This is a genomic window from Paenibacillus sp. JJ1683 (genome assembly GCF_053006485.1).
In genome coordinates, this window is the sequence record NZ_CM129820.1 from 1 (window position 1) to 57,671 (window position 57,671).

Genomic DNA, 57,671 nt, shown 5'->3' on the forward strand with positions numbered 1-57,671 from the left:
GTGGACAGCCATACCTCTGAACTATGGCAGCAAATTCTATCCATCATACAAACCAAGCTGAGTAAGCCGAGTTACGACACTTGGTTTAAGGCTACCAAGGCAGCGAAACTAAATGACCACTCCATTGTGATTTCTGCACCGACAACTTTTGCCGTGGAATGGCTTGAAAGCCGCTATACCAAGTTAGTCGGAGCAACGGTTTATGAGATTTTGGGCAAACATTTAGAGGTCAAGTTCGTTATTGAAGAGAACAAGCCCGCCGAGGTCGACCTTCAGCAACAACCTCAGCAGCAGCCGGTCGTTCAAGAAGAAGCTGTATCCCATATGCTGAATCCTAAATATACATTCGATACATTTGTCATTGGATCGGGGAACCGTTTTGCCCACGCGGCATCGCTGGCCGTCGCCGAGGCGCCGGCCAAAGCTTACAATCCGCTATTTTTATACGGTGGTGTAGGTCTGGGGAAAACGCATCTGATGCATGCTATCGGTCACTATATTTTGGAGCATAATCCGACCAGCAAGGTCGTTTATTTATCGTCGGAGAAGTTTACGAACGAGTTCATTAATGCCATCAGGGACAACCGCGGAGAGAGTTTCCGGAATAAATATCGCAACATTGATATTTTGCTCATTGATGATATTCAATTCATTGCGGGCAAGGAATCGACGCAAGAGGAATTTTTCCATACGTTCAACGCGCTTCATGAGGAACGCAAGCAGATTATAATCTCAAGCGATCGACCGCCTAAAGAAATTCCAACGCTGGAAGAACGGCTGCGCTCTCGCTTCGAGTGGGGACTTATTACGGATATTCAACCGCCGGATTTGGAGACGAGAATTGCTATTCTTCGGAAAAAGGCGCGGGCAGAAAACCTGGATATTCCTAATGAGGCCATGATGTATATCGCGAATCAAATTGATACAAACATCCGTGAGCTGGAGGGGGCGCTCATTCGCGTTGTCGCTTATTCTTCCTTAACCAATCAGGATGTATCAAGCCATCTCGCGGCTGAGGCGTTAAAGGATATTATCCCATCCAGCCGTCCAAAAATGATCACGATTCAGGATATACAGCATCAAGTCGGGGAATTTTATAATCTACGACTGGAAGATTTCAAAGCACGTAAGCGGACGAAGGCTGTAGCTTTTCCACGGCAGATTGCCATGTATCTTTCCCGTGAGCTAACCGACTATTCTTTGCCGAAAATCGGCGAAGCTTTTGGTGGTCGTGATCATACAACTGTCATTCATGCGCACGAAAAAATCTCCAAATCCATTCAAGTGGATCAGGATCTATTTAAAGTTATCAACAACCTAATAGAAAAAATCAAAAATCCAACCTGAACAAGTTCAGAGCCTATACACAATTTATACACATGTGGATAGGCTTGATTTTATTAGGGTTACAGATAGTTATCCACATATTCAGTGCGCCTATTACTATTACTAATATATTTTAAAGATATACATCACCTATATAAGGCCCGCGTCAACGCGTGCTTGCAGGATTAAAACCCGTAGGAGGAACTTATGAAGATTAGCATTCTGAAAAACGTTTTGAACGAGGCTATACAACATGTATCCAAAGCGATATCCAGTCGGACCACGATTCCAATTCTGAGTGGTATTAAGCTGGATGTGAATCACCAGGGAGTCACACTGACCGCTAGCGATACAGACATCTCTATTCAATCCTTTATTCCGATGGAGGATGGTGACCAAACTGTCGTTCAGATCGAACAACCTGGCAGTGTAGTGCTGCCCGCTAAATTCTTTGTCGAAATTATTAAAAAGTTGCCGTCTCAGGAGATCCGCATGGAGGTAAAAGACCAATTCCAAACCTTTATCTCATCCGGTGCTACTGAAATTCAAATCGTTGGTTTGGACCCTGAGGAATTCCCGGTGCTGCCCAACATTGAAGAAAATCAAGTCATCTCTGTGCCAGGTGATTTGCTTAAAAATATGATTAAACAGACGGTATTCTCCATCTCTACCCATGAAACGACACCTATTTTGACGGGTGTATTGTGGAATCTGGCTGAGGGTGAATTGAAATTTGTCGCCACGGACCGCCACCGCCTTGCCACCCGCAGCGCTCATTTGGAGACCTCTGAAGGCTTGCGTTTTAGCAATGTTGTCATTGCAGGTAAAACGCTCAATGAGCTGAGCAGAATTATTCCGGATCAAAATATGCTTGTGGATATCGTCGTAGCGGACAATCAGGTATTATTTAAGGTGGATCGCGTGTTATTTTATTCCCGCATCTTGGACGGCACCTATCCTGATACTTCTAGAATTATTCCGACTTCCTACAAAACAGAACTGGTTGTGGACACAAAAAGTTTGAGCGAGTCTATTGACCGTGCTTATTTGTTGTCCCGTGAGGAAAAAACGAATATTGTAAAAATGCAATCGTTGGAAAACGGTGATCTAGAGATTTCCTCCAGCTCATCTGAGCTTGGTAAAGTGCGTGAGGAAGTAAATGTGTCTAAATTTGAGGGAGAGCCACTCAAAATCTCGTTCAACTCCAAATATATGCTCGACGTGCTGAAGGTGATTGACAGCGAGCAACTGACGATTGCTTTTACTGGCATTATGAGCCCCATTATTTTAAAACCGGCAGATTCCAGCAATGCGCTGTACATCATCCTGCCATATCGCACAACCAACTAGCGTCACCCACCCGAACAAGCGAAAGGATGAACAGGCCTTGAAACCAATATCTATACAGACCGAATACATCAAGCTCGATCAATTTTTGAAATTAGCCGATTGTGTATCCACAGGAGGCATGGCTAAAGCCCTGCTGCAGGAGGGACAAGTCCGCGTTAATGGTGAGCCAGAAGAACGTCGGGGGAGAAAATTGTACCCAGGCGATACTGTAGAAGTAGAGGACATTGGACGTTTCGAGGTTACGGCAGGAGCATGATCGCCTGAACGGCAAGGACTCCTTTTAGGTGCGGAATAACAAGGGGGACCCTATGTGTTTGTGAACAACATTGTTTTGCAGCAGTACCGGAACTATCAACAGTTGGAGCTGAATGAATTCGGGCCCGTTAATTTGCTGATCGGACAAAATGCGCAAGGCAAAACGAATCTGGTTGAGGCGATTTTTGTATTGGCTTTGACTAAAAGTCACCGAACGTCCCGCGATAAGGAATTAATTTCTTTCGGGGCTACTTCCACCCATCTAGCTGCCGATGTGGATAAAAAATACGGGAAAATCAGATTGGATCTCTCGTTATCCACACAAGGCAAAAAAGCAAAGATCAACGGGCTAGAGCAGCGAAAGTTGAGCGATTTTATCGGTTCGTTAAACGTGGTCATGTTTGCGCCCGAGGATCTGGAAATTGTCAAAGGAACACCGGGGGTTCGCCGCCGGTTTCTTGACATGGAAATCGGACAGGTTGCGCCAGGATATTTGTATCATTTGCAGCAATATCAGAAAGTGCTGGTTCAGCGAAATAATCTGCTCAAGCAAGCTTGGGGTAAAGATATGGCGTCCGTGCAGCTGATGCTGGAGGTATGGGATGAGCAACTTGTTGAGCATGGTGTTAAAATTGTAAAAAAGCGGAAACAATTTATAACAAAGCTACAAAAGTGGGCCCAAGCCATTCATGAAGGGATTGCAGGGGGGACAGAAGAGTTAAAATTAACCTATGTTCCCTCCTTCGGTGAGCCAGAGGAAGAAGATGAAGCTGTCTTATTGGAGCGATTTATGATAAAGTTATCCCAAATGAGGGAACAGGAAATCCGCCGTGGCATGACTTTGGCGGGACCCCATCGTGATGATTTGGCCTTTGCCATTAACGGCAGAGAAGTGCATACGTATGGCTCTCAGGGGCAGCAGCGGACGACGGCCCTGTCTTTGAAGCTGGCCGAAATAGAATTAATTCATGAGGAAATTGGGGAGTATCCTATCCTGCTGCTGGATGATGTGTTGTCCGAGCTGGATCCCTATCGTCAGACTCAACTGATCGAGACTTTCCAAAGCAAGGTACAGACCTTTATCACGGCAACCGGGATTGAGACGTTGAACGCAGAACGACTTAAGGGTGCCCATATTTATCACGTCCACGACGGGCATGTGGAACACTAAGGAGTGAGTGACTGCTATGTATATTCATCTGGGTGGAGAAAAGATCATCCGCTCGTCCGAGCTTGTGGCTATTTTCGATATCTCGATTGAAAAATCCTCTAAAATCTCCAAACAATACGTGAACCACGCCCAACAGCAAAAGCATGTCGAGATGATTGGCGAAGAGGAAGCCAAGTCCATCGTAGTGACTCAGAATACGGTGTATTATTCCCCCATCTCCTCAACAACACTCAAAAAGCGGGCAAACCAGTTTGTTGCCAATGCTTAACCATAGAAATCTATAGAAGTAGGTGAAAGGCATGTCTATGAATCAACCGTCTTATGATGCGGGCGAGATTCAGGTCCTCGAAGGCCTGGAAGCGGTTCGGAAACGTCCCGGGATGTATATTGGCTCCACGAGCGCCAAGGGGCTCCATCATCTGGTCTGGGAAGTTGTGGACAACAGTATTGACGAAGCGCTGGCGGGTTATTGTAACAGCATTCAAGTTGTCGTTCACAAAGATAATAGCATTACCGTTACAGATAACGGCCGCGGTATTCCGGTAAGTGAACACGCCAAAATGAAAAAATCAGCGCTGGAAGTCGTAATGACCGTACTTCACGCAGGTGGTAAATTCGGAGGCGGAGGGTACAAGGTGTCTGGTGGTCTGCACGGGGTTGGTGTATCCGTGGTGAACGCGCTCTCCAGCAAAATGATTGTTCATGTTAAACGGGATGGACATGTATATGAGCAGGAATACCATCGTGGTGCTCCACAGTATGATGTCAGAGTCATCGGTGACACCGAAGAGACAGGTACCCAAACGACCTTCTATCCGGACGAACAAATCTTTACCGAAACGACCGTATATGACTATGATACGCTGCAGACGCGGATTCGTGAGCTGGCTTTCTTGAACAAAGGCATTGCAATTAGCTTGACCGATGAACGGACAGGCGCCAGCGATACATTCCACTATGAGGGTGGAATCAGTGAATATGTGCAGTTTCTGAATCAAAAAAGAGAAGCCCTGCATGAACAGCCGATCTATGTCGAAGGCTCTCGTGACATGATTCAAGTCGAAGTTGCATTGCAATATAACGACAGCTATACCGAGAATATTTATTCTTTCGCCAACAATATCAATACTCATGAGGGCGGAACTCATGAATCAGGTTTCAAGAGTGCATTAACCCGGATTATTAACGATTATGCACGCAAAAATGGCTTGATTAAGGACAACAATGCCAATTTGACTGGTGACGATGTACGCGAAGGTTTGACAGCGATTATCTCCGTCAAAATTCCTGAACCACAGTTTGAGGGTCAGACTAAAACAAAGCTTGGCAACAGTGAAGTTCGAGGAATTGTCGAGTCCCTGTTCGCAGAGAAACTTCAGGAATTTCTGGAGGAGAACCCGTCCGTCTCCCGCCGTGTAGTTGATAAATCGTTACAAGCAGCTCGTGCCCGGGAAGCAGCACGCAAAGCGCGTGAACTTACACGTCGCAAAAGTGCGCTGGAAATCAGTTCGCTCCCAGGTAAGCTGGCGGATTGCTCCTCTAAGGATGCTTCGATCAGTGAACTGTACATCGTCGAAGGTGACTCAGCAGGGGGATCGGCCAAGCAGGGGCGTGATCGTCACTTTCAAGCGATTTTGCCAATTCGCGGTAAGATCCTGAATGTGGAAAAGGCACGCTTGGACCGTATTTTGTCCAGTGATGAAATACGGTCAATGGTAACAGCAATGGGTACAGGGATTGGAGATGATTTTGACATCAGCAAAGCCCGTTACCACAAGGTTATTATCATGACAGATGCCGATGTCGATGGTGCTCATATTCGCACATTGTTGCTGACATTCTTCTATCGCTACATGCGCAAAATCATTGATGCAGGCTATATATACATTGCTCAGCCACCACTATTCAAAGTTGAGCGTAACAAAGTTGTGCGTTATGCGAACTCTGAAGCGGAACGTGACGAGATCATCAAGGAATTTGGAGAAAATGCGAAGTACAATGTACAGCGCTATAAAGGTTTGGGTGAGATGAATGCGACCCAACTTTGGGAAACCACGATGGACCCAGAGAGCCGTACAATGCTGCAGGTAACTGTCAGTGACGCGATGCTGGCTGATACACTGTTCAATACCTTAATGGGTGACAATGTAGAGCCTCGCCGTGACTTTATCCAAGAACATGCGAAGTACGTGAAAAACCTAGATTTCTAATGTGTGTTATTCCATCCTGATGGCTATGTTATCTGTTCATTAGGGTTGTATAAGCAAGAGTGTACAAGGGGCGCCCAAATGGGCGTCCCTTTTCTTGTCATTAACCAGCCCGGATGGATTTGAATATTTAATTTCAATGTTTTAGGCCTTTTTCTTAGAGCGTACAGGTTTACCTGTGGATGCCGTATACCGGCCGTAGCCTACTGCATATCTGAATATTTTATGATAGAGGCCTTTATTTGGGAGGGAAGCGAACACTTTGATGGCTGGTCTTGTATTGACCTCCAAAATCCATGGATAGTTTTGCTGGTCCAATCCCACATCTAACCCGATTTCCCTTAAACGAGGGTATCTTTTTTGTAGCTGCCAGGCTACTCGCTCGCCCATTTTCGATAATTTTTGCTCCAGTCGTACGGCTTCCTTTACATCCATATATGGAGCCACCAATTCATTGAAAAAACGCGTTGTCCCACCGCTGTGATGATTGGTGACGACTTTGTCAGGAGCAGCTACACGTCCTACAATAAGCGTTGTTTCCCAGTGATGTCTCAAGTTCATCTGGGTCAATACCCTCAGATCGAAGGGACGGGCTTCATGCTGAAGAAGAGGAATTCCGCGCTGTATCAGATATGGACGTTTCTTTATACGAGAAGAAACCACCCTATGCAGCTCATCCAGGCTTTCAAAGGTGAGGATATCTACTTCATAGCGAAGTACATACCAAGTTCTCTCCTCGATGATTCCTTCTTCTGTCGGCGGAAGCTGCTCTGTCTGCCTTTCTGCACGCATAACCCCTTTGCCGTAGGTACCATTATCCGGCTTAATATAGACAGTTCCATACACCGCCAACATTTCATTCAGATGCTCAAACGTGTACAAACGTGTTTCCGGTATATAAGCGGCCAATGTCGGATGGGGAAGAATGGCATTTGTTTTGGCCCACTTACTGGATACTCGCTGAATAGACAAGTATTCTCATCCCTTTCTTTTCGAAATATGAGTCATGTACCTGGAATTCACACCCTTTAACAAAACAAGGGAAACTAAAGGACAAGCGCGTAAAACAATGATATAATAGAGAAATACGGCGTTTTTCGGAATTTTGCTAAGTAGAACCCTGACCGTATACGTATTGTATGTGGAAAAGGCCCTTAGGGTGGGGGCTAATCCCCAGTTCAGGGGAATTTGTTATAATCAGGGCTTGTAAGTTGTACAAGAAAATAGCAATCTGCTACAGGCAGAAGGGGAATGACGAGGGTTTTACGCTGTAAAGAGGACAAATGCGTTTAATTGTGCTCTTTTTGTGAAAGTAATATAATTATACAGATGAGGATTTCAGCCAAAATCCTGCGCAAGGAGCGGAGTATATAGGCAGTGTCTTGTTAGGCTTTTCACATAGAGAGCGCTGTATTGAAGGATGAGAAGGAGGACCAGCATGGCGGATCAAAATAACTCGCAAATCATCAATAGGGATATCGGAGTGGAAATGCGCGAATCCTTTATGGATTATGCCATGAGTATTATTGTTAGCCGTGCCTTGCCTGATGTGCGGGACGGACTGAAGCCGGTACACCGTCGTATTCTGTATGCGATGTCCGAGCTAGGCATGTCGCCAGATAAGCCTTATAAAAAATCGGCAAGAATCGTCGGTGAAGTTATCGGTAAGTATCACCCTCATGGTGATACGGCTGTATATGATACGATGGTGCGGATGGCGCAGGATTTTTCCTTGCGTTATATGTTGGTGGATGGACACGGTAACTTTGGCTCCGTGGATGGAGATATGGCAGCAGCAATGCGTTACACTGAAGCACGGCTGTCCAAGATTGCCATGGAAATGCTCCGTGATTTGAACAAAGAGACCGTTGATTTTATGCCTAACTACGATGGTGAAGAGAACGAGCCTGTCGTATTGCCTGCACGTTATCCTAACTTGCTGGTTAACGGTGTCGGCGGGATTGCAGTTGGTATGGCAACCAACATTCCTCCGCATAACTTGGGAGAGGTTATTGATGGTGTACAAGCACTGATCGAAAACCCTGACATTACGCCGATGGAACTTATGGACTACATTCAAGGCCCCGATTTCCCAACAGCAGGTTATATCTTAGGTCGCTCAGGCATTCGTCAAGCGTACCAGACTGGCCGCGGATCTGTGACCATGCGTGCAAAGACCACCATAGAGGAGATTGGCAATAAAGCACGGATTATCGTGCATGAGCTGCCTTACCAAGTGAATAAGGCTCGTCTGGTCGAGAAAATTGCTGAACTAGTACGTGACAAGCGTATTGAGGGCATTACGGATCTTCGCGATGAATCCGACCGTACGGGTATGCGTATTGTGATCGAGTTGCGTAGAGATGTGAACCCGAACGTCGTTCTGAATAATTTGTTTAAACATACGGCCATGCAGTCCAATTTCGGTATCAATATGCTTGCGATTGTAAACAATGAGCCGAAGATTTTGAACCTGAAAGATGTCTTGTATTATTATCTCAAGCATCAGGTTGAGGTTATTCGTCGTCGGACAGAATTTGATCTGAAAAAAGCCGAAGCTAGAGCACACATTCTGGAAGGCTTGCGTATTGCTCTTGACCATCTGGACGAAGTTATTTCCTTGATTCGTTCTTCCCAAACTGCAGAAGCAGCCCGTGAAGGACTGATTGAGCGTTTCTCGCTGACTCTTGAGCAGGCTCAGGCTATTCTCGATATGCGTCTGCAACGCTTAACCGGTTTGGAACGTGAGAAGATCGAGAACGAATATAACGAGCTAATTCAAAAGATAATGGAATACCGCGAAATTTTGGCGAATGAGCATCTGGTACTCAACATCATTAGCGAAGAGCTGAATGAGTTGAAAGGACGCTTCGCCGATGAACGTCGCACTGAAATTACAGTGGGTGAAGAAAGTATTCTGGATGAGGATCTCATTCCGCGTGAAGACGTTATTATTACTGTAACCCATACTGGATATATCAAACGCCTCCCTGTTACTACGTATCGTAGTCAAAAACGCGGTGGTCGTGGTGTAGTAGGTATGGATACCAAAGATGAGGACTTCGTAGAGCATCTGTTCATTACGAATTCACATCATCATTTGTTATTCTTTACGGACAAGGGCAAGGTATACCGGATTAAGGCCTATGAGATTCCGGATTTAAGCCGGACAGCTCGGGGGACACCGATTATTAACCTGATTCAGATTGAGCAGGGTGAGTCGATCAATGCAGTAATTCCAATTGAGGAATTTGTGGAGGATAGTTATCTATTCTTTGCGACCCAGCATGGGATTATTAAGAAAACACCTCTTGATGACTATGCGAATATCCGCAAAGGCGGCCTGATTGCCATTAATTTGCGTGAAGATGACGCCCTGATCGAAGTGAAGCTGACTGATGGACAGCAGGAAATGATTATCGGTACAGCACAAGGTATGTCTATCCGCTTCCCTGAAAGTGACGTACGATCTATGGGGCGTAGCGCTACAGGAGTTAAAGGGATTAGTCTTGACGAAAGCGATGCTGTAATCGGCATGGATATCGTCAATACCGACCTGGATATTCTGATCGTAACGGCCAAGGGTTATGGCAAACGTACCCCTGCTGTGGATTATCGTATCCAGAGCCGTGGAGGCAAGGGGATCAAGACAATTAACGTTACCGATAAAAATGGTCCAGTGGTCGGCCTCAAGGTAGTAAAAGCCGAAGAGGATTTGATGATTATTACAGCTAGTGGCACCTTGATCCGGACTAGCATGGGGGAAATCTCCACGATGGGTCGGAATACGCAAGGGGTAAGATTGATTAATATTCGCGATGATGATTCGGTTGCAACGGTTTGTCGGGCGAACAAGAATGAGGAGCAAGATGAACTGCTTGAGGATTTATTAGAGGATGGAGGAACTGGTGAGGAGCCAACTCTGTCATCTGCTGAACCAACTCTTGGAGCGAATGCAGAAGATACGGAAGGTAACGGTTCAGAATCTTCTGGGGACGAATAAGCCCTGAATATAGAAGCAACAAATTTAGATTGAAGAGACTCTCTGGCTATTTGGTCAAGAGAGTCTTTTTTTCTTGTTCAGGTTGATCAATTCAGACTAGCACGTTTTAAATGGCATAAAATGAATGTACAGGATCATTTCCAAGTAATATAATGACATCATAACTGGCAGCTGGAGCAGCTGTTGTGAGAACAGAGAGGTTGACCATGACAACTGTACCCGTATCCGAATTAAAAGCAGGACTTAAATTGCAAAGCGACGTTTTTACTGAAATGGGCAGCCTGCTGCTACCGAAAGGGCGTATTTTGCTACCACGTGACTTAGAGATTTTAGAGGCGTTCCTGATTCAACAAGTAGAGGTAGGGACGGATGATATTGCAAAATCCAGTAGCGAGCCTACCACTGTTCGATCTGGGACAGCTGAATCGCAGGGAGCTTCGTTAGATGGGCGAGATGAAGCCGAACAATTCCAGGATGAGTATGACAAAATGGTGATGCTTGTTAAGAATGCGTTTCAATCCGTACTTGTCTCTAATTTATCTATATATGAGTTGCGCGGACAACTGGAGTCCTTGCTGGCACATATCCAACGCTATAATGTAATGACCTATACTCCGCCTGCTATGATCGAAGTGGACTATATTTTTCACAATGCCGTGCTAACTTCCCTTACCTCTTACTCCATTGCACAATGGATTGGGTTGCCTCAAAAGGATTGGATGCAGGTGGCTTTTGCCGGATTGCTTCATGATATAGGGAATGCTAAGATGGACCCGTCCATTCTGTACAAGCCCTCCGAACTAACACGAGAAGAGCAAGAAGAAGTACGCCTCCATACATCACTAGGATACCAAATGCTTAAAAATGTGAAGGCTATTAACGAAGGTGTACGTTTGGCAGCTCTTCAGCATCATGAGAAAGTGGACGGTACTGGATATCCATTGCGCCTTAAGGGAGAGCAAATCCATATATACGCTAAAATCGTAGGGGTGGCTGATGTATTCCATGCCATGACTCTAGAAAAAACATACCGACCTGCCCAATCGCCTTATCTGGTTCTAGAGCAAATTAAATCAGAATCATTTGGAAAGCTGGACCCAAGTGTCGTGCAAGTCTTCATACAAAAGTTAACCCAATTTAATAATGGAACCAAGGTGCGTCTGAATGATAACCGTACAGGGGAAATTATTTTTGCTGATCGAGATCACCCGACTCGTCCGTTGATTCAAGTAGAGGGGGAGATCATTAACCTTATGCTTCAAAGAGAACTTTATATCGAGTGTATTGTTACTTAACTGGGTCTTTTCAAAAAAAAAGTTGCGCAATATAGTGAAGATATGATATATTCTTTCTTGTCGCTTCAAGTGTTGAAATAAAGAAGCGAAAAACACTTTTGAAAAAAAGTGTTGACACAAACTTGAATAACATGATATACTATAAAAGTTGCTGAGGGGAACGAGAATTACTCTAAAGCAAACAAGAAATGTTTGATCTTTGAAAACTGAACAACGAGTGAGTAAAATGATTTTGTTCGCAAAATCAAACAATGAGATATTTTATCTCGTCAGTTTCAAAATGAGCTAATCGCTCTTTCGATAAACCAACTTCGGTTGGTCTTTAATGGAGAGTTTGATCCTGGCTCAGGACGAACGCTGGCGGCGTGCCTAATACATGCAAGTCGAGCGGGGTTAATTAGAAGCTTGCTTCTAATTAACTTAGCGGCGGACGGGTGAGTAACACGTAGGCAACCTGCCCACAAGACAGGGATAACTACCGGAAACGGTAGCTAATACCCGATACATCCTTTTCCTGCATGGGAGAAGGAGGAAAGGCGGAGCAATCTGTCACTTGTGGATGGGCCTGCGGCGCATTAGCTAGTTGGTGGGGTAAAGGCCTACCAAGGCGACGATGCGTAGCCGACCTGAGAGGGTGATCGGCCACACTGGGACTGAGACACGGCCCAGACTCCTACGGGAGGCAGCAGTAGGGAATCTTCCGCAATGGGCGAAAGCCTGACGGAGCAACGCCGCGTGAGTGATGAAGGTTTTCGGATCGTAAAGCTCTGTTGCCAGGGAAGAACGCTTGAGAGAGTAACTGCTCTTGAGGTGACGGTACCTGAGAAGAAAGCCCCGGCTAACTACGTGCCAGCAGCCGCGGTAATACGTAGGGGGCAAGCGTTGTCCGGAATTATTGGGCGTAAAGCGCGCGCAGGCGGCTCTTTAAGTCTGGTGTTTAATCCCGAGGCTCAACTTCGGGTCGCACTGGAAACTGGGGAACTTGAGTGCAGAAGAGGAGAGTGGAATTCCACGTGTAGCGGTGAAATGCGTAGAGATGTGGAGGAACACCAGTGGCGAAGGCGACTCTCTGGGCTGTAACTGACGCTGAGGCGCGAAAGCGTGGGGAGCAAACAGGATTAGATACCCTGGTAGTCCACGCCGTAAACGATGAATGCTAGGTGTTAGGGGTTTCGATACCCTTGGTGCCGAAGTTAACACATTAAGCATTCCGCCTGGGGAGTACGGTCGCAAGACTGAAACTCAAAGGAATTGACGGGGACCCGCACAAGCAGTGGAGTATGTGGTTTAATTCGAAGCAACGCGAAGAACCTTACCAGGTCTTGACATCCCTCTGACCGGTCTAGAGATAGGCCTTTCCTTCGGGACAGAGGAGACAGGTGGTGCATGGTTGTCGTCAGCTCGTGTCGTGAGATGTTGGGTTAAGTCCCGCAACGAGCGCAACCCTTATGCTTAGTTGCCAGCAGGTCAAGCTGGGCACTCTAAGCAGACTGCCGGTGACAAACCGGAGGAAGGTGGGGATGACGTCAAATCATCATGCCCCTTATGACCTGGGCTACACACGTACTACAATGGCCGGTACAACGGGAAGCGAAGGAGCGATCTGGAGCCAATCCTAGAAAAGCCGGTCTCAGTTCGGATTGTAGGCTGCAACTCGCCTACATGAAGTCGGAATTGCTAGTAATCGCGGATCAGCATGCCGCGGTGAATACGTTCCCGGGTCTTGTACACACCGCCCGTCACACCACGAGAGTTTACAACACCCGAAGTCGGTGAGGTAACCGCAAGGGGCCAGCCGCCGAAGGTGGGGTAGATGATTGGGGTGAAGTCGTAACAAGGTAGCCGTATCGGAAGGTGCGGCTGGATCACCTCCTTTCTATGGAGAATCGTTTCCTGCGATGGAAACATTCAAATTAGCAGGTACAGCGTACCTGCAACCGGATATTCAATTCGGTTCATCACATTCGTGTGAATGAAATGAATATCCTGGACTTACTCACTCGTTGCTCAGTTTTGAGAGTTCAAACTCTCAAGCTTCGACGAATGTTTCATTCACACATCGTGTGGAACCGAAATATTCATCGGGTTTCGCTTCGACGAAGCGAATTGCACCTTGAAAACTGGATACCGAAACGAAATTGCGTTTTAGAATATTCCTTTAAGCTGATCTTGTGTAAACAAGTGAAATAAAGGTAGCAGATATCGATATTTTCTTTCTGTGAAAGAAAAGTCTAGGTTAAGCTACAAAGAGCACACGGAGGATGCCTAGGCGCCAGGAGCCGACGAAGGACGTGGCGAACAACGATAAGGCCTCGGGGAGCTGTAAGCAAGCTTTGATCCGGGGATGTCCGAATGGGGAAACCCGGCTGTCTTCATCGACAGTCACTACTCACTGAATTCATAGGTGAGTGAGAGGCAGACCAGGGGAACTGAAACATCTAAGTACCCTGAGGAAGAGAAAACAATAGTGATTCCGTCAGTAGCGGCGAGCGAACGCGGATTAGCCCAAACCAAGGAGCTTGCTCCTTGGGGTTGTGGGACGTCTCACATGGAGTTACAAAGGAACCGGTTAGATGAAGAGGTCTGGAAAGGCCCGCCAGAGAAGGTAAAAGCCCTGTAGTTCAAAACTTGTTCCCTCCGAGACGGATCCCGAGTAGTGCGGGGCACGTGAAACCCCGTATGAATCCGGCAGGACCATCTGCCAAGGCTAAATACTCCCTGGCGACCGATAGTGAAGCAGTACCGTGAGGGAAAGGTGAAAAGCACCCCGGAAGGGGAGTGAAATAGATCCTGAAACCGTGTGCTTACAAGAAGTCAGAGCCCGATCTATGGGTGATGGCGTGCCTTTTGTAGAATGAACCGGCGAGTTACGTTCCCGTGCAAGGTTAAGGTGAAGAGCTGAAGCCGCAGCGAAAGCGAGTCTGAATAGGGCGAATGAGTACGTGGACGTAGACCCGAAACCGGGTGATCTACCCCTGTCCAGGGTGAAGGTGCGGTAACACGCACTGGAGGCCCGAACCCACGCATGTTGAAAAATGCGGGGATGAGGTGGGGGTAGCGGAGAAATTCCAATCGAACCCGGAGATAGCTGGTTCTCCCCGAAATAGCTTTAGGGCTAGCCTCGGAAAGAAGAATCGTGGAGGTAGAGCACTGATTGGGTGCGGGGCCCGCAAGGGTTACCAAGCTCAGTCAAACTCCGAATGCCATAGATTTAGTTCCGGGAGTCAGACAGTGAGTGCTAAGATCCATTGTCGAAAGGGAAACAGCCCAGACCATCAGCTAAGGTCCCCAAGTGTGTGTTAAGTGGGAAAGGATGTGGAGTTGCACAGACAACCAGGATGTTGGCTTAGAAGCAGCCACCATTGAAAGAGTGCGTAATAGCTCACTGGTCGAGTGACTCTGCGCCGAAAATGTAACGGGGCTAAACACACCACCGAAGCTATGGCTTGATGCTTTGCATCAGGGGTAGGGGAGCGTTGAATGCGGGTTGAAGGTGTATCGGAAGGAGCGCTGGACTGCATTCAAGTGAGAATGCCGGTATGAGTAACGAAAAGATCTGTGAGAATCAGATCCGCCGAAAGCCTAAGGGTTCCTGAGGAAGGTTCGTCCGCTCAGGGTAAGTCGGGACCTAAGGCGAGGCCGATAGGCGTAGTCGAAGGACAACAGGTCGAAATTCCTGTACCACCGTAATCCGCTATGAGCGATGGGGTGACGCAGTAGGGTAGTGACGCGGACTGATGGATGTCCGTCTAAGCAGTGAGGCTGATGTGTAGGCAAATCCGCACATCGTAAGGCTGGGCTGTGATGGGGAGCGAAAATCACAGTAGCGAAGGTCATGATCTCAGACTGCCAAGAAAAGCCTCTAGCCAGGAGAAGGTGCCCGTACCGCAAACCGACACAGGTAGGCGAGAAGAGAATTCTAAGGCGCGCGGAAGAACTCTCGTTAAGGAACTCGGCAAAATGACCCCGTAACTTCGGGAGAAGGGGTGCCTCGGTAGGGTGAATAGCCCGAGGGGGCCGCAGTGAAAAGGCCCAAGCGACTGTTTAGCAAAAACACAGGTCTGTGCGAAGCCGCAAGGCGAAGTATACGGGCTGACGCCTGCCCGGTGCTGGAAGGTTAAGGGGAGTGGTAAGCCTTCGGGCGAAGCTATGAACCGAAGCCCCAGTAAACGGCGGCCGTAACTATAACGGTCCTAAGGTAGCGAAATTCCTTGTCAGGTAAATTCTGACCCGCACGAATGGCGTAACGACTTGGGCGCTGTCTCAACGAGAGATCCGGTGAAATTTTAATACCTGTGAAGATGCAGGTTACCCGCGACAAGACGGAAAGACCCCATGGAGCTTTACTGCAGCTTGATATTGAATTTGGGTACGATCTGTACAGGATAGGTGGGAGCCGTTGAACCTTGAGCGCCAGCTTGAGGGGAGGCATCCTTGGGATACCACCCTGATCGTATCTAGGTTCTAACTTGGTACCGTGATCCGGTGCGAGGACAGTGTCAGGTGGGCAGTTTGACTGGGGCGGTCGCCTCCTAAAGAGTAACGGAGGCGCCCCAAGGTTCCCTCAGAATGGTTGGAAATCATTCGAAGAGTGCAAAGGCAGAAGGGAGCTTGACTGCGAGACCTACAAGTCGAGCAGGGACGAAAGTCGGGCTTAGTGATCCGGTGGTACCGCATGGAAGGGCCATCGCTCAACGGATAAAAGCTACCCTGGGGATAACAGGCTTATCTCCCCCAAGAGTCCACATCGACGGGGAGGTTTGGCACCTCGATGTCGGCTCATCGCATCCTGGGGCTGAAGTAGGTCCCAAGGGTTGGGCTGTTCGCCCATTAAAGCGGTACGCGAGCTGGGTTCAGAACGTCGTGAGACAGTTCGGTCCCTATCTGTCGTGGGCGTAGGAAATTTGAGAGGAGCTGTCCTTAGTACGAGAGGACCGGGATGGACGTACCGCTGGTGTACCAGTTGTTCCGCCAGGAGCACCGCTGGGTAGCTATGTACGGAAGGGATAAGCGCTGAAAGCATCTAAGCGTGAAGCCCCCCTCAAGATGAGATTTCCCAGTATGTAAGACCCCTTGAAGACGACGAGGTAGATAGGTTGGGGGTGGAAGTGCAGTAATGCATGGAGCTGACCAATACTAATCGGTCGAGGGCTTATCCTAAAGATAAGACGCAATGAAGTTTCGGATCCAGTTTTCAGGGTGTAACCTTGAAGGTATGTAGAAGTACATACAACAAGCGTATAGCTATTCATTCACACGATCCGTGATGAACCGAATAAGCTTACGGAAGAATTTGCGGAGCAAATTCATGTTTGGTGGCGATAGCGGAGGGGTTCCACACGTACCCATCCCGAACACGACCGTTAAGCCCTCCAGCGCCGATGGTACTTGGACCGCAGGGTCCTGGGAGAGTAGGACGTTGCCAAGCAACAAGTAACAAGTAAAGAGGACCATGATCTTATTGAGATTATGGTCCTCTTTTTTGCATATAGATGTAATTTAGAAATATCCTTACAAAAGGAAGGTAACATTTTTGTTACGGAATGTAAGAGCAAACCCTGTATAATATAGGTATTGAATCCCATACACATACGCTGCTATATTGCAGAATTATGCAAACTCCATTATAGGATTTTGTATAGTCAATCAGGCTGGTAAGGAGGGAAGATCATGCGGCGAAATAAATGGCTTGCTCTATTGGTGCTATTCAGTGTCGCTGTCGCGATTCTTACCGGGTGCGTGGAAGAGGAGCCTTCTTGGACATCGTTTGAGGGTGCTGCTAACGAGAAGACGTTTCCAGTTCCCAAAGAAGCTAGTAAAACTGATCGGGCCAGTAGCAATTCGGACATGGACTATGTACGCTATGCACTGCCAGCGTTGAAGGAAAGCGATAGCCTACCTGCTCCTTATCTGGAGGAGATTGCAGCCTGGGGCTGGACTGAGGAACCGAATTTATCTACCTCGAATCAAAAGGTGTTCCAGAAAAATAAACACATGGTGCATTTGTCTGTGCATGATGGTTCTTTTACCGTATTGGTTCCAAAAGACAGAAAAGCTACTGTGAAGAGTAAAAGTGTAGACCTTAATTAAGAGTGCGATTTTCACTCAAGTATGCAACAAAGGATGTATTGTAAGGTCATAATTAACTCATAGCGTATTGGTTGCTGAGCGTATAATGATGAATGATGAGATGGGGAAGCACTTGAAACTGCCGTTGTGTAGAAAGTGGCTTCCTTTTGTATATTTCTGTATAGATCGGTTTACTACTTTTATGACATAGATAATGTGGGTAAAGTTATTTAATGAGAGAACTAAGGGAATATAATTGTTAAATTATAAAAAAGGAGCAACCCGACCCGGGTTGCTCTTTTTTATTGTTTTAAGGCTGAAGCGTTGGGGATGTATTAATTGAAGTTTCGATCTGTACAGATGGGAAGTGAATTGATTTACTGTTGATAGTAGGAGGCTTCTTCATCGGTGAACTTCAACATGCCGTCTTTTCTTTCGCCTATAAGCCGACTCAAGACGTATAAACGCGGTGCAATGAGCCATAGGTGCCAGAAGAGTAAGGATACGGTAAAGGCTGGCGGAGACCAGAGAATGAATACGGCTGAAAAGCAGATACCAATCCAGAGTGTATGTATGTGCACACGACGAAAAATCCTATAGCCTATGTATTGGTCTGTCATATAGCCTAGCCAAGGCAACCTGCGATGGAACGCCCAGCGTTTGCGGAAGGCTGTCCCACCACCTATGTATAGGACAGATCGCGAGATTACGAAGTGTACCCATAAGGTTAGGAAAAGGGCAAGAGCAAACAAAAATACACTAGTCCAGGAGAAGGCTAGAAGCAGAAAGAGAAGCATAATAACAGGCAGTGTGAGGTGACTCCATATCAGCTGACGTGGTATATTGATTTTTTTGATGAGCTTGTAGTGATAGTAGGTAGCTTTGGTTCCGGTTTCCTCTGTCATGCGAACAGTCCTTTCATTAATCTACTGCATCACAAGTGGCTTCCCGTCCACAGCCGGAAAAAGGGACGGTACTTCGCTCATGCGGCTTTAATAAGCATCAATTATTTTTTTGTAATAGTATAGAGCAAGGACATCTAGCGTTAGCTAACCTATTCTATAATTACAGGAAAAGCTCTCACTGATGAAGTGTGCAAAGGCTTCAAGAAAGGGCATCCATACATAGAAGCTTTTCTTATTATATCGGCATATGCGGCTGTTTTTTTAAACATACGGGGTACAAACACCATAATAGCCCAAGGGGAATATATATAGAGTATATCGTCGAATTGGGCTATGAAAAGGTTTAAAATACTAGAAAGTGACCCATACTAATAGTAAAAGAAACAAGGTGGGATGGATATGCATGATCAAGGTGACCACCGCTGCATCATATGCGGACAACACAAACATGAAGGCATTTTTATCGTTTCCGAGTTTATCTGTGATGCGTGTGAAGCCGAAATGGTGCACACGGATGCAACTGACGCCAAATATCATTTTTTTATTGATCAACTAAAGCAAATTTGGGTTCAGAAAAATGCATAATATCCTTCGCTAGCTAGCGTTTGAAGGATGGGCATTCCAAGGTCTGTCGATACGGGCCTTTTTTTCTATGAGTAAAAGTAGGATTCCGCTTGATTTTACGATAAAATAGGGTAGATATAAAGCTTTGTTTGGAAGGATTGCAGAATGATGGGGAAAAAGGCGGTTCATGCACCATTAGTGGAAGCTCTAATACGTTACAGGTCTCAGGGAAACGCTTCTTTTCATGTACCCGGTCATAAAAACGGGCAAGTCTATAGGTATGAGGAAATGGCATCTCTGTTGCAAGAGGTGATGTCTATTGATGCGACTGAAATTACCGGACTGGATGATTTGCATCACCCAGAAGACGTGATTCGTGAAGGTCAGGAGCTGGCTGCGAAGTGCTTTGGTGCAGAAGAGAGCTTTTGGCTTATTGGAGGCAGCACGGTCGGTAATTTGGCCATGATTTTGACCGTATGTACGAAGCCGGGAGATGTACTACTGGTACAGAGAAATGTACACAAATCTGTTCTGAACGGTCTCATGTTATCGGGAGCCAAGGCCGTATTTCTAGATCCGGAAATAGATACACTAAGCGGGCTGGCGGTTGCTCCATCGACAGACACGATAAAGGCTGCTCTCAAGGCCTATCCATTGGCTAAAGGAGTATTACTTACACTCCCTAACTATTATGGGATGGGGCATGATCTGACTGCTGCAGCTAAAGCTTGTCATGCAGCCGATGTGCCGTTGATGGTAGATGAGGCACATGGTGCTCATTATGGACTGCATCCTCGTTTGCCAGTCTCTGCTCTTTCCTGTGGTGCTGATATAGTTGTCCAATCGACACATAAGATGCTTCCAGCTATGACCATGGGAGCCATGTTACATGTGCAAGGACGGAGAATTCATCGGGAACTGCTCCGTCAGCGGTTACCTATGGTGCAAAGCTCCAGCCCTTCGTATCCATTAATGGCCTCGCTCGATTTGGCAAGATGGTATATCGATGCTTATGGCACGGATGCCTTTATCGGGGGCCTAGCAGCAGCAGACGTCTTTAGGAAGGGGCTGACGCAGCTCCCACGCTTTCGCTTGGTAGAACCTACACAGCAGGCAAGTGAACAGTGTGGCGCTCAGAAGGGGATCTCTGAGGCCCTGGAAAGGGCCGAGAAGAGAAGTGATGGGTACTCAACTCAGGACCCTTTTAAAATGGTGCTATATGATACATGGGGTGTACTAGATGGCTTCGGGTTAAAACGTGAGTTGGAGACTTACGGGTGTATTCCAGAGATGAGCGATGAGAAGCATGTGGTCTTATTGTTTACGTTAGGCTCTACAGCTAGGGATGCGAGTCACCTGTTGCAGGCTCTTGTGCATATAAATAATGATATAAGGTTTAAGTGGACGACTGATAAGCCGGAGTTAGCGGGGATAGAGCAGCAGAGACTAGAATTGGATTTTTCCACGTGGAACAATGAGGGAATGAAGGTTTACTCCAGTCCGGTGCAGTTTGGGCTTCAACCGATTAATCCAGATCAGGTGGAGATCGTGCCTGTGGAGGAATCAGCTGGCAGGATAGCTGCTGAAATGTTTATTCCGTATCCTCCAGGTATCCCGCTACTATATGCAGGGGAAATGATCACAGAAGCGATTGCTCTACGGATGATTCGCCTACGTGAGCTGGGAGCTAAATGGCAAGGGATAGCAGATGAAAGTATGCTTACGATTCGGGTATTCCGTTTACAATAAAGATTAGTACTAGAGAATTAACAAATACAGAAGACTGGATAAAAGAAGCATACGCAGCCTGTGGATGACTTTTATTTTTCAGGCAGGAAAGCAGGGAATAACATGAATCGCAAAGGCATTTTTATTACGCTGGAGGGGGGAGACGGCTCCGGTAAAACAACCATGATCCAACGACTGGCGAAGTATATGGAGGAAGAAGGCCATCCAGTCGTCACGACGAGGGAACCGGGCGGCATTGAAATTTCTGAAAAGATTCGTTCTATCATTCTGGACCCTGCTCATACCAGTATGGATGCCCGAACAGAGGCGCTTTTATATGCGGCGGCGCGGCGCCAGCATTTGGTGGAGAAGGTAAAGCCGGCTATTGAGCAAGGAGCTATCGTATTGTGTGACCGTTTTGTGGACAGTAGCCTGGTCTATCAAGGGTTTGCAAGAGGGATTGGCATTGAAGAGGTAGCTTCGATTAATCGCTTTGCGGTGGATGATTGGGAGCCGGATGCCACGTTCTATCTGGATATTGAGCCCGAGTTGGGATTGGCAAGAATCAATGCGTCACGGGGAGAGGAAATGGATCGCCTAGATATGGAGAGCATATCGTTTCACCATAAGGTGCGAGAGGCTTATCTGGAGCTAGCTCGCAAATTTCCGGAACGAATTACGATTGTGGATGCCTCTCCCGCACCTGAACAGGTAGAGCAAGTATTGAAGGATTTGCTGAAAAAGCGGTTTATTCAGAATTTTAACGTATAATTGTCGAAGGATATACGGTAAAATTGAGCTAGGGACAAGGCTGTCTCTAATATGACTTGAAGGAGGAATACAGGATGAAGCTGATTATTGCGATTGTACAGGATAAGGACAGTAATAGATTATCCAGCGGACTGGTGAAAGCTAATTTCCGTGCTACCAAATTGGCCAGCACAGGGGGATTTCTGCGTGCAGGTAATACGACATTTATGATTGGTGTCGATGACAATCAGGTAGACTCGTTGATGAATGTCATTCGCAGCAGTTGCAAGGTACGTGAACAGCTGGTCACACCCGTCACCCCTATGAGTGGGACGACGGACTCTTATCTGCCGTTGCCTGTTGAAGTGCAGGTGGGTGGAGCGACAGTTTTCGTGATGCCTGTAGACCGTTTCGAGCATTTCTGAATCTACACAATAGAACCTATTTTGCCGATATGATAGTGGAAATGCCTGTTTCTCGCTCATACGATGAGAATGAAAAGCAGATCCACTAAAACGGCAGCGCTACAGCGCAGCCCCCGGAAAGCCGAAGAGACTCCCGAGTTCTCTATTGAACTGTTCGTTGAGGCAAAGGAAAGCATCCGGGGAGAAAGCAGGTTTATATGAAAATAAATCCGGGCTACCGCCCTTTACACAGTACATTGTCTACAAATGAAACGAGTGCCAAGCCAATTCAGCCGAAAAGCTTCTCCGATGTTATGCAGCAAAATGGGGAGCAGGCTTCGAAGGAGGAATTGAACCGGCGCTTTAAGGAAATTCAAATGCAGGGAGACCGTCTTGCTCGCTCAATGACGATTCGTGAGTTGAAGGCCTATAAGATGCTGGTTAAACGATTTTTGGAAGATACAGTTCGGCGGGGCGTGTCTATGAAGGACACAAAGGGATGGGATCGTCGGGGACGCAGCAAGCGTTATAAGCTGATTGATGAAGTGGATGAGCTATTGCTCAAAATGGCAGATGAGCTGCTCGATACCGAGCAAGGGAAGATTGAGCTTTTGCAAGGAGTCGGTGAGATTAGAGGCTTGCTGATTAATCTCTCATTTTAATGCAGTCTTATGTTATAAATGAATACAGGCGGGCTGTTGCCACGAAGAAATAATCTGCTTGCTGATCATGCTGGCAGATTATTTTTGACTATGTACATGTGGGCAAACGTAATATGCGAATAGCGGCACAGCTATACTGAAGAACCATGATTTGAGGGTGAGAGCATCACAACATCAACAAACTCGCCTGGGAAAACAATGATTTGCTGATGATTCATCGTTGTTTTCAGTGGAGAAAGTGAGGAAATATGTCTTTCCAACATATATTGGGGCAGGATGTAGCCAAAAAAATGCTGCAAAGTGCATTGCGGAATCACACAGTCAGCCATGCTTATGTTTTTAGCGGACCGCAGGGAAGCGGACAGATGAACATGGCACAGACCTTTGCCAAGGCTTTATTCTGTGAAAAACAGACGGATGATGCATGTGGCGAGTGCTTGTCATGCCGCAAGGTAGAGCACGGGAATCACCCGGACTTGCACATTGTGGAGCCTGATGGAGCAACGGTTAAAATCGATCAGATTCGCGGGCTTCAACGAATATTTTCATACAAATCTGAAAGCTCCAACCCGAAGGTATATATCATTCGACAGGCGGATACCATGACAGTGCAAGCTGCTAACAGCTTGCTTAAGTTTTTGGAGGAGCCTCAGATTCCCGTGGTCGGTATACTCATTTCAGAGAATGGACAGGCGTTGTTGCCTACGATTCAATCGCGGACACAGCAGGTGCCTTTCCACGCTTTACAGCCGGAAATGATGATGCAGGTGTTAATTGGGGAAGGCTATACGGCAGGACTTGTCCGGTCAGTGGTTCATATGGCTTCAGGACTGGAATCATGTAGAGAAATTCTCCAGCAGAATTGGTTTGCAGAAATTAGAAACGTAGTGTTACAATTAGTGAAGGAGTCCATGAGCCGGGGGAGTTCGTCGATTATTCTGGCTCAACAGAAGATTTTTAAAACTGGACTTTCTGAACACCTGGATATTCTGTTTCATCTGTTTCATTTGTGGTTTAAAGATATGCTTCATTTCCGTTACGGAAGGCACGAAAGCATTGTTTTCATAGATCATTTGGAGTCCGTCTCCAAATTGGCAATCACCCGCAGCACGGAACAATGGGTCTCTTATATGGATTTGGCCGCGAATTGCAGGAAGAAGCTCCGTTTTCACGTCAACGGACAATTATGCGTGGAGCAGCTTCTGATTGGGTTGTCCGATACAAGCGGTTCTATCACCGGCTAACAGGAAGGCGCGCTTGTTCCACTCTGCACAATCCGCGACGCCAGGTTCCCGGTTTGTGCGACAGTGAGACTTCAATTGCGGCCATTCTTACAATGTCGGCTACAAATGAGGTTTAGTGGCATACAAGGGGGTTAATTTTTGTATAGTGTAGTGGGTGTCCGTTTCAAGAAGGCGGGCAAGACTTATTATTTTGATCCGCTGGACCTTCCAGTGGAGAAAGAAAACTGCGTCATAGTAGAGACCGCTCGCGGTATTGAATATGGCAAGGTTGTGGTGGGCAAAAAAGAAGTAAATGATTCGGATGTTGTCCTACCCTTAAAAAAAGTCATTCGTATTGCCGGAGATGATGACGCTCTTGTTGTAGAAGAGAATAAATTGGCGGCCAAGGATGCATTCGGTACGTGTTTAAATAAAATTAAAGACCATAACCTTAAAATGAAGCTGGTAGATGTGGAATTTACATTTGACCGCAATAAGATCATTTTTTATTTTACGGCTGAGGGTCGGGTTGATTTTCGAGAGCTTGTAAAGGATTTGGCCAGCATTTTTCGTACACGAATTGAGCTGCGGCAGATCGGAGTACGGGATGAGGCTAAAATGCTTGGTGGAATCGGACCTTGCGGACGTATTCTGTGTTGTTCCTCATGGCTGGGGGATTTTGACCCGGTATCTATTAAGATGGCGAAGGATCAGAGCTTGTCGCTGAATCCGACGAAAATTTCCGGGTTGTGCGGAAGATTGATGTGCTGTCTCAAATTTGAACATGATAACTACGAGAGCATGCGGGAAGAGCTGCCTCAGGTAGGTAAGATGGTTATCACCTCTCTGGGAGAAGGAAAAGTGGTAGGTGTCAATGCAGGCCATCGTACGGTACATGTTCAACTGTTTGAGATCAGTAAGGTCAAGGAACTTCCAATGGACGATGTAGTCGTCAAGTAAACCATTAGGTTGCTTCGGGGTGGAAACTTGGATAAATTAAATGTTTTTGCGCGTATTCACGAAATGGAAACCCAAATGGGACAGTTGCATAGCGATCTGGGTGAATTGAAACTGGCAGTAAAAGAGCTGCTGGAGGAAAATCAACGACTAACGATTGAAAACGAACAGGTGCGCAAGATGCTCAAACGTGAAACCTCTGGAGAAGAAAAGACGGCAAGCAAGCCGAAGCTTCCTCCTCCGATCGTCGTTAAGAATGAAGAGGAGACGGGTGAGGTCGTGGGCGAAGGCTACGACAATCTGGCAAGGCTGTATCATGAAGGATTTCATATATGCAACGTGTATTACGGACATTTGCGAACAGAAGGCGATTGCCTCTTCTGTCTGTCATTTTTGAATAAATAAAAACAAGCCGTAGGAGCAAGATGCCTACGGCTTTTTTGTAAGGAAGTATGAGTAAAAAGCGATTTAGGTTATAGGATAGGAGAGCATTATGTACGAAAATGAAAAGAAGTCTGAACGAATTGATGATCTGCTTTCACATAATCTGCGTATTATTCAGAGTGATGAAGTGTTCAGCTTTTCGATGGATGCGGTCTTGCTGGCACGGTTTGCTGGTATTCCGCTTCAGCGTGGGAAGATTCTCGATTTGTGTACGGGCAATGGGGTTGTTCCCATACTGTTGACGACACGCACCAAAGCATCTATTGAAGGAATTGAGATTCAACCACGCCTGGCAGATATGGCTAGACGGTCTGTCAGTTTGAATGGATTAGAATCTGCAATTGAGATTCGGGAAGGAGACTTGCGTGAGCTGGTTCAAATCACGGGACATGGCGCGTATGATGCGATTACCGTGAATCCTCCCTATATGCCGCTAAATGGTAGCGATATCAAGTTGAATCCTCACCAGGCCATTGCTCGTCATGAAGTGAACTGTACACTGGAAGAAGTCATCCAGGCATGTTCTCGGCTTGTCCGAAATGGGGGGAAAGTATCGATGGTTCATCGCCCACAGCGCCTGGGTGAGATTATATCCTTGATGCGCAGTTATAGCCTGGAACCCAAGCGGATACGTTTTGTTCACCCACGGATTCATATGGAAGCAAATATGGTACTTGTTGAAGCAATGCGTGACGGCAAACCGGAAGTTCGTCTATTACCCCCACTCATTGTATATCAGGAAGATGGGAACTATACTCAGGAAATAAGGGAAATCTATGGAGAAGTAAGCAAGGGGGATTCAGTGTGACAGCAGCTGTACAAAAAAGCTTTAGTAACCGTGAAGAGGAACGGGGAAAGTTATATCTCGTTGCTACCCCGATTGGCAATCTGGACGATATGACCTTTAGGGCAATTAACACCCTAAAGTCATGCAATATTATCGCTGCTGAGGATACGAGGCAAACACGCAAATTGCTCACACATTTTGACATCACGCCGGAAATGCTCTTCAGTTATCATGAACATAATAAAGCTGCCAGTGGGCCTGAGCTGATACGTTATATAATAGAAGGAAAAAATTTGGCACTGGTTAGCGATGCAGGTCTACCGGCCATTTCTGATCCTGGTTCGGATCTGGTCAAGCTGGCACTTGAAGCAGAAATCAGTGTTATTCCTATCCCAGGGGCAAATGCTGCACTATCCGCTTTAATTGCCTCAGGACTGGATACAGAGAGGTTTACCTTCGCTGGATTTCCACCAAGGGAGAAAAAGGATCTAGAGAAGTTGTTACAATCATTTCAGGTATCCCATGGCACGATTCTTTTTTATGAGTCGCCCCACCGTATTGTAAAGACATTGACAGTAATAAAGGAAACATTAGGATCACGCAACGTAGTACTTGCCCGTGAACTGACCAAGCTGCATGAGGAATGGGTGCGTGGAACAGTGGAGCAATGTCTTGCAAAACTAGAGGAGAACCCACCGATTGGTGAATATTGTCTGGTCGTTGAGGGGAAAAACGAAGAGGAAGAGGAACAGGAGCGTCAGGCATGGTGGCAGGACTTATCTTTGGAGTCTCACGTCGCGCATTACGAGTCAGAGGGGCTTACGCGCAAGGATGCCATGAAGCGTACAGCCACAGACCGTTCAATTTCCAAGAGGGATGTATACAACGCACTTTTATGAGTACGTGTGTAAACAAAAAAGGGCCTTCCAACGGTTGGGTTCAAACCGTGGAAGGCAACAAGGAGTATATATGAAAAAGGTTAGAATTAACAATCTCTGATAAGTCTATTATATACTAAAATTCTCAGTTTGTCACAGGTGTTGGGATTTCGGAAATGCAATCTTGGCAAACAATTTTCCCTTTGAAGTAAATTACGTTCTCAGCATTGCCGCAGAAGATACAAGCAGGCTCGTATTTTTTAAGCATGATGCGCTCACCATCAACGTAAATTTCCAAAGCGTCTTTCTCTCCGATTCCCAGGGTACGGCGCAATTCGATTGGAATAACAACACGTCCGAGCTCGTCAACTTTTCTTACAATACCAGTGGATTTCATCATAATAAATCAGGCTCCTCTCGCCGTTTAAAATAATATAAGTGTCATCATTCGACAAAATTTTCTCTTTTCTGATATTTACTATACCAACGATTCCCAAAACAGTCAACCTTAAAAAAGTAGTAACAGCCTAATTATGCAAAAGTATTTAGAACAAAGAGCTTTATTCATGTGAATTACCTTATTTTACGGATGATTTGTCTTGTGTGTCGATTTGGAAATGTCGAAAAGTGATAATTCGACATATTACGACAAACAATGTCGAATAAGGGAGGGCGTTTAGGATTTTATTGTATTTTAATCCATTATTCCGAATATTAAAGGAGCTGATATCTTGCACCAGCCACTCAGTGAAGAAAAAGTTTTTAAGGACCCGGTACATAATTACATCCATGTTCAGGATACTGCGATATGGCGATTGATCAATACGCCGGAGTTCCAACGTTTACGACGCATTCGGCAGTTAGGCACATCTTATCTGACGTTTCATGGAGCGGAGCATAGCCGGTTTTCACATTCACTGGGCGTATACGAGATTACGAGACGCATCATTTCCCAATTTGAACGTGGAGACTTTCCCGACTGGCCAAAGGAAGAAAGACTGGTTGCTCTGTGTGCTGCTTTGTTGCACGATGTGGGGCACGGTCCATTTTCTCATTCCATTGAAGAAGCCTTTCATATGAACCATGAGGATTGGACATGCCGCATTGTACTGGGCGACACGAAGATTAACGCTGTGCTACGGCAAGTGGATGAGATGCTGCCCCACAAAGTCGCGGCGGTTATAGCCAAAACGTATGATAAGCCGATTGTTGTCAACCTGGTAACAAGTCCGCTCGATGCTGACCGTATGGATTATTTGTTGCGGGATGCTCATTCGACAGGTGTTAACTACGGAACGATTGATTTGGATCGTATTTTACGTTTGTTGCGTCCTCATAATGGGAGAATTGTCGTAAAAGAGTCGGGTATGCATGCTGTAGAGGATTATCTAATGTCACGCTATCAGATGTACTGGCAAATTTATTTCCATCCTGTAACACGCAGCTCGGAAATCCTGTTACGTAAAATTTTTAAGAGAGCAAAGGAACTGTTCAAAAACGGATATGAGTTTGGTTTTCTGCTTGATCCGCTGCCCGATCTGTTAAAAGGAGAACTAACAGTGGAGCAGTATTTGATGCTGGATGAGTCTTTGATTCAGACGGTATTTGGCCAATGGAAACGAGAAAAGGATGAAATTTTAAGTGATTTGAGTAGCCGTTTTATGGATCGTAGATTGTATAAATATGTAGAGATTGAAAATATGGATACAGATACCGTTGACCATATTCGAGAGGCTTTGAAAGAGGCTGGATTGCATCCTGAATATGATCTTGAAATTGATTTTCCAACAGATCTTCCTTATGATGTGTTTCGGCAGGGCGGCTCAACGGACAACCAGATTTTACTGCTTGGACGTCAGGGCGAGGTGCGGGAAATATCCGAAGTTTCAGAAATTGTGCGCTCAATAAGTGGCATTCACCGAGGAAAATATCACATGTATTTTCCCCAAAATAAATTGAACGGGGTAAAAGACAGGCTTCCTGCCGAAATAAGGAATTATTTTGTCAAACAATAGACAAATATATAGAAATGTAAGTAAAAAAAGGAGATGAAAACCTTGGATTTATTCGACACTCATACTCACCTGGATGCCCCACAATTTGACGAAGACCGTGAAGAAGTTATAGCACGTGCTGTCGAATCAGGAGTAACACGGATGATCAATATCGGATTTAATCGTGAGACCATTCCATCCACCATGAAGCTGGCTGAGACGTATGATTTTATTTATGCGGCCGTTGGATGGCATCCGCAGGATGCTATTACAATGCAGGAGGGGGATTTAGAATGGATTGCATCGTTATGCAGTCATAAAAAGGTTGTAGCGATCGGAGAGATCGGTCTGGATTACTATTGGGATACATCACCAAAGGATGTACAGCAGCGGGTGCTTCGAAACCAAATTGGTCTGGCACGTGAGCTCAACATGCCAATTGTTATCCATAACCGGGATGCGCATGAAGATATTGTGAGAATTTTACGTGAGGAAAAGGCGAGCGAGATTGGCGGAGTCATGCACTCCTTTTCTGGGAGCTGGGAGACCGCTAAAATGGTGCTGGATATGGGCTTTCACCTTTCCTTTGGCGGGCCCATAACGTTCAAAAATGCCAAGCAGCCAAAAGAGGTACTGGCCCAGGTTCCGCTGGATCGTCTGCTGATTGAAACGGACGCACCATACTTGACGCCTCATCCGTTTCGCGGGAAGCGAAATGAGTCGGCCCATGTGAGATTGGTGGCAGAGGCAGCCGCCCAAATTAAGGGAATTACGGTGGAGGAATTGGTATCCATTACGACCCAAAATGCTTTGGAACGATTTGACATTCAGTGAAAAAGCGAAGAAATCAATCAAAATAAAGAGATAGACGGAGCTAATTATGATTTTGTTGCAGGAAACTCAAGAATATTACAATTTTTTAACCGAATATTTTAAAAAATGTACTTGAAACCTGCTTTACAACATGCATGGAAACAGGATATCATCTTTTCAGTGAATTGTTGTTGAGTGTAAACATCAACAAATCATTTCATGAACCAGTCTCGCTGAGTCCCTTTTGCAGGGAACGGGGGAACCGATATGGCTTACAGTACGTCCGGCGTATGTGCAAGAGAGAATGTCTCTTCAGCAGCCGGCTCAACCGAAATTCATTTCCCGAATGGGATGAACAGGTAGAGAAGCCGTATTTCGATTTCTTTCTGGGTCTTCGGGGTGAATGTGAAGGCGACCGCCATGAGCGGTTGACCTAAGCTAGGGCGACTCTCTACGTCCGAACCCGACAGCTAACCCCGTAAGCGTAACAAGAGAGAAGCCATCTCGTGCATGAGTTTTCCCGCATATTCACACATGTTGGAAGCCACGAAAGAGCTCTCTAGTCTCTTTCTTTGGCTTTTTTTGTTGTGAATAAAAGAAAATCTGTCATCATACTGTGGTTAAACAGGGGAGGACAGCATGCCGCGAAGACGGGTACATGGTGCAGGACAGTCGCAGTACGGGCTTGTCTTGTAGAAAATCTGTTATAGTCACGTCAACGATCAACTATGTCTTACTCCAGACGGCGGGCTATGTAAGGAGGACGGAGGAAATGGGCATTTTCCGAAAAGAGGAGACCCATGAGTCACGCTCATCCAGCATGTCTTACGTATTACGTTGGAAGCAAGAGAATGTGCGCCAGGCTGCTTTGGTTGCTATTTTTCTAATCGCACTAACGATTATGATTTCAATTCTGATGTACACGCAATCAAAAAAACAAGTCTTTTTTGTCATCGATGGTAAGGCATCTGCGGTAGAAACCCGGGAATCCAAGCTCCAAGATTTGCTCAATGAGCATTCTATTTCACTTCAGCCGCATGATACAATTTCCATGCCGCTAAATGGAGCAGTACAGGATGGGGATCGCGTAGTCATCAAACGTGCCAATCAGGTTAAAGTATCCTCAGGCAATAAGACGAAAAAGCTGTACACAACAGAAAATACAGTAGAGGGTGCCATTCGCACTTCGGGCTATAAATTATCATCAACGGATAAAGTTTACCCTGCGTTGGATGCCTCTGTTTCAGCTAACATGGACATAAAAATCGTCCGTGTGAAGAAACAGCAGGTCGAACAGAAAAAACAAGTGCCTTATCAGGTCATCAAAACGGCAGATCCAAGTCTCTATAAAGGCGATAATCGAGTCATTCAAAGTGGCAAATCGGGTGTGGTAGTCCAGCATGTTCAAAAGGTATACCATGATGGAAAATTGGTATCCAAACAGCTGGTCAACAAGGAAGTCGCACAGAATCGTGTGGATAAGGTAATTGCGGTAGGAACGAAGAAAAAACCGGTCGTTCTAGCTGCTTCCATCGGCCCTAAAGATGCAGTTAAGGCTACAAAGGTTAGTTCGGGCAGTGCTGTCCGTAAAGCAGGTATTAATTTTAATTATAGAAAAGTTTTACAAAACGTCTCCATGACGGCGTATTCCGCACAAGAGCCAGGTATCGGTACACGTACCGCCTCCGGCACACGTGTCACGGAAGGACGCACCATCGCTGTCGATCCGAGTGTAATTCCAATCGGGTGGTGGGTGTATATTGAAGGGGTGGGCTTCCGCCGTGCGGAGGATACCGGTGGCGCGATTAAAGGCCACAAAATCGATGTGTATTATGAGAGTTTGAGCCGGGCCAACCAATTTGGTCGTAAGCACGGTAAAACCGTATATGTTATCGGACCTGTAAAGCCGGAAATCAACTAAAACAGGTTGTGTATGTTGAGGACAATGCGATAGTATTAACAACATAGTTATGCCATGCTAAGAAGAGGATACCCTCTTCTTATTTTGTTTTCAAAAGCAGGGAAAGATAAATATATGTTGCTGTGTAGCAGTGGAGGGAAACGAAGATGATCAAGGAAGTGATCGTGGTGGAAGGCCGGGATGATACGGTAGCCATTCGCCGTGCTGTCGAAGCAGATACGATAGAAACTGGCGGTTCAGCCATTAATAAAATGACGCTGCGGAAAATTGCATTGGCGCAGGAACGGCGGGGGGTCATTATTTTAACTGATCCCGATCATGCAGGGGAGCGTATCCGTAAAATCATCGCCTCCAAGGTACCCGGCTGCAAGCAGGCTTTTATACCTGAGGCAGAGGCGACGCGCAAAGGGGATATTGGCGTAGAGAATGCCTCCCCGGAAGCCATCAGACACGCTCTCGCGCGGGTACATACGACAGTGGAAGGTGCCGAACCGCTGATTGAATGGGCGGACCTGATTGACGCTGGACTTATTACCCATCCCAATGCTGCTGCACGCCGTATGGCCTTGGGGAATGTACTGGGTATTGGCTATTGTAACGGAAAGCAGCTACATAAGCGGCTCTCTGTATTTCAGATCAGCCGTGAGGAATTTGCCAGTGCGCTGGCACAAATCGAAAGTGAAGGATTGTGATATCCGTATGACAGGGATTCAAGATATAGCAACACCGCGGCGTACGAAGGAGATTATTCAAAAGCACGGTTTTTCGTTCAAAAAGAGCTTGGGACAAAACTTTTTGATTGATCAAAATATTCTGAGCAAGATCGTAAATGCTGCCGGTTTGGATGATACAAAGGGTGCGCTTGAGATCGGTCCGGGGATTGGAGCTTTGACTGAAAAATTGGCGCAATCGGCTAAGGCAGTTACCGCTGTCGAGATTGATCAGCGGCTGCTGCCCATTCTTGAAGAAGTGCTGGCCCCTTACGATCACGTAAAGGTTCGTCATGGAGACGTATTGAAGCTGGACTTGCGTGAGGTGTTCGCAGTCGATTTTGCAGACGTGAGCAAAGTGAGTGTCGTCGCTAATCTGCCGTATTACGTCACTACACCGATTCTGATGCGTCTACTGGAGGACAAGCTTCCTTTGGAGAATATCGTCGTTATGATTCAAAAGGAGGTGGCTGAGCGCATGGCTGCGTCTCCTGGTACGAAGGATTACGGCAGCTTAAGCATAGCCGTGCAATATTACAGCGAGCCTGAGTTAGTCTGTACGGTGCCGAATACAGTATTTATTCCTCAGCCGAATGTTGATTCGGCAGTTATTCGGCTGCGTGTACGAGAAGTTCCTCCGGTGGAAGTGGTGGACGAGAGGCATTTCTTTGAAGTGGTTCATGCCGCCTTTGCCCAACGTCGTAAAACCATTTCAAATAACCTAAAAAGCCGCTTCTTCACTAAAGAGAACAGGGACACGCTGGAGCCGCTGTTGCAACAAGCTGGTATTGAGCCTTCCCGTCGAGGGGAAACGCTGAGTATCGAGGAATTTGCGCGTCTCAGCGCCGTGCTGTTAGAGGCTGGAATATCCTAAATTGGAACCAAACTGTGCATTCACCCATACGATATAGGAGGGGTGATACAGTGTGATGAGTTTAGGAGACTTGGTCGTTCGGAAATCGTACGGCGGTGATGTCACGTTTCGCGTTGAGGACATCCAGCGGGATAAAGCGATCATTAAGGGGACGGAATTTCGGCTACTGGCTGATTCCCCGGTGAACGATTTGGTCAGAGTGCCGGCAGACCAGGTTAGCGGTAAGACTCAACAGGCCCACATTAAGGCCGGGGAGTCTCTTAATCTTTTGCAACGGGCACGCCAGCAGCAAGCTGCCCGTAGCCAGGCGGCTCTGATTGGAGAGTGGAGTGATCCGGTGGAGTCAACGTATTTTGAAATGCCAGGAAAGGTTCTTCATCTGGATGGAGACCCTGGCTATTTAAGGAAATGTCTCAGTCTATATGAACAGCTCCGTGTTCCCGCAGAGGGACATCACGTTCACGAATCGGCAATGGCGGATACGTTATACCGACTGCTTCCCCGCATTCGTCCTGATATTGTAGTCATCACTGGACATGATGGTGTGCTAAAGCAACCGCAGCCTTATGATTTGTACAGCTTGAAAAGCTACAAGAATTCGCAAAATTTTGTGGCAGCGATTCAGGTAGCGAGACAATATGAGCGTCATCTGGATTCACTGACAATTGTAGCGGGTGCGTGCCAGTCCCATTTTGAGGCGCTGCTGCGTGCTGGAGCCAACTTTGCCAGTTCCCCAGGGCGTATCTTGATTCACGCTCTGGACCCCGTTTACGTGGCTGCCAAGGCCGCATTTACTTCAATCCGTGATACGGTCAATATGGGAGACTTGTTTCACCAGACCATCAGTGGCAGCCGCGGAGTGGGTGGAATTGAAACAAGGGGAAGCTACCGCATCGGTTTGCCGAAGCTTGAAAATTTGTCAACGCTTAAAGTAACGCCTTCAGCGATCTGAGATTCAAATGTGTATGATGGGATTTATCTGAACAAAAGCCTCTTTTTAGAGGCTTTTTGTCATTTTTTATGTATATTATTCCTGTTCGCAAAAAATTAAATTGACAACTTATTTTTCGTGTTGTTATAATATTTAGCTTGATTTGACAATCCCTCTAAAATTCGTTATAATGGACAAGGAAAGAGGTGGTCGTTAGGCAATGGCTAAAAATACGCTGTTGGAAATCAAACGCAGTCTCGACGCACATGTAGGGCAAAAGATTTTGCTGCGGGCTAACGGCGGACGCCGTAAGACCGTCGAACGAACTGGTGTCTTGGAAGAAACGTACCCTTCTGTTTTTATCGTCAAGCTGGATCAGGAGCAACAGACGTTTAAACGTGTCTCCTACAGCTATGCTGACATTCTTACCGAGTCGGTGGAGGTCAGTGTATATGATCCCGACTCTCACACAAGTGTAGTCGAATATTTCGAAACACCTTAATTCTTTTTTACGTGATTTATACCAGCTTTGCAGGTTTAACGGCGACCTCGTCATTTTTAATGGCGGGGTCGTTTTGTATTTGCAGAGCAGGATGAAGCATGATATCTCTGCACATACTAAGGCGGGAATGATCTTCCTTATTCCATTGCCGAAGGAGGCGTATGCATGAGCCGAAGAAGACGGAGTGTTATGTCGGAAGAGCTAAAGTACGAACTAGCCAAAGATCTGGGGTTTTACGACACGGTCAAGGAAGAAGGCTGGGGAGGCATTAAAGCCAAGGATGCGGGCAATATGGTCAAGCGGGCCATTCAGCTTGCGGAGCAGGCGGCTTCTCGCAAATCGTAGCTCTCGGTGGTGCTGATGAAAAGCGGGGATATCCGGGGTCATACCGGGGCATCTCCGCTTTTTTGAACCTCATGACTTGACAGGCTGAGTCTGATATAATATGTTAAGCTGTCTTGAGGGAAAAGTTGAAGGTGGGTGAACGCCTTGAAAATATATGAAAAAGCACCGGCGAAAATTAATTTAATGCTTGATGTTCTACGTAAGCGGGATGATGGTTATCACGAGGTCGAAATGATCATGACTATGGTTGATCTATCCGACCGATTGACGATGTCCGAGTTACCGCGTGATACCATTATCATTTCAAGTCAAGCCGGGTACATACCATTGGATGAAAAGAACTTGGCTTTTCAGGCTGCGCGTCTGATCAAAGAACGTTATAACGTGTCTACAGGCGTCCATATCCATCTGGATAAGCATATCCCGGTGGCTGCAGGATTAGCAGGCGGAAGCAGCGATGCTGCTGCAGCATTGCGTGGACTGAACAAGCTGTGGAAACTCGGTATCTCGGATGCGGAATTAAGGGTACTGGGTGCTGAATTGGGTTCAGACGTACCTTTCTGCATTACAGGGGGCACAGCTTTAGCGAGCGGGCGCGGAGAACTGCTCAAGCCACTGCCGAATCCGCCACAATGCTGGGTGATTCTCGCCAAGCCGCCGATTAATGTTTCGACGGCTGAAGTGTATGGTCGTGTCAAAGCGGATCAGATTACGTACCACCCGTCTGCCCGGCAGATGGAACAGGCGATTCGTAACGCTTCTTTTACCGATGTATGCAACGCCCTGGGTAATGTACTGGAGGATGTGACATTAAAGCTGTATCCAGAAGTGGAGCATCTTAAAAACTCCATGATCCGTTTAGGAGCAGATGGCGTGCTGATGTCAGGCAGTGGACCTACAGTGTTCGGGTTGGTATCTAAGGAAGCCAAAGTGCCACGGATCTATAACGGACTAAGAGGCTTTTGTAAAGATGTATACGCAGTACGACTTTTGACCTGATTTTAGATATTTTCTTCATATTATAGTGGTAATTGTTGTACAAATACGTACGAAGATGATATATTTACTATTAAATATTCGGATTTTACTATATCACTTACATTCCGCCAGCAACCGGCCAGTCCGCCGGTGCTTTATGTACGAAGCGGGCGGCAGGAGAATAGATCGCGAGGAATTGTTGTGAAAAAACTTAAAAGAAGCTCACGATTGGTGGAAATGACACAATTTTTGTTGTCACGGCCGCATACATTGGTGCCTCTTACTCATTTTGCAGATCGATACGGGGCAGCTAAGTCGTCGATAAGCGAGGATCTAGCTATTATCAAAGAAGTATTTGAGGATGAGGGTACTGGCGAGCTTCTGACACTGGCGGGAGCAGCAGGGGGCGTCAAGTTGATCCCACGGCTCTCCAAGCAGCATGCGCTTGCGTTTGCGAATGACTTGTGCGCGCAACTGGAGCAGCCTGATCGCATATTACCGGGAGGGTACCTATATTTATCCGATTTGCTGGGCCAACCAGCGATGATGAACGAAGCAGGTAAAATATTTGCGACCGCTTTTGCCGATCGTCAGATTGATGTGGTTATGACTGTAGAGACGAAGGGCATTCCGCTCGCATATGCAACCGGAGCACAGCTTAATTTGCCAGTCGTGCTTGTACGACGTGACCATCAGGTGACAGAAGGCTCAGCTGTAAGTATTAATTATGTTTCTGGATCACAAAAGAGCCTGCATACGATGTCTTTATCCAGACGTGCAATGCGTGAGAAATCGCGTGTGCTCATCGTAGATGATTTTATGAAGGCTGGCGGCACGATACAAGGAATGGTTGACTTGTTAGCAGAGTTTGATGCTGAGGTAGCTGGTGTCGGTGTTCTGGTAGAGTCGGGCGAGGTAGAGAACGAAGAGCGCCTGTTGCACGATTATATTTCACTGGCAAATCTGACCGCAGTCGATTCTCGAAGTAAGCAAATTACAGTCAAGCTGGGTAATTATTTTGATGAGTTAACAGGGCAGTAAATTGTCACAATTCATCATAAAATACCTAAATATGTCGAAAAGAAATCTTTTCAAAAAAATTACCTGAATTTAGGATACGAATTGTCCAAAAAAAGAAGGAATTCGAAATGCTGTGTGGAATGTATACACCAAGTCCTATTTGGAAAAAGGTGGTGAAACACACATGCAGATTACGGATGTTAGACTCCGCCGAGTGAACTCAGAAGGAAGAATGAAGGCGATTGCATCCATTACAATTGATAACGAGTTTGTTGTTCATGACATCCGAGTTATCGACGGTAACAACGGGATGTTCGTAGCTATGCCAAGCAAACGAACCCCTGACGGAGAGTTTCGCGATATCGCTCACCCGATATCTTCAGGAACTCGTGAAAAGATTCAAGCTGCTGTATTGACTGAGTACGAACGTGCAGCTGTTGATGAAGAAGTTGCTATTGAAGAAGGCGCTTAATTCGCCTAAAGCAGGATTGGGGTACAAAAGAAAAAGAGAGCCACTAACTGTGGCTCTCTTTTCTTTTTGTCTGGAATGAGATATATTCTTTAGTGAGTTAACAGTCAGTTTTAAGGCAACTTGGAGCCATCCGGGCTGCCGAAGCGGCTTTTTCATAAGACAGGGACTAGGCAGCGATGCGTCCTGGGGATGAACGTCCAGCACAAGCTGGCCTGAAAAAATAGCCATTAACCAAAGGTTCGCCGTTATTTTTCAGGAGGATTGTGAAAAGTTAAGCAAAATCTGATCTGGGAATTAACGTTTTAGCCGAGGGGTAACTGTTATTTTCAGGATAGGAGGTTGGACTTGTTGGAAAGGTTGGCAGTCATTCTTGCCGCAGGGCAGGGAAAACGTATGAAATCCAAATTATATAAAGTTCTGCATCCGGTGTGCGGAAAACCGATGGTCGGACATGTGCTCGACACGGTTCGTGCAATCGGTGTGTCCCGCAGTGTAGTCGTCGTGGGTCACGGAGCAGAGGCGGTACAGTCTTATTTGGGACCGTCGGCAGAATATGCGCTTCAGGCAGAGCAACTGGGAACGGGCCATGCTGTCAAGCAAGCCAAGGACCTGCTTGGTCAGGAGCAGGGCACCACAATTGTCATTTGTGGAGATACTCCGTTGATCACAGCGGAAACGCTGGAAGGTTTGGTACAACTGCACGAAAGCCGCGGAGCGGCTGCAACGATTCTGACCGCCGAGTTGGACGACCCGAAAGGATATGGACGAGTTATTCGTGATACTTCCGGGGCCGTGCTTAAGATCGTGGAACAGAAGGATTGTTCACCTGAGGAAGATGCTGTCCGTGAGATTAACACAGGAACGTATTGTTTTGACAATGCCAAGTTATTCGCAGCGCTGGACAAGGTAACGAACGCCAATGCACAGCAGGAATACTACCTGACCGATGTCATTGGTATTTTGCATGGCGAAGGTGAGAAGGTTGAGGCGTATTTGACAGATGACGTGTCGGAATCTATCGGTGTAAACGACAGAGTTGCTTTGTCGGTTGCTGAAGGTTATATGCGCGAGCGTATCGTTCGCAAACATATGCTGAATGGTGTCACCGTCATTGATCCGTCTTCTACCTACATCGGAAGCGATGTTGTCATTGGTTCCGATACAGTATTGTACCCAAATACATGGCTGTATGGTCAAACACAAATCGGAGAAGATTGTGTGATTGGCCCGCAGGCCGAGATCAAGAATACGATTATCCACTCAGGAGCAACAGTGAAACATTCGGTGTTGAACGAAGCGGAAGTGGGAAGCAGTACATCTGTAGGTCCGTTTGCTTATCTGCGTCCAGGCGCGAAGCTTGGCGAACATGTGAAGATTGGTGATTTTGTAGAGGTGAAAAATGCGACCATTGGAGATCATTCCAAGGTGTCTCATTTGAGCTATGTCGGTGATGCCAAGGTGGGTACAAACGTAAATATTGGCTGCGGGGCAATAACGGTTAATTATGATGGATATAATAAATCCATTACAGAAATTGAAGACGATGCCTTTATTGGCAGCAATGTGAATCTGATCGCCCCGATTAAGATTGGAAAAGGTGCTTATGTTGTCGCAGGCTCCACTGTAACACATGCTGTCCCTGATAACGACCTGGCCATTGCCAGACCACGTCAAGAGAACAAAGCCGGATATGCGGACAAAATCCGCGCGCGTGCCAAAGCAAAGAAAAAAAGATCGGAATGACCTTAATCAGCAAGCTGTTGAATCTGTAATGAATGAACCAGCACGGAGGGTTTCTATTAATGACTTATTGCGATTCCAAACTCAAAATATTTACTTGTAACTCCAATCCGAAGTTAGCCCACCAGATTGCGGACTACATCGGAATCCCAATGGGGGAATCCCATACCACATCGTTTAGTGACGGTGAAATTCAGGTTAAGCTGTCGGAAAGTGTTCGCGGCTGCCATGTGTATATTGTACAGTCCACTTGTCTGCCAGTTAACGACAACTTGATGGAGTTATTGGTTATGATTGATGCACTTAAACGCGCTTCTGCCAAAAGTATCAATGTTGTTATGCCATATTACGGTTATGCTCGTCAGGATCGTAAGGCTCGTTCGCGTGATCCAATCACGGCGAAACTTGTCGCTAACTTGATTGAAAAGGCGGGGGCTCACCGCGTAATCAGTATGGATTTGCATGCGATGCAGATTCAGGGATTCTTTGATATTCCAGTTGATCATATGCTGGGAGCGCCAATTCTGGCCCAATATTTCCGTTCCAAGCAAATTGAGAACCCGATTGTCGTTTCACCCGATCATGGTGGGGTTGTTCGTGCGCGCAAGCTGGCGGACTTCCTGAGTGCGCCGCTCGCTATTATTGATAAGCGTCGTCCAGAACCAAATGTCAGTGAAGTGATGAATATCATCGGGAACATTGAAGGTAAGACGGCTATTTTAATTGATGATATCATTGATACAGCCGGAACGATTGTATTGGGTGCAAATGCGCTTAAAGAAGGCGGCGTAAAAGATGTGTATGCATGTTGTACACATGCCGTGCTGTCCGGTCCTGCGATGGAAAGACTGGAGAATTCGCCATTAAAAGAGGTGGTTGTGACGGATACGATCCCGATCGTTCACCCAAATCCGACAAGCAAGCTGAAGGTACTGTCTGTGGCTCCATTAATGGGAGAAGCCATCATCCGTGTGCATGAAGAATTGTCGATCAGCAAACTGTTTGAAATCGAATAAGCGCTGGCTCATTAAAAAAGGGGTTGCTTTTTCCATATGGAAAAGGTAACCCCTATCAGCATGTCAGGCTAAAAGCCTGGCCGAGATATGAATGTGAAGCGTTGACGATTGTATAGTGTGTCCTCGATTTCGACGAAATGCTCATTAAAACGCGCAACGATGCCAATTTGAACATGTACATTCCCGTCATAAATTTGGACAGGAACGGAATGTTTTAAATGATATAGAAAATGGCTGTCATATAAGAGGATATCACCTTGATTGAGCATATCGGCACGCACCTTCCTGTTCACTAAAACTATTTTACCAAAAAATCAAGACTTCGAAAGAGGTGTCAAGGCTAATGAAGTGGATTGTAGGATTGGGCAACCCCGGTCCCCAATACGAGAAAACGAGACATAATGTCGGATTTATGGCCTTAGATGCACTTGCCTCACGCCATAATATCCAGATTACCCAAAGCAAATGTAAGGCATTGATTGGTGAGGGGCACATTGGTGGCGTGAAAACGGTATTGATTAAGCCTATGACATATATGAATCTCTCAGGCGAGTCTCTACGTGCATACATGGACTACTATAAGGCCGATATGGAAGATCTGATTGTCGTTTACGATGATCTGGATACAGAGGTCGGTAAAATAAGACTGCGTTATCAAGGTAGCGCAGGCGGGCATAATGGCATTAAATCGATCATTCAGCATACAGGGACGCAATCCTTCAACCGGATTCGCATGGGCATTTCTCGCCCAGAGCCTGGACATGCTATTGTCGATTATGTTTTGGGCACCTTTCCAAAGAAGGAAAAGGAACTATTGACCGGAATGATAGAAGATACGTGCAACGCTTTAGAATACAGTCTGAATCATCCGTTTGAGCGGACGATGGCTGAATTCAACAAGTAAGTTCTGACGTAGGTAGACGGGCTTAAATGGAAGATTGTTGGACATACTGAAAGGTATAGAAAACTTTCAGGAGGCATATACATTACATGGTTGTTAATTATGTATGCAGACATTGTCGAACTTTCTTAGGGCGAATTGACTCCGCTGCAATAACCGAAGAAAGGTTGGGCTTCCATTCCTTGACCCCTGCTGAACGTAGAGATATAATAGCGTATAATTCGGGTGGTGAGGTGACCGTTAAGGTCATTTGCGAGCATTGCAGTCAGGCACTGGAGAATAATCCGGAGCTGAGTCTGCTCGTAAACCCGCTCCAATAACAGGTATTCAACTGGTCTGATGTACCAGCTTGAGAGGTGAAGCGGCAATTCCGCTTATGGAGCCTTGGCAGCATTGCTGAGGCTTCTTTTTCGGTTTACATGTAACTATTTATAAGCATAAAGGGGTGCCTTTTTTGTTACAAGCACTTATTCAGGCTTTTACGAAGGATGCTGATTATGCATCCATTGCGGCAGGTATTTCCTCAGGCATGAAGGAACAGCTGATATCAGGCTTGTCAGGCTCTTCAAGACAGGTCCTGATGGCCGCACTTGCTGAAGATACTGGACGACCGTTAATGGTCATGACGCACAATATGTTTGCCGCTCAAAAGATAGCAGATGATTTGCAGGAAGCGCTTTCTCCTGATCAGGTTTTATTGTATCCAGCTAACGAGTTGGTAGCTGCTGAAGCAGCCATATCCAGTCCAGAGACGTTATCCCAACGAATTGATGTATTGATCCGATGTGCCCAGGGTTTTCGTGGGGTTGTTGTCGTGCCGTTTTCTGGAGTCCGGCGTCTACTACCAATCCCGGAAACATGGCGTGAGGCTCGTGTTGAGCTGAAAGAGGGAGAAACGATTCAGCTGGAAGCATTTTTGCTGCATATGGTGGAGATGGGATACCAGCGTGTAGAGCGTGTTGAATCCCGCGGGGAGATGAGTGTACGCGGGGGAATTGTTGATTTTTATCCAATGACAACCCGATGGGGCTATCGTGTGGAGTTGTTTGATGATGAAATTGACTCCATCCGTATGTTTGATCCGCAAGATCAGCGTTCGGTTGAAAAGGTACAGGAAGTTACTGTAACGCCATGTAAGGAAGTTATTGCAAGCCACCAGCGTATGGATCAAGCTGCTGATGCCGCTGCTCTGTTGTTGGAGGAACAGCTGGACAAAATGACAGATCGTCAGGCTAAGCAGCATCTGAAAGAGGAAATTCATCGTGAAATTGAGCTGCTGCGGGAGCATGTGTATTTTGACGAAATCTATAAATATATCTCCCTGCTGTATCCTGAACGCAAAACCTTGGCTGATTATATGCCGGAAGATACGATTCTAATCATTGATGAACCAGCACGGATGCTAGAAACAGCCAGGCAGCTAGAGCGGGATGAGTCTGAATGGAATTTGCATTTGCTTCAAAACGGTAAAACTCTACCGCAACTGGAGCTATCGGATAACTCGGATAATCTGCTGTATAATCGGAGATTTCAAACGCTGTTCCTGTCGATCTTTCTTCGCCAGGTTCCGCATACACAGCCGCAAAATATTTTGAATTTCATCTGCCGTGGCATGCAGGATTTCCACGGTCAAATGAATGTACTCAAGGCAGAGATGGATCGTTGGCGCAAGGCAGGCACACAGGTTATGATGCTGGCGAGCGGAGATGAACGTCTGGATCGGATGCGGCGAGTGCTTCAAGACTACGGTATTGATGAGCCGACGATGGCGATTGGTAATCTGCAAAGCGGTTTTGAGATGCCGTCTATTCATCTGGCGGTGATTACCGAGGGTGAGATGTTCTCCCAGAAGCAGCGGAAAGCACGTAAGCAGGGGCGACATGTAGACAATGCAGAGCGGATTAAGAGCTATAGCGAGCTGAAGGTGGGCGATTATGTCGTACACCAAAATCACGGAATCGGGAAGTACATGGGAATCGGTACGCTGGAGGTTGGCGGTATCCATAAGGATTACATGCATATCCTCTATGCGGGCGGAGATAAGCTGTCTGTACCGATTGAACAAATTGATCTGATTCAGAAGTATGTGGGCTCCGAGGACAAGGAACCCAAGATTTACAAACTGGGCGGCAATGAGTGGACACGTGTTAAAAGTAAGGTGCGCAGCTCGGTTCAGGACATCGCAGATGACTTGATCAAGCTATATGCGGAAAGACAGTCAGCACCAGGCTTTGCTTTTGAAAAGGATTCACCAGAACAGCAGGAATTTGAGGATATGTTCCCGTATGATGAGACACGTGACCAGATTCGGGCTATTGAAGAAATTAAAAAGGACATGGAGCAGAGTCGTCCGATGGATCGTTTGCTGTGCGGTGACGTAGGCTACGGCAAGACTGAGGTGGCTATTCGTGCTGCTTTTAAGTCTGCTATTGAGGGCAAACAAGTGGCTGTGTTGGTACCGACGACGATTTTGGCACAACAGCACTATGAGACTTTCCGTGAGCGCTTTTCCGGGTATCCGTTCAATATTCAGGTATTGAGCCGTTTCCGCTCGCGCAAAGAGCAGAATGAGACGACCAAGGGAGTTCGACAAGGTACGGTGGATATTGTCATTGGTACTCACCGTCTACTTTCCCAGGATCTGGTGTTCAAGGATCTGGGGCTGCTTATTGTCGATGAAGAGCAACGTTTTGGCGTAACGCACAAAGAAAAGCTGAAAAAACTGAAAACGAATGTAGACGTGTTGACACTAACGGCTACACCTATTCCCCGTACGCTGCATATGTCCATGCTGGGTGTACGTGATTTGTCAGTTATTGAGACGCCACCAGAAAACCGTTTTCCAGTGCAGACCTATGTAGTTGAGCATAGCCAGACTCTAGTTCGCGAGGCCATTGAACGCGAGATGGCACGTGGAGGACAGGTGTACTACCTGTATAATCGCGTACAGGGGATTCAGGAGATGGCTGCCGAGATCAATGCACTTGTCCCAGACGCCAAGGTGGGCGTAGGTCACGGACAGATGTCTGAAACGGAACTGGAGAAAACCATTTTGGATTTCCTGGATGGTGAATATGATGTACTGGTTAGCACGAGCATTATCGAAACCGGTGTGGATATCCCCAATGTGAATACACTCATTGTGCATGATGCTGATAAAATGGGGCTTTCCCAGCTTTATCAGCTGCGTGGGCGTGTAGGCCGTTCCAATCGGATTGCCTATGCTTATTTCACGTACCAGCGAGATAAGGTGCTTACAGAGGTGGCGGAGAAGCGGCTTCAGTCTATCAAAGAATTTACGGAGTTGGGTTCTGGGTTCAAGATTGCAATGCGTGATTTGTCCATCCGCGGAGCGGGTAACTTACTTGGCGCCGAGCAGCACGGATTCATCGCTTCCGTTGGTTTTGACCTTTACTCGCAAATGCTGGCTGAGGAAATCAACAAACGTAAAGTCAGTGTGCTTGGAGAAGAGGATCAATCCAACCGGAATTGGAGTACATCGATTGATTTGGGTGTCGATGCTTACCTGCCGGGAGATTATATTTATGACAGCATCCAGAAGATTGAGATTTATAAGAAGGTTGCAGCGGTCAGTACCTTTGATGAGGCTTCCGAACTGGAGGACGAACTGGTCGACCGATTTGGCGATCTGCCAGAGGCTGTTCGTCATTTGCTTGCCGTGGCTCGCCTTAAAGTATATGGACGGATGTATGGAATCGAGTCCATTGTGCAGCGGGATGACAATATAGTGCTGAAATTCCATGAAGGTCGTCAGCACGCGGTTCAGACGGCCAAACTTGCCGAGATTGGCAATCGCTTTGAAAGACGTGTACAATTTGAACAGGGCACTTCTATGAGCGCACGCATAAAGGGCAAAGGTCTAAATGATCCACAGTTGCTAGAACTGCTGGAGCAATTTTTGAGTGCATTGAAAGAAGCATTCACATTGAAGGAGGAACTGCAAAATGCCACAACTAAATAAAAGAAAACCTTGGAGAATGCTCTCCTTGGGCATGGCAGCGTTGCTAGCTATATCGGTGCTGGCAGCATGTACAAAGCAAGCGGATGAGAATAAGGTCAAGGATGAGCCGAAAGACAACAGCAAGGTTGTCGTGACCTATAAGGGTGGAACGATTACCGAAAATGAGTTCAACCAAGAAATCAGCATGATGAAATTTCTGTACCCAGAGTATGAGGCTGCTTTAGCTTCTGATCAGGTACGTGAGCAAATTGTAAAGCAGGAAGTAGTGTACAAGCTTTTGGCGGCCAAAGCGGACGATAAAGCCAAGGAAGAGGGCGCCAAACAAGGGAACGAGCAGTTGGAGCAGTATAAAAAGTCGGTCGGCGAAGATAAGTTTAAGACATTTCTGAGTGATCAGAAGCTGACCGAACAAGGTGTGAAAGATTACTTCACGCGTGTCATGACGGTAATCAACAGCGAAACCAATAAAGTAACGGATGATCAGCTGAAACAGGAATTTGAGAAAAATAAAGATCAATTCACGACAGCAACCGTGCGCCATGTATTGATTAATTTCGAAGATCCAAAAACTAAGAAACAGCGCACAAAAGAGGCTACTCTCAAGCTCGCCAAAGAAGTAAAGACGAAGCTGGACGGTGGAGCGGATTTTGCGACGATTGCCAAGAAGTATTCGGAAGACCCAGGTTCCGCATCTAATGGGGGGCTGTATGAGAATGCATCTGTAGCACAGTGGGTACCTGCTTTTAAAGACGCTGCCGAGACTCAACCGATTAACAAAATTGGTGAGCCTGTGGAAACAGAATACGGATATCACGTGATCAAAGTGGAGTCCCGCAATGAGCCAACATTTGATAAATTGAAGGACAACGAGAAGGCTGCCCTGAAAAATAAATTGGCAGGGGAAAGTATCCAAAACTTTACCGAAAATGATTTGGCGAAGCTTGATTTGAAAATCAATCTGCCGAAGGCACCTGCTACGCAAGAGAAAAGTGGTGCAACGTCCGGTGCGGGCAGCACAACTACACCGAGCGGAACAACAAGCGGTACGGGCGATAGTAAAGCTGGAACAGCCAAAGATGGAGCTGCAAACGAAGGTAAATAACTGAACATGCATAAGGAATTGGGAACAGATGAATACTATGGTCAGATATCACCATAAACACCATGACCGCGACGTTCTTCGTGACCGCTTCTGGGGGAGTGGAAGCGTCTTTCGATACCGTCAGTAGTTTACTAAATTCTTCTTGAGAAAGTGGGGCAACATGTGAAATGAAAGCTACTGGTATTGTTCGCCGTATTGATGATCTTGGGCGGGTAGTTATTCCAAAGGAAATTCGCCGCACCTTGAGGATTCGTGAAGGAGATCCGCTAGAGATTTTTGTGGATCGTGACGGAGAAGTCATTTTGAAAAAGTATTCACCTATTGGTGAACTTGGTGATTTCGCCAAAGAATATGCTGAGTCCCTGTTTGAAAGCACAGGCCATATTACGATGATTACCGATCGTGACACCATTATTACGGTGGCTGGAGGCTCGAAAAAAGAGTTTCTGGACAAGCAAATCGGTAGCATTATCGAAGGTAGCATGGATAATCGCAAGACTGTGCTGGAGACAGCCAGCGGCTCTTATGAGCTGACGCGAGACCACGAAGAAACACTCTCGTCCTTTGTGACGGCTCCCATTGTTTCGGGTGGTGATCCCATCGGCTCTGTTATATTGTTGAACAAGGATGAAAATGTAAAAATGTCCGAAATGGAGGTCAAGATGGCTGAAACAGCCGCTGGCTTCCTGGGCAAACAAATGGAACAGTAACACCCCGTTTCACCCCTGTATGACGTACAAAACGGACAAAGCCGTTCAACGTTGTACAGGGATTTTTTTCTTTCCGGGAGAAGAGACGGTATAATAGGACTCGTAAAAATGTTTATCCAGGTGGGAGTGGAGACGGAGAATGCAGGAAAATCGCGCCGCTTCGCGGCTGCTACGGGGTGCTGTCATTTTGACAATGGCAGCGGTAGCAAGCAAGCTGATCGGCACATTGCAAAAAATCCCGCTGCAAAATATTGGCGGCGACGGCGTGTTTGGCATTTATAATACGGTTTATCCTTTTTATACGCTGTTCATTACCATTGCAGCTGCTGGATTCCCGGTGGCTGTATCCAAATTTGTAGCTGAGTATGAGGCTGTGGGGAACCGGGCAGCAGGGCAACGTGTTGCCCTGCTATCTTCGCTTGTATTGGGCATATTCGGATTGATTCTGGGGCTGCTGATGTATACGTGTGCGCCGCTAATCGGCCAGTGGATCGACAATGCTCACGTCATTCCATCGGTGAGGGCGGCAGCGGTTGCCTTCTTGTTCGTGCCGGTTATGGCGGGACTGAGAGGCTATTTTCAAGGTTTGCAAAATATGATTCCAACGGCAGTCTCCCAAGTGACGGAGCAGGCGATACGGGTAAGCGTGATGATCATATTGTTGCTGTTCATGCTGTCACAAGGAGCAGGGGCGGATATGATAGCCGCTGGAGCAGTGTTTGGCTCAGCAGCAGGCGGAGCAGCGGGCTTGGTGATCATGCTGTTGTATTGGCGAGGTCACAAAAAGAGACTTAGGCGGCAAGAGACGGCAATGACAACAGTGCAAGCCCAGACTGGTGAGCTTCACCCAACGGAAAGCAACGGCGCTTTGCTAAAGGCGCTGCTACGTTATGCCTTGCCTGTTTGCCTTGGAGCGCTGGCCGTTCCGTTAATTAACCTGGTAGATACATTTACCGTCCCTCGCTTGTTAAAGCAAGAGGGCTTGGACGATACGGCGGTTATGGTGGCCTTCGGCGTGTACAACCGGGGGCTTCCGCTAGTACAGCTGGTCATGATGTTTGCCACCACATTGTCGGCATTGTTCATACCCTCGCTGGCTGAGGCTCGGGTAACCGGAGGTACGGAGCTGGCACGTCGTCAGTGCGAGCAATCGCTACGCTGGTTTTGGTTGTTGGGACTAGCCGCTGCGACAGGTTTGATCGTGCTGGCCGTGCCCGTCAATGTGATGCTGTATGCAGACGACACTGGCAGCACGGTGATGCGCTGGATGGCGCTGACCGCCGTAGGAGGTACGCTCAGCATCATCTCGGCTGCGCTACTGCAAGGGCTTGGCGCGGTTCGTGCGCCAGCTCTGGCGATGCTCGCGGCCGCAGCAGCCAAGGCGCTGCTAAACTGGCTGCTCGTGCCGCAGCTAGGCACGGCTGGTGCCGCCATTGCGGGGGCTGTCGCCTATCTGCTGGCGGCAGTGATCAACATCGCGCTGCTGGCCCGCTTGGTGGGGCTGCGCGGGAGCTGGTCCGCCAGTGTACTCAAACCGGCGGCATTGCTTGTCGCCTTGGCTGGTGCAGCCGGGGCGGCGATGTGGGGCACCAGTGCTGTGCTGGGTGCCTTGGGATGGGCTGCCGGAGGTCGTGCCACGGCAGCGGCGGAGAGCCTGCTGGGAGTAGCTGCAGGCGCTGTGGTGTTCGTGATCGGCCTCGCACGCTTGAGGTTGATCACGGAAGCCGAGCTTGTGGCAGTGCCCAAGCTCGGACGCCCGCTGGCAGCCGTGCTGCGCAGACTGCGTGTACTGGCTTAGCCGGGGTTATACGACTTGCCGCGCGACAGCTGCGCAAGCCATTTTATGAGCCTATACAACTTTGTGGTATAGTAAATGCCAAAGCAAAGGAAGCGGAAGCTGGATTGGATTGCGCCGGGTGTTTTTTCCGAGCATGAATCCTGCTTTTGCGGAACGGAGGATTGGATATGAGCGTAACATTAACGATCGTAGGTCTGGGCTCGGGAGATCCCGATCAGCTTACGATAGGGATATTGAATAAAATGCGGGGGGCTTCAGCGCTATATCTGCGAACCAAGGAACATCCGGCGGTTCAAGTGCTGGATGAGTTTGAAGTGGCCTTTGAGTCATTTGATGCGGTATATGAGACAAAGGAATCTTTTCCAGAGGTATACGAGGAAATTACCAGTCAATTGATGGCAACAGCTGCTAAGGCGGCAGACGGAAGCGAAATCGTCTATGCGGTTCCCGGTCACCCGATGGTGGCGGAAGCAGCGGTGCAGTTGCTCAAGGAGCGTTGTCCTGCGCAAGGGATTGAACTAAACATCTTGGGGGGCGAAAGTTTCCTGGATGAGGCTTTTGTGCGTCTTGGTTTTGATCCGATTGAGGGTTTCCAGCTGTTGGATGCAGGTACACTGGATGCGAGCTGGCTCCAGCCTCAGTTGCACACGCTGATCGGACAGGTATATGACACTTTTACGGCTTCCGATGTGAAGCTGTGCTTGATGGAGCGGTATCCTGACGATTATGAGGTGTATGTCGGCCACGCGCTTGGGGTAGAAGGTGAGGAAGCAGTCCACAAGGTGCCGCTGTACGAGCTGGATCGAGTAGAGGGCTACGGGAACCTATCCTTGGTGTACATACCTCGCAGTGAGGATGAGGCGCTGAAACGGCGTTCTTTTGACCGTCTACATGAGATTGTCGATATTTTGCGCAGTCCAGAAGGATGTCCATGGGATCGCGAACAGACACATCAATCGATCCGCAAAAATCTGATCGAGGAAACGTATGAGGTCATTGAAACTATAGATGAGGATGATCCTGAGCACATGAAGGAAGAGCTCGGCGATCTGTTGTTACAAATTTTGCTGCATGCCCAAATGGAAGAGGAAGTCGGAACCTTCAATGTCTATGATGTGATCCAAGGGCTGAACGATAAGCTTATTTTCCGTCACCCGCATGTGTTCGGTGATAATCAAGCGAATGATGCGGAAGAGGCGCTGCAAAACTGGGAACAGATGAAGGCTGAGGAAAAACGACTTAAAGGTACAACGGCAGCAGACTCTTCCGTGCTGGATGGGGTTCCCCGTGATCTACCTGCTCTTATGAAATCGTACAAGCTCCAGAAAAAGGCAGCTAAAGTAGGCTTTAACTGGGATAGCATTGAAGGCGTGTTTGATAAACTGGACGAAGAAGTGGCTGAGTTGAAGGAAGCGGTTCGGGAAGGGCATTCCGTGGAAGCTCAGTTGCTGGAGTTGGGCGATGTGTTATTTGTTGCCGTGAATGCAGCCCGGTTCATGGAAGTAGATCCAGAGGAGGCGCTGTCAGCCACTAATCGCAAATTTGTGAGCCGTTTCCAGTATATTGAGCAGAAATTACGCGAGCAGGGACGTCGTCCCGAAGACAGCAGCGTAGATGAAATGGAGACCTACTGGCAGGAAGCGAAAAAGCTCCTTGACAGAAATTGATTCCATAGATTTGATCTTTGGCTGTATGGGCCAGTAAAATGAGACATAAGCAGGGTTGAAAACACGCCCAGCTTGAGCAGACTTGCCAATGGGCAGAGTTTTGTAGTAGGATGTTGGCTTAACTGGGGGTCGAATAAAAAACGCCTGTCATTGCAGGATTTTTAAGGACAAGCCCGAATAACTTGTAATAATTCTGAAAATAACTGTAGCCTATAGTTAACATGTTACAGTAGTATTCAGAAAGGCTACGGCCACAGTTGGACCTCACGTCTGCTCCATTTATGGATATGTAGCGTGATGATTATTTTTTGACATTTAGGAGGCTTTTATCTTATGAACAAGACAGATCTGATCAACAATATTTCCAGCAAAAGCGGTTTGAGCAAACGTGACGTTGAAGCTGTATTGAATGGCGTACTTGGTGAAATTACAGATGCACTTGCGAGTGGCGACAAAGTACAACTGATCGGCTTTGGTACTTTCGAAACGCGCAAGCGTTCTAGCCGTACAGGCCGCAATCCACAAACCGGCAACACGATTGAAATTCCAGAATCGACCGTTCCTGCTTTTAAAGCCGGTAATAAGCTTAAAGAAGCCGTTAACTAATGCGTCTTGATAAATTCTTGAAAGTCTCGCGGCTGATTAAGCGTCGTACAGTAGCCAAGGACGTCTCTGAACAAGGGAGAGTGCTGGTGAATGGACGCGAAGCCAAGCCGAGCAGTGCGGTCAAAGTGGGCGATGAAATTACCGTCCAATTTGGCCAGAAGCTGGTGACCGTGCGAGTGGAACGGCTCGCCGACACTACACGCAAGGACGAGGCTGCAAGTATGTACACTTTGGTAAAGGAAGAGCCTATTGCCAGGGACAACGGTTTGAACTGGTAAGCAGACATCTGATTTTCTCATAACGTTGTACATAGAAGCATTCCTTCATATCTTATGAAGGGATGCTTTTTCTTTTGGATGATGAGCTTTCGTCTAATATATGCTCGTGAATAACCAATGCGGTTCTAAATCATGCCCACCCCTTCATAAGCTAAGAACAGAAGGAGGGGTACATGCCATGATTGAACAAGGGAAGTCCAAGCACCATGATCTGCGCATGCAAAGCCGCAAGCAGCTCGACATTTCAGGCGTCAGCAATGTGGAGAGCTTTGACAGTGAAGAGTTTTTGCTTCAGACCGAGCTGGGCCATCTCACCATTCGCGGACAACATTTACATATCAAAAACCTCAGTCTGGAAGAGGGGCTGCTGTCCATTGAAGGTCTGATTACTTCCCTCGTCTACCTAGAGCCTGGGGCCCCGGCCAAAAACGGAAAAAGCCTATTCGGCAAGCTCTTCAAATGAACCCTTACACACAATGGCTGACATTGACGTGGATGCTATTGTCGGGCATAGCGATGGGAGTGGTATTTGACAGCTACCGGGTGCTGTCAATCCGCTTTCATTTTGCCCGTTGGAGTGTTCATATGTTGGACGTGCTGTATTGGGTGGCCTCGGCTTTGTTTATTTTCCGTGTGCTATACGCGAGTAATCGCGGTGAGCTGCGGTTTTATGTCTTTTTAGGACTACTTTTGGGGGTTTGGCTCTATTTTTGGGCCTTTAGTGTTACAACCCAACGTTTTGTGGTAATGTTAATAGAGATCGTTCGCAGACTGACGTTGATCGTGAACAGCATACTGCGCATCCTGATTGTTCTTCCGGTGTTAGCGCTGTATCGGCTGTTACGCAAGCTGGTCGGATGGACATGGGCACTTATTGTGTTCCTAGGAAGGATGCTGATATACATCCTGATGCCGGTTTGGAAGCCGATTCTTTGGTTGATCCGTCCGCTTATAGCGCGCTGGAAGACGCCAGATCTGCTCATAAAGCTAGGTATCAGACTGAAAAATACAGCAAAAAGATGGTTTGGAAGGGGGTAGTATCATGCGTAATTCGTCTGTAGATCGCCATTCATCTCCTACGTCCAAGTCCAATGCGGGCGGGCGCAGGCGAATCATGATTTGGTTGCTATCGCTTGCCGCCTTTGGTAGTTGGGCCATATTCACCTTTTTTTCTCAAGGCATGATCATGGCCGATCGAAGTGAACAGCTCACCCAGAAGGAAAAACAGAAGCAAGCTGCTACACAAACGGAACAACAGCTTCAAACCGAAGTGAATCGTCTCAAGGACCCTGAGTACATTGGAGAAATTGCTAGAAGCAAGTACGGTCTTTACAAACCGGAAGAGACGCCAATCATCGGAGATCAAAAATAGAGGCATTATCGGGCCAATGCTTAGTTGACCTTGGTTCCGCCATTTTGTATAATCAAATCACCACAGCGGGATTTTTTTGCAAAAAAATCGGTTGTATATTTTAAGGGAGGATCATTTTATTCTATGGCAATTGAAGTGGGCACCAAGTTAGAGGGCAAAGTGACAGGCATCACGCATTTTGGAGCATTTGTGGATTTGTCTGGAGGTGTCACGGGTCTCGTTCACATCTCGGAAATCGCCGATAATTATGTTAAGGATGTTAACGACCACCTGAAGATTAATGATGTTGTGACGGTGAAAGTCATTAATGTTGACAAAGATGGCAAAATCGGACTTTCCATTAAGCAAACGATTGATAAGCCGGCAAGTGAAGCCCGTCCCCCAAGAGCTCCAAGACCGGAGCGTACAGGAGGACCAGGCGGAGGAGACCGTTTTGGCGGCGGAGGTTCAGGTCCAAGTCAGGGACGCGGTGGTGGTTTCAACCGCGATCGTGGAGGCCGTTCTTTCAAGCCTGCACCGGGTAAACCTTCATTTGAGGATAAAATGTCACGCTTCCTGAAAGATAGTGAGGAACGCATTTCGTCGCTGAAAAAGAACACCGAAGGTAAACGCGGAGGACGCGGCGCGAAGCGTGTTTAATTCACTTTGACAACCGTATCAACCATACACGGAAAACCGTACAGTCGAAAGACTGCTACGGTTTTTTTGCGTTCTACCGACAAGAGATGCGACAAGCTGTGGCTGCGGGCAATACATTTGGGCGGAGGTGTACAGGCACATTTTTAAGATTAGTAGTTTCATGAAGAAGAGAAGAAGCATCGTACTGAAATGTTGGATGTTTTTTTTGTCGTGTGGACATAATCGTCCGACAAACTCCAACGGTTTTCCGTCTATCTTCTGTGCAAATCGCTAGTCTGGGCATCAGGGTGGACGACATACAGAGGCCGTGCAAGGCGTGGAGTGATACAACTTCCATCTGCTTCCATACGGGCGCAGCTTGATGTACAGGGGGATGCTCTGTCCTTTCGCGCGGCACGTTTTTTTGTCGGAAATTTCTTGGAATAAGACGTGAGGTTCTGACAAACTTTCTCAATCGTTCCGGTTTAAGATGAGAACATCAAATTGATGAATGGGGTGCCTGACGCATGATGGAGAAATGGAACGTGGTACATTTTCCGGGGTTAAAATCTAGAAAGTCCAAATCCAAAGAGCGTATGGAAGGTTGGCCTTCCAGACTCAAGAAACGGCTCGATTCACATAAAATGGTGCAATGGGTAACCGCGCAAAGATGGATGCTGCTATTGTCAGCTATGGGAGTTCTACTGGGACGCGCCACTATTTTGGACGAGCTTTCTCCTTTTGCCCTCGCTTATTTTGCGGTCATTACGTTCCTTCGGCGTGATCTAATGCTGCCTGTAGCTGTATCCGTTGTGCTAGGCAGCCTATTAGCTCCTTACCCATCGTTGTTCATGATTGGTGGTGAGCTAATTGTATTTTATCTCCTGTATCGCGGGCTACGTACCTTCGATCGTCTGGAATTATCCTATGCCCCGCTTATGGTCTTCTTGTCTGTGTTTATGGTCAATTTATTTAACGCCGTGATGGCTCCGGCTTTTACATGGTATGAGCTTGTCATTGTGGGAACGGATGCGGTGCTCAGTTTTATGCTTACATTGGTGTTCACACAGGCCATACCGCTGTTTACGTACCGCAAGAAGGCAAGCCAATTGAAGAACGAAGAAATTTTGTGTCTGATTATTCTATTAGCCTCTGTGATGACGGGAGCAGTAGGATGGACCGTTCATTCACTGTCTGTCGATCATGTGCTTTCACGATATTTGGTCTTGGTGTTTGCTTTGGTGGGAGGTGCTTCGTTGGGTGCTTCGGTCGGTGTGATTACCGGTTTAATTTTAAGCCTGGCCAATATGTCCGCAATTGTGCAGATGAGTCTACTTGCTTTTGCAGGTTTGCTGGCAGGAATGCTGCGTGAAGGGAGAAAAGGTGCAGTGGCCCTTGGCATGCTGTTGGGCTCCTCCATTTTGACGATCTATTTGGATGGGACTGGGGACGTGTTGACATCAACTTGGGAGAGCTGCGCGGCAATTCTATTATTTTTAATGACTCCAAAAAGTTTCTTTAAAGCGGTTTCTACCTATGTCCCTGGTACGCAGGATCACGCCAAGTCCCAGCATGAATATGCCAAAAGAGTTCGTGATCTCACTGCCGAGCGGGTGACGAAATTTTCCCGTGTATTCAGCCAGCTATCGCGCAGCTTCCATCAGATATCTGCGAGTGAGGGAGCAAAACCGGACGGAGAAATGGAACACTTTATGAATGCGGTGGCGGAAGCAACCTGTGCCTCTTGCTTTAAGTGCGAGCAGTGCTGGGACGGCAAGTTTATGCAAACCCATCAGTATATGACGGAAATGATGAGTGCCATTGAGGATAATCCTGATTTGGAGCCGGAGCAGATGCCGCCACAATGGAGCAAGGCATGTGCCAAGACGGGCGCTGTCCTGCAGGTAATGAAGCAGCAGTATAGTCTCTACCAACATAATATGCAGTGGAAGCGCCAAGTATACGATAGTCGTCAGCTTGTTGCTGACCAGCTATCCGGTGTATCGCAAATTATGGAGGATTTAGCGCGGGAAATTCAGCGAGAAGGGCAGACCATGCATCGGCAGGAAGAGCAAATCCGAGAGGCTCTTGATCGACTCGGCTTGTCCATCCAATCCATTGAGATTATTAGCCTGGATGCAGGTCAGGTTGAAATAGAGATTGTCCATGCCTATACAAGGGGATTTGATGAATGTCGGAAAATCATTGCTCCACTGCTGTCGGACATACTGGACGAGCATATAGCTGTCATGCGCGAAACGGCGGCAGATCGCCGCCAAGGCTTGGCTACAGTCATGTTCGGCTCTGCTAAAACGTATGAGATTGCTACAGGAGTGGCTAGTGCGGCCAAAGGAGGCGATTTCTTCTCAGGAGACAGTTATAGCATGATGGAGTTAGGGAATGGGACTTTCGCAGTCTCTTTAAGTGACGGTATGGGGAACGGAGAGCGTGCGCAGCAAGAGAGCAGTGCAGCACTTAACATTTTGGAAGAACTACTGCAATCAGGTATGGACGAAAAATTAGCGATCAAGTCGGTTAACTCTGTCCTGATGCTCCGATCACCTGAGGAAATGTATGCTACGGTGGATATGGCGCTGATTGATCAGTATACGGCCCGGACAACCTTTATGAAGATTGGATCTACACCGAGCTTTATTAAAAGAGGGGAGGAGGTCATTCCCGTATCTGCCAGCAATTTACCGATTGGCATTATACAGGATATCGAAGTTGATTTGGTGTCACTGCAACTCCAGCCAGGAGATATTCTCATTATGATAACAGACGGTATATACGATTCACCGGGTTATGCAGTCAATAAAGAAATATGGATGAAACGCATGATTCAAGAGATTGAAAGTGAGGACCCGCAGGAACTGGCCGATTGTTTGCTAGAACGGGTTATTCGATATCAACAAAATCAAATCTATGATGATATGACTGTAGTTGTTAGTAAAATTGATCACTTTCGCCCAGAGTGGGCCACCCTTCATGTACCTGGCATGAGGTGGTTGGAACGTCCGCGGACGGTGAGCTAGACTGACATTGCCCGGGAAATTGCTTATTCATTTTTAAAAATCCGCATCCTTCGTTTGAATCGTTCCGGATTAGGCAAAGATAGAATCTATCGGAATAGATTAAGAGGAAGCGGAGGTCAAAAAGCGATGAAGCAAATTTTGATCATTACAGATGGATGCTCTAACGTAGGGGTTAGCCCAGTGATGGCGGCTGCCCAAGCTTTACGGGAGGGAATTACAGTGAACGTCGCCGGAGTCATAGATTATGGAACCATCGGCGAGCTTGGGAGCGCAGAGATTCAGGAAATTGCTAAAGCAGGGGGAGGGTTTAGCCAAATCGTCGGTACGAAGCAGTTGGCGCAAACCATGCAAATGATGACGCGCAAAACAGTGGTTCAAACGATTCAGCAGGCGGTTAATAGAGAGTTAACGCACATTTTGGGTGAGGGCGGCGCCCGGCATATCGGTGAACTGCCTCCGGCCAAACGAGCCCAGGTAGTTGAGGTAATGGATGAACTGACAGAAACAAGCCCTCTGGAAATTGCTTTACTCATTGATGCAAGTGCAAGCATGAAGCCTAAGCTGCCTGCTGTAGAGGATAGTATCCGCGATTTGCTGCTCAGTTTACAGTCCAGAAGCGGACTCAGCCGTATATCTGTATTTCATTTTCCGGGTGGACGAATGGGAGAAGACGCAGTCATGGATATCGGGTGGACCTCTGAGCTAGACCAGATCAAATCGATATTCGGACGCTTGCGGATGAAAGGAGCGACACCGACAGGACCAGCCATTTTACAAGTGATTGATTATTACCGATATGTTACACTAGGGGAACAGAAAGATCTGGAAGAATCCTATGGCAAAGGAGAAGGGATGCTCGGTGACTACGTCGTCTGATCCCGTTCTTGCACCCGGAACGGTCATCAAGGGCAAGTGGAAGCGGAGTAGCTATGTCATCCAGCGCTTGCTGGGCCGGGGAGCGAACGGAACTGTATATTTGGTAAAAGAAGCACAGGCCGATCGGCAATTTGCTCTCAAAATGGGAAAGAACACGCTTGATCTGCAATCGGAGATTAATGTGCTGACCACATTACAGTCTCAAGGGACTCAGGCTGCCCTCCAGCGGAATGGGAATCCTTCCTTCTTGTTTGAAGTGGATGATGTAGTGTTACGCAATGGGGAGATCCCCTTTTATGTTATGCGATACGTTAAGGGAGATCCGCTTCATAAATTTGTGGCAGCTAAAGGGTCTGAATGGTATGGTGTGGCTGGGACTGGCATACTGAATCGTCTGGCCGATCTCCATCAGGCAGGATGGGTGTTTGGCGA

Annotated in this window: 52 protein-coding genes, 3 rRNA genes and 1 riboswitch (1 of these 56 running past the window's edge); of the genes, 51 read left to right on the top strand and 4 right to left on the bottom strand. The window is 47.1% G+C overall.

The genetic code is table 11. The features are described 5' to 3' along the window. The 6 genes from dnaA to gyrB all read left to right on the top strand — a co-directional run bounded on the left by dnaA (position 1) and on the right by gyrB (position 6,312). Positions 1-1,347, top strand: a complete 1,347-nt coding sequence (dnaA, locus tag ACUC6J_RS00005) for a chromosomal replication initiator protein DnaA (RefSeq protein WP_013368644.1) — start codon at positions 1-3, stop codon at positions 1,345-1,347. A gap of 186 nt (positions 1,348-1,533) precedes the next feature. Then, a complete protein-coding gene (gene dnaN / locus ACUC6J_RS00010; protein WP_016822441.1) occupies positions 1,534-2,676 on the top strand; it encodes a DNA polymerase III subunit beta in 1,143 nt (380 codons plus the stop codon). Positions 2,677-2,713: 37 nt separating this feature from the next. Continuing rightward, positions 2,714-2,932, top strand: a complete 219-nt coding sequence (yaaA, locus tag ACUC6J_RS00015) for a S4 domain-containing protein YaaA (RefSeq protein WP_016822440.1) — start codon at positions 2,714-2,716, stop codon at positions 2,930-2,932. A 54-nt stretch (positions 2,933-2,986) separates the two neighbouring features. Beyond that, on the top strand, positions 2,987-4,102 hold the full coding sequence (recF, locus tag ACUC6J_RS00020; protein ID WP_045244810.1) for a DNA replication/repair protein RecF: 1,116 nt from the start codon (positions 2,987-2,989) through the stop codon (positions 4,100-4,102). Between the two features lie 16 nt (positions 4,103-4,118). Continuing rightward, positions 4,119-4,370: an extracellular matrix regulator RemB gene (gene remB, locus ACUC6J_RS00025; protein ID WP_007433255.1), complete on the top strand. Its 252-nt coding sequence runs from the start codon at positions 4,119-4,121 to the stop codon at positions 4,368-4,370. Positions 4,371-4,401: 31 nt separating this feature from the next. Then, entirely contained in the window at positions 4,402-6,312 is a 1,911-nt protein-coding gene (gene gyrB / locus ACUC6J_RS00030) for a DNA topoisomerase (ATP-hydrolyzing) subunit B (RefSeq protein WP_016822438.1), read from the top strand. A 141-nt stretch (positions 6,313-6,453) separates the two neighbouring features. On the opposite strand, the gene ACUC6J_RS00035 is transcribed toward gyrB, so the two are convergent. After that, complete coding sequence (locus tag ACUC6J_RS00035) at positions 6,454-7,281, bottom strand: YheC/YheD family protein (protein WP_447249584.1); 828 nt, start codon at positions 7,279-7,281, stop codon at positions 6,454-6,456. A gap of 466 nt (positions 7,282-7,747) precedes the next feature. Between ACUC6J_RS00035 and gyrA the strand changes: the two genes are divergently transcribed. From gyrA to ACUC6J_RS00065, 6 genes are all read left to right on the top strand, one after another. After that, on the top strand, positions 7,748-10,312 hold the full coding sequence (gene gyrA / locus ACUC6J_RS00040) for a DNA gyrase subunit A (RefSeq protein ID WP_016822436.1): 2,565 nt from the start codon (positions 7,748-7,750) through the stop codon (positions 10,310-10,312). Positions 10,313-10,518: 206 nt separating this feature from the next. Next, the gene (locus ACUC6J_RS00045) at positions 10,519-11,607 is read left to right on the top strand and encodes an HD-GYP domain-containing protein (RefSeq protein ID WP_447250320.1); all 1,089 of its coding nucleotides are present in this window, start codon (positions 10,519-10,521) and stop codon (positions 11,605-11,607) included. A gap of 322 nt (positions 11,608-11,929) precedes the next feature. Further along, positions 11,930-13,483 (top strand): 16S ribosomal RNA (locus tag ACUC6J_RS00050). Positions 13,484-13,841: 358 nt separating this feature from the next. Then, a 23S ribosomal RNA gene (locus ACUC6J_RS00055) occupies positions 13,842-16,767 on the top strand. A 151-nt stretch (positions 16,768-16,918) separates the two neighbouring features. Then, positions 16,919-17,035, top strand: a 5S ribosomal RNA gene (rrf, locus tag ACUC6J_RS00060). Together the 16S, 23S and 5S rRNA genes form the textbook arrangement of a ribosomal RNA operon. 242 nt (positions 17,036-17,277) lie before the next feature. Then, positions 17,278-17,697, top strand: a complete 420-nt coding sequence (locus ACUC6J_RS00065; RefSeq protein ID WP_013368653.1) for a hypothetical protein — start codon at positions 17,278-17,280, stop codon at positions 17,695-17,697. Between the two features lie 356 nt (positions 17,698-18,053). Here the strand turns inward: ACUC6J_RS00065 and ACUC6J_RS00070 are convergent, their stop codons facing one another. Then, positions 18,054-18,581: a hypothetical protein gene (locus ACUC6J_RS00070; RefSeq protein WP_016818935.1), complete on the bottom strand. Its 528-nt coding sequence runs from the start codon at positions 18,579-18,581 to the stop codon at positions 18,054-18,056. Positions 18,582-18,980: 399 nt separating this feature from the next. On the opposite strand from ACUC6J_RS00070, the gene ACUC6J_RS00075 reads away from it, so the two are divergent. From ACUC6J_RS00075 to rsmI, 10 genes are all read left to right on the top strand, one after another. Continuing rightward, complete coding sequence (locus ACUC6J_RS00075; protein ID WP_016818933.1) at positions 18,981-19,166, top strand: sigma factor G inhibitor Gin; 186 nt, start codon at positions 18,981-18,983, stop codon at positions 19,164-19,166. A gap of 144 nt (positions 19,167-19,310) precedes the next feature. Next, complete coding sequence (locus ACUC6J_RS00080; protein WP_330708294.1) at positions 19,311-20,894, top strand: aminotransferase class I/II-fold pyridoxal phosphate-dependent enzyme; 1,584 nt, start codon at positions 19,311-19,313, stop codon at positions 20,892-20,894. Positions 20,895-20,996: 102 nt separating this feature from the next. Next, positions 20,997-21,644: a dTMP kinase gene (tmk, locus tag ACUC6J_RS00085; protein WP_330708293.1), complete on the top strand. Its 648-nt coding sequence runs from the start codon at positions 20,997-20,999 to the stop codon at positions 21,642-21,644. Between the two features lie 74 nt (positions 21,645-21,718). Further along, positions 21,719-22,048, top strand: coding sequence for a cyclic-di-AMP receptor (locus ACUC6J_RS00090; RefSeq protein ID WP_007427998.1), 330 nt, complete (start codon positions 21,719-21,721; stop codon positions 22,046-22,048). Between the two features lie 197 nt (positions 22,049-22,245). After that, positions 22,246-22,689, top strand: coding sequence for a YaaR family protein (locus ACUC6J_RS00095; protein WP_013368659.1), 444 nt, complete (start codon positions 22,246-22,248; stop codon positions 22,687-22,689). A gap of 248 nt (positions 22,690-22,937) precedes the next feature. Beyond that, a complete protein-coding gene (gene holB, locus ACUC6J_RS00100; RefSeq protein ID WP_016818930.1) occupies positions 22,938-23,933 on the top strand; it encodes a DNA polymerase III subunit delta' in 996 nt (331 codons plus the stop codon). Between the two features lie 138 nt (positions 23,934-24,071). After that, positions 24,072-24,872: a PSP1 domain-containing protein gene (locus ACUC6J_RS00105; RefSeq protein WP_013368662.1), complete on the top strand. Its 801-nt coding sequence runs from the start codon at positions 24,072-24,074 to the stop codon at positions 24,870-24,872. Positions 24,873-24,899: 27 nt separating this feature from the next. Next, a complete protein-coding gene (gene yabA, locus ACUC6J_RS00110) occupies positions 24,900-25,274 on the top strand; it encodes a DNA replication initiation control protein YabA (RefSeq protein WP_016818929.1) in 375 nt (124 codons plus the stop codon). Positions 25,275-25,362: 88 nt separating this feature from the next. Then, positions 25,363-26,121 (top strand): tRNA1(Val) (adenine(37)-N6)-methyltransferase, encoded by a 759-nt coding sequence (locus tag ACUC6J_RS00115; RefSeq protein WP_090891328.1) that lies wholly within the window; start codon positions 25,363-25,365, stop codon positions 26,119-26,121. After that, positions 26,118-26,999 carry a 16S rRNA (cytidine(1402)-2'-O)-methyltransferase gene (rsmI, locus tag ACUC6J_RS00120; RefSeq protein ID WP_016818927.1) on the top strand — a complete coding sequence of 294 codons (882 nt, stop codon included), beginning with the start codon at positions 26,118-26,120 and terminating at the stop codon, positions 26,997-26,999. Before ACUC6J_RS00115 ends, rsmI begins: the two co-directional genes overlap by 4 nt. A 124-nt stretch (positions 27,000-27,123) precedes the next feature. On the opposite strand, the gene ACUC6J_RS00125 is transcribed toward rsmI, so the two are convergent. After that, positions 27,124-27,378, bottom strand: coding sequence for an AbrB/MazE/SpoVT family DNA-binding domain-containing protein (locus tag ACUC6J_RS00125; RefSeq protein WP_007428005.1), 255 nt, complete (start codon positions 27,376-27,378; stop codon positions 27,124-27,126). A 331-nt stretch (positions 27,379-27,709) separates the two neighbouring features. Here ACUC6J_RS00125 and ACUC6J_RS00130 point away from each other — a divergent pair, with 331 nt between their 5' ends. The 13 genes from ACUC6J_RS00130 to ACUC6J_RS00190 all read left to right on the top strand — a co-directional run bounded on the left by ACUC6J_RS00130 (position 27,710) and on the right by ACUC6J_RS00190 (position 40,294). Beyond that, positions 27,710-28,993 (top strand): HD domain-containing protein, encoded by a 1,284-nt coding sequence (locus tag ACUC6J_RS00130; RefSeq protein ID WP_123796604.1) that lies wholly within the window; start codon positions 27,710-27,712, stop codon positions 28,991-28,993. 42 nt (positions 28,994-29,035) lie between these two features. Further along, positions 29,036-29,806: a TatD family hydrolase gene (locus ACUC6J_RS00135; protein WP_016818925.1), complete on the top strand. Its 771-nt coding sequence runs from the start codon at positions 29,036-29,038 to the stop codon at positions 29,804-29,806. Positions 29,807-30,006: 200 nt separating this feature from the next. Beyond that, a riboswitch (cyclic di-AMP (ydaO/yuaA leader) is annotated at positions 30,007-30,286 on the top strand. Between the two features lie 271 nt (positions 30,287-30,557). Continuing rightward, positions 30,558-31,706: a 3D domain-containing protein gene (locus ACUC6J_RS00140; RefSeq protein WP_016818924.1), complete on the top strand. Its 1,149-nt coding sequence runs from the start codon at positions 30,558-30,560 to the stop codon at positions 31,704-31,706. A gap of 146 nt (positions 31,707-31,852) precedes the next feature. Next, positions 31,853-32,398, top strand: a complete 546-nt coding sequence (gene rnmV, locus ACUC6J_RS00145) for a ribonuclease M5 (protein ID WP_016818923.1) — start codon at positions 31,853-31,855, stop codon at positions 32,396-32,398. Between the two features lie 7 nt (positions 32,399-32,405). Beyond that, positions 32,406-33,290: a 16S rRNA (adenine(1518)-N(6)/adenine(1519)-N(6))-dimethyltransferase RsmA gene (gene rsmA / locus ACUC6J_RS00150; protein ID WP_016818922.1), complete on the top strand. Its 885-nt coding sequence runs from the start codon at positions 32,406-32,408 to the stop codon at positions 33,288-33,290. A 55-nt stretch (positions 33,291-33,345) separates the two neighbouring features. Further along, complete coding sequence (gene yabG / locus ACUC6J_RS00155) at positions 33,346-34,242, top strand: sporulation peptidase YabG (protein ID WP_025363644.1); 897 nt, start codon at positions 33,346-33,348, stop codon at positions 34,240-34,242. A gap of 199 nt (positions 34,243-34,441) precedes the next feature. Beyond that, positions 34,442-34,723, top strand: a complete 282-nt coding sequence (gene veg, locus ACUC6J_RS00160) for a biofilm formation stimulator Veg (RefSeq protein WP_013308120.1) — start codon at positions 34,442-34,444, stop codon at positions 34,721-34,723. 165 nt (positions 34,724-34,888) lie between these two features. Beyond that, entirely contained in the window at positions 34,889-35,068 is a 180-nt protein-coding gene (locus ACUC6J_RS00165; RefSeq protein ID WP_007428013.1) for a small, acid-soluble spore protein, alpha/beta type, read from the top strand. A gap of 144 nt (positions 35,069-35,212) precedes the next feature. Beyond that, entirely contained in the window at positions 35,213-36,067 is an 855-nt protein-coding gene (ispE, locus tag ACUC6J_RS00170; RefSeq protein WP_016818920.1) for a 4-(cytidine 5'-diphospho)-2-C-methyl-D-erythritol kinase, read from the top strand. A gap of 180 nt (positions 36,068-36,247) precedes the next feature. After that, entirely contained in the window at positions 36,248-37,087 is an 840-nt protein-coding gene (purR, locus tag ACUC6J_RS00175) for a pur operon repressor (protein ID WP_013368673.1), read from the top strand. Between the two features lie 163 nt (positions 37,088-37,250). Then, positions 37,251-37,538: a septation regulator SpoVG gene (gene spoVG, locus ACUC6J_RS00180; RefSeq protein WP_007428016.1), complete on the top strand. Its 288-nt coding sequence runs from the start codon at positions 37,251-37,253 to the stop codon at positions 37,536-37,538. A 345-nt stretch (positions 37,539-37,883) separates the two neighbouring features. Next, positions 37,884-39,281: a bifunctional UDP-N-acetylglucosamine diphosphorylase/glucosamine-1-phosphate N-acetyltransferase GlmU gene (gene glmU, locus ACUC6J_RS00185; RefSeq protein ID WP_447249585.1), complete on the top strand. Its 1,398-nt coding sequence runs from the start codon at positions 37,884-37,886 to the stop codon at positions 39,279-39,281. Between the two features lie 59 nt (positions 39,282-39,340). Further along, positions 39,341-40,294 (top strand): ribose-phosphate diphosphokinase, encoded by a 954-nt coding sequence (locus ACUC6J_RS00190; protein WP_013308125.1) that lies wholly within the window; start codon positions 39,341-39,343, stop codon positions 40,292-40,294. 68 nt (positions 40,295-40,362) lie between these two features. Here ACUC6J_RS00190 and ACUC6J_RS00195 read toward each other — a convergent pair whose 3' ends face one another. Then, positions 40,363-40,563 carry a hypothetical protein gene (locus ACUC6J_RS00195; protein WP_013368676.1) on the bottom strand — a complete coding sequence of 67 codons (201 nt, stop codon included), beginning with the start codon at positions 40,561-40,563 and terminating at the stop codon, positions 40,363-40,365. Positions 40,564-40,637: 74 nt separating this feature from the next. Here ACUC6J_RS00195 and pth point away from each other — a divergent pair, with 74 nt between their 5' ends. The 16 genes from pth to ACUC6J_RS00275 form a co-directional block, all read left to right on the top strand. Then, positions 40,638-41,198, top strand: a complete 561-nt coding sequence (gene pth, locus ACUC6J_RS00200; RefSeq protein WP_016818918.1) for an aminoacyl-tRNA hydrolase — start codon at positions 40,638-40,640, stop codon at positions 41,196-41,198. 86 nt (positions 41,199-41,284) lie between these two features. Continuing rightward, entirely contained in the window at positions 41,285-41,515 is a 231-nt protein-coding gene (locus ACUC6J_RS00205; RefSeq protein WP_007428020.1) for an anti-sigma-F factor Fin family protein, read from the top strand. A gap of 134 nt (positions 41,516-41,649) precedes the next feature. Continuing rightward, entirely contained in the window at positions 41,650-45,177 is a 3,528-nt protein-coding gene (mfd, locus tag ACUC6J_RS00210) for a transcription-repair coupling factor (protein WP_016818917.1), read from the top strand. After that, positions 45,161-46,279, top strand: coding sequence for a peptidylprolyl isomerase (locus tag ACUC6J_RS00215; RefSeq protein WP_414085899.1), 1,119 nt, complete (start codon positions 45,161-45,163; stop codon positions 46,277-46,279). The genes mfd and ACUC6J_RS00215 overlap by 17 nt, the downstream gene beginning before the upstream one ends. 167 nt (positions 46,280-46,446) lie before the next feature. Further along, entirely contained in the window at positions 46,447-46,989 is a 543-nt protein-coding gene (gene spoVT / locus ACUC6J_RS00220) for a stage V sporulation protein T (protein ID WP_013368681.1), read from the top strand. Positions 46,990-47,128: 139 nt separating this feature from the next. Further along, positions 47,129-48,787 (top strand): putative polysaccharide biosynthesis protein, encoded by a 1,659-nt coding sequence (locus ACUC6J_RS00225; protein WP_044787824.1) that lies wholly within the window; start codon positions 47,129-47,131, stop codon positions 48,785-48,787. Between the two features lie 167 nt (positions 48,788-48,954). After that, positions 48,955-50,454 (top strand): bifunctional methyltransferase/pyrophosphohydrolase YabN, encoded by a 1,500-nt coding sequence (locus tag ACUC6J_RS00230; RefSeq protein ID WP_090891338.1) that lies wholly within the window; start codon positions 48,955-48,957, stop codon positions 50,452-50,454. A gap of 333 nt (positions 50,455-50,787) precedes the next feature. Continuing rightward, positions 50,788-51,060: an HU family DNA-binding protein gene (locus ACUC6J_RS00235; RefSeq protein WP_007428028.1), complete on the top strand. Its 273-nt coding sequence runs from the start codon at positions 50,788-50,790 to the stop codon at positions 51,058-51,060. Then, a complete protein-coding gene (locus tag ACUC6J_RS00240; protein WP_016818913.1) occupies positions 51,060-51,338 on the top strand; it encodes an RNA-binding S4 domain-containing protein in 279 nt (92 codons plus the stop codon). The genes ACUC6J_RS00235 and ACUC6J_RS00240 overlap by 1 nt, the downstream gene beginning before the upstream one ends. 178 nt (positions 51,339-51,516) lie before the next feature. After that, positions 51,517-51,801 (top strand): sporulation protein YabP, encoded by a 285-nt coding sequence (gene yabP, locus ACUC6J_RS00245; protein ID WP_013368685.1) that lies wholly within the window; start codon positions 51,517-51,519, stop codon positions 51,799-51,801. After that, entirely contained in the window at positions 51,798-52,376 is a 579-nt protein-coding gene (gene yabQ / locus ACUC6J_RS00250; protein WP_019685738.1) for a spore cortex biosynthesis protein YabQ, read from the top strand. Before yabP ends, yabQ begins: the two co-directional genes overlap by 4 nt. Positions 52,377-52,380: 4 nt before the next feature. After that, positions 52,381-52,710, top strand: a complete 330-nt coding sequence (locus ACUC6J_RS00255) for an FtsB family cell division protein (RefSeq protein ID WP_013368687.1) — start codon at positions 52,381-52,383, stop codon at positions 52,708-52,710. Positions 52,711-52,833: 123 nt separating this feature from the next. Then, the gene (locus tag ACUC6J_RS00260; protein WP_013368688.1) at positions 52,834-53,349 is read left to right on the top strand and encodes a S1 domain-containing RNA-binding protein; all 516 of its coding nucleotides are present in this window, start codon (positions 52,834-52,836) and stop codon (positions 53,347-53,349) included. A 506-nt stretch (positions 53,350-53,855) separates the two neighbouring features. Further along, on the top strand, positions 53,856-56,363 hold the full coding sequence (gene spoIIE, locus ACUC6J_RS00265; RefSeq protein WP_441227786.1) for a stage II sporulation protein E: 2,508 nt from the start codon (positions 53,856-53,858) through the stop codon (positions 56,361-56,363). 126 nt (positions 56,364-56,489) lie between these two features. Further along, the gene (locus ACUC6J_RS00270) at positions 56,490-57,239 is read left to right on the top strand and encodes a vWA domain-containing protein (RefSeq protein WP_016818910.1); all 750 of its coding nucleotides are present in this window, start codon (positions 56,490-56,492) and stop codon (positions 57,237-57,239) included. Continuing rightward, positions 57,223-57,671: the 5' end (the start) of a protein kinase domain-containing protein gene (locus ACUC6J_RS00275; protein WP_016818909.1), read on the top strand. It continues 490 nt past the right edge of the window; 449 of the gene's 939 nt are visible here — the first part of the coding sequence; its start codon is at positions 57,223-57,225; the stop codon falls past the right edge of the window. The genes ACUC6J_RS00270 and ACUC6J_RS00275 overlap by 17 nt, the downstream gene beginning before the upstream one ends.

Coding starts and splice junctions, on each gene's coding strand:
- dnaN (WP_016822441.1), top strand. CDS start 1,534: ATGAAGATTAGCATTCTGAAAAACGTTTTGAACGAGGCTATACAACAT.
- remB (WP_007433255.1), top strand. CDS start 4,119: ATGTATATTCATCTGGGTGGAGAAAAGATCATCCGCTCGTCCGAGCTT.
- gyrB (WP_016822438.1), top strand. CDS start 4,402: ATGTCTATGAATCAACCGTCTTATGATGCGGGCGAGATTCAGGTCCTC.
- gyrA (WP_016822436.1), top strand. CDS start 7,748: ATGGCGGATCAAAATAACTCGCAAATCATCAATAGGGATATCGGAGTG.
- ACUC6J_RS00045 (WP_447250320.1), top strand. CDS start 10,519: ATGACAACTGTACCCGTATCCGAATTAAAAGCAGGACTTAAATTGCAA.
- ACUC6J_RS00065 (WP_013368653.1), top strand. CDS start 17,278: ATGCGGCGAAATAAATGGCTTGCTCTATTGGTGCTATTCAGTGTCGCT.
- ACUC6J_RS00070 (WP_016818935.1), bottom strand. CDS start 18,581: ATGACAGAGGAAACCGGAACCAAAGCTACCTACTATCACTACAAGCTC.
- ACUC6J_RS00075 (WP_016818933.1), top strand. CDS start 18,981: ATGCATGATCAAGGTGACCACCGCTGCATCATATGCGGACAACACAAA.
- ACUC6J_RS00080 (WP_330708294.1), top strand. CDS start 19,311: ATGATGGGGAAAAAGGCGGTTCATGCACCATTAGTGGAAGCTCTAATA.
- tmk (WP_330708293.1), top strand. CDS start 20,997: ATGAATCGCAAAGGCATTTTTATTACGCTGGAGGGGGGAGACGGCTCC.
- ACUC6J_RS00090 (WP_007427998.1), top strand. CDS start 21,719: ATGAAGCTGATTATTGCGATTGTACAGGATAAGGACAGTAATAGATTA.
- ACUC6J_RS00095 (WP_013368659.1), top strand. CDS start 22,246: ATGAAAATAAATCCGGGCTACCGCCCTTTACACAGTACATTGTCTACA.
- holB (WP_016818930.1), top strand. CDS start 22,938: ATGTCTTTCCAACATATATTGGGGCAGGATGTAGCCAAAAAAATGCTG.
- ACUC6J_RS00115 (WP_090891328.1), top strand. CDS start 25,363: ATGTACGAAAATGAAAAGAAGTCTGAACGAATTGATGATCTGCTTTCA.
- ACUC6J_RS00125 (WP_007428005.1), bottom strand. CDS start 27,378: ATGATGAAATCCACTGGTATTGTAAGAAAAGTTGACGAGCTCGGACGT.
- ACUC6J_RS00140 (WP_016818924.1), top strand. CDS start 30,558: ATGGGCATTTTCCGAAAAGAGGAGACCCATGAGTCACGCTCATCCAGC.
- rnmV (WP_016818923.1), top strand. CDS start 31,853: ATGATCAAGGAAGTGATCGTGGTGGAAGGCCGGGATGATACGGTAGCC.
- rsmA (WP_016818922.1), top strand. CDS start 32,406: ATGACAGGGATTCAAGATATAGCAACACCGCGGCGTACGAAGGAGATT.
- yabG (WP_025363644.1), top strand. CDS start 33,346: ATGAGTTTAGGAGACTTGGTCGTTCGGAAATCGTACGGCGGTGATGTC.
- veg (WP_013308120.1), top strand. CDS start 34,442: ATGGCTAAAAATACGCTGTTGGAAATCAAACGCAGTCTCGACGCACAT.
- ACUC6J_RS00165 (WP_007428013.1), top strand. CDS start 34,889: ATGAGCCGAAGAAGACGGAGTGTTATGTCGGAAGAGCTAAAGTACGAA.
- spoVG (WP_007428016.1), top strand. CDS start 37,251: ATGCAGATTACGGATGTTAGACTCCGCCGAGTGAACTCAGAAGGAAGA.
- ACUC6J_RS00190 (WP_013308125.1), top strand. CDS start 39,341: ATGACTTATTGCGATTCCAAACTCAAAATATTTACTTGTAACTCCAAT.
- ACUC6J_RS00195 (WP_013368676.1), bottom strand. CDS start 40,563: ATGCTCAATCAAGGTGATATCCTCTTATATGACAGCCATTTTCTATAT.
- pth (WP_016818918.1), top strand. CDS start 40,638: ATGAAGTGGATTGTAGGATTGGGCAACCCCGGTCCCCAATACGAGAAA.
- ACUC6J_RS00205 (WP_007428020.1), top strand. CDS start 41,285: ATGGTTGTTAATTATGTATGCAGACATTGTCGAACTTTCTTAGGGCGA.
- ACUC6J_RS00215 (WP_414085899.1), top strand. CDS start 45,161: ATGCCACAACTAAATAAAAGAAAACCTTGGAGAATGCTCTCCTTGGGC.
- spoVT (WP_013368681.1), top strand. CDS start 46,447: ATGAAAGCTACTGGTATTGTTCGCCGTATTGATGATCTTGGGCGGGTA.
- ACUC6J_RS00225 (WP_044787824.1), top strand. CDS start 47,129: ATGCAGGAAAATCGCGCCGCTTCGCGGCTGCTACGGGGTGCTGTCATT.
- ACUC6J_RS00230 (WP_090891338.1), top strand. CDS start 48,955: ATGAGCGTAACATTAACGATCGTAGGTCTGGGCTCGGGAGATCCCGAT.
- ACUC6J_RS00235 (WP_007428028.1), top strand. CDS start 50,788: ATGAACAAGACAGATCTGATCAACAATATTTCCAGCAAAAGCGGTTTG.
- ACUC6J_RS00240 (WP_016818913.1), top strand. CDS start 51,060: ATGCGTCTTGATAAATTCTTGAAAGTCTCGCGGCTGATTAAGCGTCGT.
- yabP (WP_013368685.1), top strand. CDS start 51,517: ATGATTGAACAAGGGAAGTCCAAGCACCATGATCTGCGCATGCAAAGC.
- yabQ (WP_019685738.1), top strand. CDS start 51,798: ATGAACCCTTACACACAATGGCTGACATTGACGTGGATGCTATTGTCG.
- ACUC6J_RS00255 (WP_013368687.1), top strand. CDS start 52,381: ATGCGTAATTCGTCTGTAGATCGCCATTCATCTCCTACGTCCAAGTCC.
- ACUC6J_RS00260 (WP_013368688.1), top strand. CDS start 52,834: ATGGCAATTGAAGTGGGCACCAAGTTAGAGGGCAAAGTGACAGGCATC.
- spoIIE (WP_441227786.1), top strand. CDS start 53,856: ATGATGGAGAAATGGAACGTGGTACATTTTCCGGGGTTAAAATCTAGA.
- ACUC6J_RS00270 (WP_016818910.1), top strand. CDS start 56,490: ATGAAGCAAATTTTGATCATTACAGATGGATGCTCTAACGTAGGGGTT.